The organism is Pseudomonas sp. GW821-FHT04D07, from assembly GCF_059420225.1.
Genome location: NZ_JBWKTH010000005.1, coordinates 115,344 through 173,014 on the forward strand (window position 1 = coordinate 115,344; position 57,671 = coordinate 173,014).

Below are 57,671 nucleotides of genomic sequence, written 5' to 3' on the forward strand. Positions count from 1 at the left end.
GGGCCCGCAGGGGTTTGAGTTCACCTTCAAGCCAGCTGCGGTCGGCTTCGGACACCGGGCGATAACGCTTGGCCGAGGCATCCCAACCGGCATGGATAGATTCGACGGCCACGGCCGAGGCGACGCCATCGAGTTCGCCCAGCACCTCGAAGCCGCGGTTGAAAAACAGCTTAAGGCTAGGCTGACGACGGTGCAGCTCGCGCAGGAACGACGCCAGCGCCTGGCGCTGCGGTTCGCGGTTGACTTCGGGCAGCAACTGAAAACTGTCGAGGGTATCGAGGAACAGACCGGCATACCCTTGTTCCTGCAACGCCTGGGCACGCTTGAACAGATGTTCCCGCCAGGCCGGCGTGGCAATGTCCATGACCTGGCTGTCCCAGGCTTTGTTACGGGTGGCGCTCGCGCCCTGTGTCAGCGCTTCCTTGTCCAGAGCGGCCCGGTCGCCGTCGAACTCGCCCACCGACAGGTAGGCAAATGGCTGGCTGCCAAGCTTGCGCAGGGTGGCGACATCGGCGCTGGACATATGGCCGGGTTCGACCACCGTCCATTCGAACTGCGCCAACTCCGCCAGCGGCGGCCGCTCTGCGTACCAGAAGCCGACACTGGCGGGAGCCGCCGGGGCGGCCTGTACCACTGAATTCGTTACACACAATGCCAACGCGGTAAACAGACGCCGCACCACTTTGCAGACGCGCGCTCGGGGAAACTCGATATCCATAACTCACTCTTTAGTAGATCAATCCGCGCAACATCAGACTACCGGCGCCGCGCAATCAGGCGCGTGCAAGACGATATAACTAAAGACTGCGATAGAGTCGTGCCAAACCTTCGGCCATGGTGGTCGGCGCCCCTAGCTCAAAGCGCTCGCACAAACGGCGGTTGTCCGCCTTGGAATGCCTGATGTCTCCAGCGCGGGCCGAGGCATGGCTCAGGTTCAGGGGCTTGCCGCTGATCTGTTCCAGGGCGGCAATCAGGTCATTAAGGGTGGTCACGCCGCCGAGCCCGACATTAGTGGCATCGGCCGTAGGTTGCACCCGTTCGAGAGCCTGGACAAGGATCTTCACCAGGTCTTCGACATAGACGAAATCACGGGTTTGTTCACCGTCACCGAACACCGTGATCGGCCGCGCGGTTTTCGCCCGCTCGCTGAAAATGCTGATCACCCCGGAGTACGGCGATGACGGGTCCTGACGAGGCCCGAAGATATTGAAGAAGCGCAGGATCACCGGTTCCAGTCCATGTTGGCGACCATAGAAATCCAGGTAGTACTCGCTGGCGAGTTTGTCCGCCGCATAGGGTGTCAGGGGGGATTTGGGCGTGTCTTCATCTATCGCGGTGCCCTCCCCGTTATTGCCATACACCGCCGCGCTGGAGGCGAACACCACACGCCGGATACCGGCGGCGATCATTGCTTCGCAAACCCGCAGGGTACCGATGAAATTGCTCTGGTGGGTGCGCACCGGGTCTTCGACCGAGGCCTGGACCGAGGCCACTGCGGCCAGGTGCACCACCGCACCGCAGCCCCGCATGGCTTCAGCCAGGGTGGCGGCATCGGCGACATCACCGATCACCAGCTTCAGGTCAGGATTGTTCATCGGCAAGTTGCTCACCTTGCCGCTGGAAAGATCGTCCAGGACCCGAACGGCATGGCCTTTGGCCAATAACGCATCCACAAGATGAGAGCCAATGAACCCAGCGCCCCCTGTTACCAGTATCCGTTCGGCAGACATAAATCATCCCAAAAGAAAAAAGCATAGCAATCTTCATCGCCTGAAGCTGGCACATGCGGTACCCGCGCTCTTTTTAAGGGCTGTGTCGCCTTTTTATGGAGAGCCTTCAGAACGCTGGCGTCAAAAAAACATGAGAAAAGTCAATCACTCAAGGTCGCCATAGTGGGATATCAACGCTAAACCGTCAACAATATGTCGTATTATTTATCCTCTCGGATACATCCAAAAAAATAGCCAATATTTTGGCTTTAGCCTTTCCAAGGTCCCCACGAGGAGCCAGTCTCCCCGCTTTCAAAGGTTATTTCCCTTTAATCGCCCAGGCTGCCGGCGCGGTCAGCCGGTAGCATGGGCATCACTTACTTTTCGCTACTCAAACCACTCCCGCCGCTCCCTGAACGTGCCCAGCACCAGATCGACGATCAACTGCACCTCTTCCCTGCCCTCGGCTTCACGGCGGGTCGCCAGCCAGGCGCGACGCTGCATGGGCTCGTCGAACAGCCCCGGCAGTGCCGCCACCCCCCTGTCAAAACGAGTGATATAACAAGGCAACAAGCCGATGCAGGCGCTGCAACGAATCATCTCCAACATCAGTTCATAGGCGTGCACCTGCACCACCCCCGCCAGGCGCTGCTCCACCAGGTGGTTCCACGGCTGGAAGTCGTCGATCTGCCGATCCTGCTGCCATTGCACCAGCATGTAGTCTTCAAGGTCGGCGATCACGTCCGGGCGCGCCGCTACTCGCGAATAGCGCTTGGCGATATGCGGCAGGTAATCCAGTCGCGCCAGAGGTCGCGGCGGGCTGATGGCGAAGCTCGGAGCCGTGATCGGTGTGTCCGGGCCGCATAGCCAGACCACCACGTCGGCACTCAGGGCCTGCAAGGACATCACACTGTCCACCGGGATGATTTCCAGGCGGATGCTGGCATTGCGGCGCAGCAACGCGATCAGGTCACGGCCGAGGATGTCGTGCAGGATCGACTCGGCAATCGCCAGGCGTACCAGCGGTTGCTCCATGATCGGCAGGCGCCGCTCATGGGCCAGGGCGATCAGTTGCGCCTGCAACTGCTGACCGTCGCGGCTGAGAATCAGTGCGCTGCCCTGGTACGCGAACAAGGGCCGATTGACACGCTCTTCAAGCAACGCCAACAGCTTGCGCAGTTGGGTTGCCTTGATATTCAGACTGCGCGCCGCCTGCATAAAGCAGCCGCAGCGGGCACTGGCGAGAAAAACCTGGGCCGTCTGCGGCTCGATCAGCCTGGCCAACGCCAGCCAGGCTTCGTTCGGCTCACTCGGACTGCGGTACTCCATGACGCCCGCACGCGGAGCGTGTTCATTCAACGACATAATACTGACTCCCTGTCGGTATCCGGGGACACCCAACCATCCAATGGCAATTTCTTGTTAGGGTTTTTCTTCCAGCACCTGGTTCAAGGCGGCACCGTCGATACTCAAGGTCGCGGTGTTGAGCATGCCCGCCAGGTAGGCCTTGGCAATCTGTTCCTGACGCTGGCTGCGCAAGGCCTCGCGCAGACGGTCACGTAGTTCGTCCAGGGTCGCGGTACGCGCCGGCTGCATTTCGTTGAGTTTGACGATATGAAAGCCCGCCGGACTCTGGACCGGGTCCGCCACCGCACCGGTCTTGAGCCGGGACACCGCGCCACGGACCTCCGGCAGCAGTTGCTGCAGCGGTTGCAGGCCGGCATCGCCACCGCGCTTGGCGCCGTCGCGATCCTGGGAATACTGCCCCGCCAGGGCAGCGAACTCGCCCGGTGCGGCCTGGGCCCGGCGACTCAGTTCCACCGCCTGTTTACGCACGCTTTCCAGCGACTGCTGATCCGGCACGGCAAGGAAAATCTGGCTGACCCGATACAAGGGCGGCGTCTGCCACGCGGACTTTCCGCTGTCATAGGCCTGTTGCAGCTCCTCGGTGCTGGGGTAGTCCGCCGGTACCTGACTGACCGACGCCAGGTAGCTGCGAAAGACAATCTGCTCGGCGGCGGCGCGGGTTTGCTGCTCGATATCCGGGCGCTGCGGCCAGCCCTGGGCATCGGCCTGTTCGATCAGTGCCTTTTCCGCCAGGCGAGTACGAATCCAGCTTTCCAGGGCGCCACGATTACCCCGCAGTTGCTCGCGGGAATCCGCCGGCAAGGCGGCAAACACAGCTTTCAGTTCCAGGGCGTCGATTTGCTGGTTGCCCAGGCGGGCCACCGCTGGTGCGTTCGACGTCGCTTGCAGCACGACCGGCGCCGGCTGCACGGCAGCCACCGGATCGTTACCCGGACGCATGACCAGGGTGACCGTCCCGGCCAGCAAGGCCAGCGCCCCGGCGCTGGCCAGAAAAGTGCTCTTTTTCACAGGGCCGCCTCCTCCGTGCTTGCAATGGCCGGGGTCGCCGTCGGGGACGCCGCGTTCAACTGCGCGGCCTGCTGGCTGTAATCACGCAGATAGACAATGAACTCCTGTAGCAGACGATCCCAGAGTTCCAGGTTGCCACGCAGGTAATTCGCGCTGACACCGGCGGCCACCACCACGTCCATTTCCATCACCAGGAACTCGCCCTGTATCGACAACCGGGCAAAACGTCGCGAGGCATTCCACAACTCGGCCAGGCCGGCCGGCAGTTCACCTTGCACGCGCAGGGCGCAGCTGTAGGTGAAGTCGACATAGCCGCCCGCGTCTGCCGCCGGATTGCCGAAACGCACGGCATAACCGATGCCCTGGCTGGCGCTGAGCAGTTGCACGATAGCGTTCTGCTCGGTGCGATTGACCCGGTAGCCGGCGCCTTGCAGCAGTTCAGTCAGGCTGTCCGGGGTCACGTGCTCGATCAGTTGTTCGCTCATGAGTTGTTCTTCCTTGTGGGTCATTGATTGAGGGTTGCGTGAGCCGCATCGAACTGGTTCTTGTAGAGGTTGTCGCCGAACACCTGGGCCATTTCCTCGAACTTGACCCGGGCACCGCCAGCAAACGGCTGGCGGATTTTCATCACCTCGGCCACATCGATTTTTTCGTAGGCGGCAAGGATCTCCTTGGCGACCGCGTACATCTGTTGATTCTTGACCGAACATTGCTGCACTTGTGTGTCACGCTCGGTCAATTGCACCTGTAAACGCGCGCGCTCGGTTTCCTTGGCCTTGGCCAGCACCAGCAGGTCGTCATAGGCTTTCTTGAACTTGCCCAACTGTTCGTTGCTGGCCGCGGCAAATGCCTGGGCCTGGCTTTGCAGGTTCTGTTGCTGGCCGGCCAACTGCTCGCTCAAGCCCTTGGCCTTGGCCAGTTCCGCTTCGAGTTGTTTGACCTGCGCCAGGGCCGCCTTGGCCTGGTTCTCGGCGGCGATCCGTGCCGCGCCGGCCTGGGCCTGTTCGCTCTGCAACGCTTGCAGTTGCTGGGTGGTGCTACGCAACTGGGTGCGCAGGCGCTCTTCCATACCCTCGGCGGACGCGCCATTGGCCAGCGCCACACCAACCAGCAGCAACAGCGTCGACCAACGCACCTGGGCTCGCATGTTCATGGGGTCTCCCTCGCGCTTAGAAGCGCGTGTTGATTTCAAGCTGCATGACATCGATATCGAACGGAGCGCCATACACCGCCTCCGAGTTGAGCCAGCGCGCGGTGGCGATCACGTTCTTGTCCAGGCCGTAGTTGGCGCCGAGGAAGTAGCCCTTGGCATTGGTCCCGCCAAGGTGGAAAGAAGAGTCGTTGAAACCGTCGGGCAAGGCATCCGGCTGGATGTACTTGTAGCCGCCGAACACGTTCCAGTCGCCCTGGCGCTTGAGCTCCAGGGCGTTGCCGAGGGTGAACTGGACCATCATGGCGTTGGCGCCGCTCTGGATATTGCCGTTGTTGTCCAGGTTGTTGACGATCTGGCCTTCGGCACGCCGGTTCATTTCAGCTTCGTTGTAGCCCAGGTTGTGGACGAAGTCGGCCTGGCTGCGCAGCTTGAAGTCTTCCGGCAGGTCGCTGTCGAGCACCAGGTTCAGGTCCAGCAGGTTGAACTGCGAGGCCAGGCCGACAAACTGTGGTTGTGGCGTGGTGGTCGGCGCCGCGGGGTTGGGGGCAATGTTACGCAGCAGGAACACCGTGTTGCCCTTCTGCATGAACGAGGCGCGGGTGCCGTCGGAGCTGCAACCCGGGTCCCCGGCCCAGGGCTGACAGACGTCGGAGCGCTGGCCTTCGATGCTGTCGAAACGATAATAGGCCAGTGCACCCTTGAGCTTGTTGTGTTGGCTGAGCTGCCAGGTCGCCCCGCCCTGCAGGCCATACAGCCATTTGTCGGCGCTTTTCTGCTTGTCGAAGCCATTGCTGCTGGCGGTGTCGGAACTGTACTCGATGGGGAAAGCACCGACGGTGCCGAACACGCCCCAGTCGGCGTTGAGTTTCTGGTTGAAGATCGCCGCCACGCCGTCGAAGTTCAGGTCGGGGGAATAGAGCATGTCGGTGGAGAAGAACGGGTTGGCGATACGCCCGCCAGTCAGGCTTAGGCGATCCGAGTATTTCCAGGTCAGGTAACCCTGGTCGAGCCAGAGATCCTTCTTGGCGAAACCACCGCCGAGGACCTGGGTCGTCGAGACCGGGTTGTTGTCGGTGCCGGTGCCGATGCGGATACCCGCCGTCCAGTCCGGGGCGATGACCGCCTTCATGCCCAGCCGGGCGCGAATGCGCAGGGAGTCCGCTCGGTCTTCACGGGTGTTGAGCAACGGCGGCAGGCTGGTGCTGCTTCTCGGGTTGACGTCGTAGGGACCGCTGGCATTGAGCTTGGCGAAGTCGACGATCTGGTTGCTGTTGCCGCTGGAGTAGTAGCGCGACTCGTCGCGCAGGCGCAGGTCACCGTCAAAACTGATGCGCGAGACCCAATCCGGGAAGGTATTGGGCTGGGCCCAGTTTTCCTGCTTGGCGGTGGCCATGACTTCGGCCTTGACCTGGTCGCGGATCTGCTCGCGGACAATGGCCGGGACGTACTGCACCCGCACCTCACCCGGCGTCGCGGGCGGCCCGCTGGCGGCAACCGCGCTGGCCTGGCGCGCCTGGAGCGCTTCTTTCTCGGCCTGGGCAATCAAGCCGTCGGCCTGCTCCTGCTTGAGCACACCCTGCTGCACCAGCAGGCGGATCAGGTTGATCGTGGCGTTTTCCGACGGTGCCGCGGGCGTCGCCGCTACCGCCTGGCCCACCAGGGTCGCGATGACCAGGCCGATCGCCAGGCTCAATCGATTCACATTGGAAATCATTTGCACACAACTCCTATGACAAGACTGCGAATGGGTTGAACTAGCCGGGACGCCGGCCTTGCAAGGCAATACGGACCGGCAGGGTGATCGACGCCGGCGGTCGTTCGCTCAAACGCGGCACGGCGCGCAGAGCGGCCAATACCTGGGCATCGAGCTTCGGATCACCGCTGGATTTGACCAACTCGACCCGAGTGATCTCTCCCGCCGCGCTCAGCCAGATATCGGTCTGCAGCGAAAAAGCCAGGTTGCGCAGCTGCGGGTCTTCCTTGAGCAAACGCTGGAAGGAATACGCCAGGAACTGGCTGTAGGTGCCGTTACCCAGGCGCCCTCCGCCGGCTCCGGCCATGCCGCCGCCCTTGCCCGCGCCGATGTTGAAGGCATCGCCGCCAGCCTGGGCGTCGCCGTCGATCTGCATCGGGTTTTCCAGGTCGTTGACCGGCGACGGCGGCGCTTCGTCCTGGGGCTTGACCTGTTCCGGCTCCGGGGTCGGTTCGGGGATCTTCGCTTCCACCGGGGTTTCCGGCTCCTTGGGTTTTTCCGGCTCGGGTGGCGGTGGTGGCGGCGGCAACGGAATCAGCATCGGCACCTTCGGCGCTTCCCGGCGCACGCCGCTCATGTCATGGGCCCATTGCCACAGAAACCAGGCCGCAACGGCCCCCAGCAGCAGCCCCGCGGCCCATTTCAACGGGCGCAACGACGACTTCTTCACGGGATCGGGGCTGATCGGTAATTTCGCGGTCATGGTCAGCCCTGGGTCGGTTTGCCGGTGACCAGCCCGACCTGGGACAACTCCAGGCGCCGCAGCAGGTCGAGCACTTCGATGACTTTCTGGTACTGCACCGTGGCGTCACCGCGCACGATGATCGGAAAGTCCGGACTCTGGGCCTTCTCGATGCGCAGGCGCTCTTCCAGCTCCGGCAGCGTCACCGGATAGGCGTCGAGAAACACTTGGCCGCCGTCGTTGACTGAAATGGCCTTGGTCTTGGCCTGGGACAACGACACCGAGGCGCTGGCCTTGGGCAGGTGAATCTGGATACCCGAAACCTGGGCGGTGGCGGTGAGGATGAACATCACCAGCACCACCATCAGCACGTCCACCAGGGGCGTGATGTTGATGCTGTCGACTGGGGCATCATCGTCATCGTCGTGGGAGGCATTTACGCTAGCCATGGCTGTTCCCCTCAGGCCGGAATCGACGTGGTGTGTGGATCGGCATGCTGGCCACGGCGCGGGGCGTTTTCGTGGGATTGGCTTTCACCGTGCATTTCGGCCAGGCGGGTGATGAACTCGTCGACGAACACCCGCATGTCGGCGCTGACTTCCTTGTTGCGGGTAATCAGGCGGTTGTAGCCGAACAGCGCCGGGATCGCGACGAACAGGCCCATGGCCGTGGCCAGCAAGGCCGCCGCCATACCGGGGGCAATGGCGTTGATATTGACGTCACCGGCCATGGCGGTGCCGAGGAACACCACCATGATCCCCAGCACGGTGCCGAGCAGGCCGATATACGGGCCGCCGGCGATGGCGTTGGACAGGGTCGAGAGCTTCGAACTCAGTTGCTGGTTTTCCCGGGTACGCACGCCGTCCATGGAGCAACGGATGGCTTCGATGGTCGCCGCCGAGACCGACGAGGTGTCGGCCCCCTGGGCACGCCGGGTGCGGATTTCCTTGACCGCCACCAGGTACAGGCGCCACAGCGAGGAATGCTCCAGGCGTCGGGCCAGGTCCTGGTCGTCGGCGAACATTTCCAGGCGCGTGCCGATTTGGGCGAACTGTTCGCGGAAGATTTCGTTGGCCCGGCTGACGCGGCCCAGGGCGCTGTTCTTGCGGATCATGATGAACCACGACTGGACCATCATCAGCACCAGGATGGCGATGATCACCCAGGCGTCCGCCGGCACCGCCTTGAGCAGGAAACCCAGGCTGCCGAAGCCGAAGCCGGACTGCTCTTCGTCGGCGCCGTAGACCACCAGCTTCGATTCGGCGCCCTGGGACATGGCATCGGCCAGCAGTGCGGCGGCGGGACGCACGACCTTGGACAGGCGCAGTTCGTCGATAGCGCCCTGGAACGGCTGGTAAAGCGCCACGGCCGGAGCCGCTGGCTCTGCGACCGCAACCGGCAGCTCGGCGCCCACGGCGATCGGCGAGTTGAACGCCGGGACTTCCTGGGCCAGGCTTGCGGTTTCGCGACCGTTGACGAACAGCGTCACCTTACTGCCCTGCACGGTCACGGCCAGGTGTTGCCATTGCCCCGGGTTCAGCGCCTGGGTCGAAACCCCGCGCTGACCATTGACCTCCACGAACGGCGTGCCCTGGCTGACGCCGAGTACAAAGGCATGGCCGCCTTCGCGTCGGGTCAGCAGCGACTGCTCGCCCGTGGCCTGGTCCAAGCGCACCCAGGCGCTCAGGGTCAGCGCGCCGCCGGCACTGTATTGCAGCGACGGGCTGGCCGGCAGCGATAAGGCCTGACCGCCCAACTGCAAGGCCGCGCCGACCACGCCGTCGATACGACTGCCGGTGGCATTCTGGGCATTGTTGGCAAAAGCCGTGGCGTCCTTGGGCGGCGTACCCGCTACGCCATCGAAGTGATAGACCGCGGTGTAGTTGGGGTCGAACGCCAGTTGGCCGTTGCTCACCGCCGGCGCCTTCGCATTGCCGTAGTACATCCACAGGTCCTGGCGCTGGGCACCTTCGACCTTGGGCACATCGACCCAGATCAGCGCCATGCCCATCAGCGGATCGAAGCTTTCGATCTGGTAGTTGAGCAGGGTCTTGTCGTCCGCCGCGACGAAGCGCAGGTCCGAGCCGTCCTCCCTGACCCCGTCGAAGCTGAAGTTGCCGGTGTGCAGCCGTACCAGCAGGCTGCTGCGACCGGGGGCGTCATTGATCGCCGCGCCTTGCGCGGTGGTGTCGACGGTAATCTGCTTGCGGTAGTGCCAGTCGTCCTGCCACCAGGCATTGGCGGTCGCCGGGAGCACGAGGCCCAGGCAGATCAACAGGGATATCATCAGGCGCTGCATGAAAATTGCTCCGTAATAAGGTTCAGAAAGTCGCTTGCAGGCTGAAGTGCAAGCGCGAGTCCTGTTTCTGCGTGTTCGGTCCATTGACCAGCGGATAGCCCCAGTCGAGGCTGCCGGACAGCCACTTGCTCAGGCTGGCCCGAGTGCCGAGACCGACACTGGCCAGGCTGTAGTCGGCCTTCTGTTCAGGCAGCGGCTCGCGCAGGTACAACTGGGCGCCCTCGGCGAAGGCATACAAACGCCACTCCTGGACATAGCTGCCCAGGTACTTGGCCAGGGACGGCGTGCGCAGCTCCTGGGAAAACAGCACACCCTGATCGCCGGTGCTTTCGGCGGCCAGGTAGCCGCGTACCGAGGTGGCGCCGCCAGCGGACATCTGCTCGTTGGAAATCAGTGGGCCGGAGGCCAGTTGGAACGAGGTCTTGGACGCGCTCTGCCACTCACCGAAAATGTCCTGGGTGTAACTCAGGTCACCCTTGAGCAGGGCAAAACTGGGGCTGGCGCGATAGCGCTTGCTGTCGAATTCCTGGTCGTTGCTGCCGTAGCCGAAAAACGCCCGGGTGCCAACCACCAGGCTCAGGCCCAGGCCCAGCTGGGATTTCTCGGTGTAGCGGTAGCCGTTGTAGCCGAAGGTCAGCGGCGCGTACTTGATCGGCACCGTGTCGCTGCTGCCGCCGAGCTTGAGCTGCTCTTCGAAGTCCTTGAAGTCCACTCCCAACGACAGCGAGTTGGACCAGATACCGCCCCCTGGTACGGTGTAGATGGCCGAGACGCCATAAGAGTGGCCCTTGCCCAGCACATTGCTGCCGCCGATGGTGGCGACGTTACTGTCGGACTGGTAACCGGAAAACTGCACGGCCCAGCGCTCGTTCAGCGGTGCGCTGTAGGAGCCGGACCAGACCTTGGCGTTGCTCTGGTCCTCGGGTGCGGTAAAATAGGTCAGGGAGATGCTGTGGCCCAACTGCCAGAGGTTGTCGTAGCCGATCGAGGTGACGGCACGCAGGTCCTTGGTGTCGGCGCTGTGGTCGTTGTTCAGGCCGACGCTACCGTGCCAGGGATTCTTGTCGTCGACTTGCAGGTCGACGTCCATGGTCCCCGGACGCTGGCCTTCACGGACCAGCGGCATGACCTGGCGGCCCGGGCTCTTGTTCAGTGCCGCCAGTTCACTCTGGACATGGGCGAAGTTCGGCACATCGCCTTCCTTCAGGGCCGGGACATCGTCACGGATCTGCACCGGCGAATAGTGCTGGGCACCGACCACACGGACCCGACCAACCTTGGTTTCGCTGACCTGCAGGTAAACGACGCCGGCCTCGACCTTCTGCTCCGGCAACTCGACGTAAACCGACTGGTAACCCTTGGCCTGGTAGCTTTTCTGCAAGGCCTCACGGGCACCCTCGATATCGCTCAGGGCCTTTTGCGGACCGAGGAACGGGTACACCGCTTCCTCGATATCCCGCGCCTGCAGCACGGTGTTGCCACGCACAACGTATTCGTTGACGTCGACCCACTTGGTCGGCGCGTCATCGGCCAGCAGCGGGCGCCCCAGCGCTGCCAGGACCAGCCCGCCGCATAGCGGCAGCCAGTGCCCGGCCAACCTCGGTCGCGCTCTTTTGAAGAACAAATGCTCCACACCGCCCCCTTGATTCAAAATGGCCTCGAACGCAGTCGAGGCCGCACAGGCCCGGGTCAGAACCCGGACGCTTTTAGTTGTTCACGGTCGAGATCGACGGGTGCCGGGCCAGCCAGGTATGCAACTGGGCGAAATTCAGGGAGAACTCCGGCATCTGTAGCAAGGCGCCGCAGAACACTTCACCGATGATTTTCTGGATCAGCAGTACTGCCTGCGGGTGGTCCAGCAGCGTGGCGATGTCCTTGCTCAGCACGCTGAAGCTCCAGACCTTCTGGTTCAGATCGAGGCCGACGAACCAGCGGAACAGCAGGTTGTAATTGAGCTGCTCGTAGAGTTGCTGCTCGCTAGGTACTGAATAGAGCAGTTGCAGCAAGAGGATATGCATGACGGTCTGGGGTGCGATCTGCATGCCGGAGTCGGTATTCAGCGAGCGCAGGAATTCGCGATCGTCGTCGAGCAGGTCATCGATCTGCGGACGCAGCAACACCAGCGAATGGCCGGGCGGGATGTAGCTGGAGACTTCCTTCAAAGCGCCCTGCCAATCGTCCTGGGACACAATCCAGACCCAGGGCGCGCCGTAGCGATAGACCGAGACGGGCTTCTTGCGGGCCGCCTCGACGATCTTCGACAAACGCTGATCCAGTTCCTGCATGCCCACTTTCGAGTAACGTTCCATAGTTCTCCTCGCCTCTCTCCCAGCCTTGCCATGGGCGTGGGGACATGTCCCCTTGCGTGCCCTTGACCGCTTCACATATCCATGACCGGGCTGGCCTTGTGCTACCGAACTTTTGTCATAAAAGCTTCATTCCGCGACGTGCGCTGTAGGAGCCAGCTTGCTGGCGATGGCGCCCGGATGAGCGCTGCAAGGCTCAATAGCCTCATCGCTGGCAAGCCAGCGCCTACAAGGGGCGTGACAACAGCGACAATGCGCGGTGAACCACCGACCTGTAGGAGCCAGCTTGCTGGCGATGGCGGCCGATCAGGCGATGCAAGGCTCGCTGGCCCCATCGCAGGCAGCCGCCCCCCACAAGGAAGGATTTCGCGGGTAAAAAAAAAGGCGGCCATTACGGCCGCCCCTGAGGAGAAACATCCGCTGATTACAAGGTCAGGTTGCCCCGCTCCTCCTCGGTCAGCCGAGCCCTGGCCTGCTCGCTCAACGGCCCAGCACCCAGCACTTGCACCGGGCTGTCGGGGTTGTAGTTCGGCGTGCCGCGGCTGGCGCCGTCACGCGAAGGCTCCAGACGTTCCTGGCCGAAGCTCAGGACCTGCACGCTGAACACCGACGGCTGGTTTTGTCGCGCGCTGGCCTGCTGCTGGCGTGAGACGTTGTCGGCGGCCTGGGCCGCTGACGTTGCCGCCGCGCTGGCCGAAGTGATCGCCCCGGTGTTGACCGATGCCACCACCGGCACGCCCGAAGACTTGCCCTGCACCTGGATATTCGCCGCGTTCACCACCTGCAAGGCGGCGATATTGACGTTACCCGAGACCCGGATGCCCGCCTCCCCCGCATCGATGGTGCCCAGCGGCGCGATCAGGTCGATATCCCCAGGCAGGACCTCCGGAATCGGGTTCAGCGTGGCAATACCGGCGCCGGTGCTTGGCACCGCCGGCGACAGGCTCACGTTGCCCCACGAGTCATAGACCCGCTTGGGCGGTGTGTAGACCACGGTGGTCTTGGAACCGCGACCGGCGTTGATATCGCCTTCGGCCGACCAGGCGGTGATCGAACCGCCGAAAGTAGTCATGACCCGGCTCTGGCCCAGCAGGATGCTGTCCTGGGCAAAGAGTTGGATATCGCCCTGGCCCTGGGTGATGATCCCCGCCGTGGACGGCGGTGCGGCGCCTTCGATACCGAATACCAGGCCACCACCGGGGGCAAGCATCTGGATATCACCGCCGAAGTTGGTGTGCACGCCGGACGGGCCGTAGAGAGTGATAGCCCCGGTGTACAGGATCGGATTACCGGCGACGTCTTTCTCCGGGAACAGCGCGGCAACCGCGTCGCGACCGCGCAGGTAGCTGCCCTGGCGGACACCGCCGACCAGGTTGTACTCGCGGCCGGCGGCCTTGAGTTCGGTGAAGTAGACGGTACGAGCAAAGATGTCCTGCTGCTGGGTCGGTAGCGCGGCGTAATAGGCCCGTGCCTCGTCGACGCTGCCGGTGAAGCCATAATGCTCGCCGAGCCAGGCCACCAGTTCAGTGTCGTAGGTCTTGGCCACCTTCCCCGGTTGGCTGACCAGCGGCGCTCCGGCCTGGGCCTGGTTCGACGGGTCCAGGTAGGGGGCGATAAAGGCCTGGTAGTCAGGGCCGTTGGGGCCGACGCCGGCCTGCATGACGATACTGGCGCCTGGGCGGGAATCGCCGGATACTACGGCGCCGAGGCTGGTGATACTGGTCTTGTCCGCCATCAAGATATTGCGACCCGCACTGACCACCAGGGTGCCGGGACCGGCGACATTGAAGTTGCTGTAGAGGATGTCGCGACCGGCTGAGACCAGGGAGATATCGGTGGGGTTGTTCTGGATGAAGAGGTTGCCTACAGTCAAGTAGTCACCATTGAAAGGTTGTTGTGCTTCCCCAGCAGGGGAACTGCCACTGCTGACAATATCTCGCCCCGCCTGCATCCAGACCGGCCCGCCCCCTTCATACCAGGTTTGACCGTTACGAGAGTCGACCTGATTGGTATAGGTAACGGTACGACCACTTCTTACCCCGATCAGATCTCCGGTCAGCGCATAGAAGCGTGCAGGCTCGGCATCTGTGTTCCACTGTCCGGAAGCGCTATCGGGGCCGAAAGCGAACAGAGGACCGACGCTGCCACTGATGAAGGGTCTGTTAGCGTCCGCCGATAGATTGCTACTGCCATTAATTTGAATACCGTTGGACATTGCCACGAATGCAGGCCGCTCAGGCGTGGCCAACGCCTCAGGGTTGGCGCTGGATTGGCTGATGGTCAGATTACCACCGTAGATTGAATTGGCGGCCAGGAGCTGCAATTGCCCTTTGGCCGAGGGCGCCAGGGTCAGCGCGGCGGCAACGGCAGCAGCAGAGTTGCTGTTGGCCGCGTCACCGTAATAAAGACTGCCGTTTGCGGCAATGGCATTCAGGATAGAAGGATAGATCAAAGCATTGTCGGACAACGCTCCCTGGAACAGTGGCGTCAGATTGCCGCCTGCTGAAAACAGGTTGATGGCCGTGTGGTCGGTCCACAGCGAGAACCAGCTCAGGCCATTGCCATGGCTGCCATCGCTGGCCAGGTAAGACGACGCATTCAGCGCAGCGACGCGCCCTGGGTCGCTGACCGTTTGTACGACCAGATCGCCCAACGTCGACAGGTCAAAGGTCGCGTCTCCCGGTACCAGCGTCAGGCCCCCGCCCGCAAGGCTTCGCGTTGAAGTGAAGGCGGTGTAGCCACGGGCTTCTCCCGGCGCTTGCTGTCTGTCGTTACCGCCATACAAGAGTGTCAACGCGCCAACGGTGGTGCTACCCAATACGGCGTGACCGCGCAAATTGGTGACTACCCCGTTCTGATCATCGGCGGCCTGATTGTCGACGGCGACAGTCACTGCTGGGTTCAGATCCCCGCCCACCCGCAAGGTCAGGTTGCCGCCCCCGGTCACCTGCACACTGCCGTCGGCGGCGACTCGTCCCGTGCTACCCACGGCCAATACCAGCCCCTGGGTGCGCGGGTTGACACTGTCGGCGCCGATGGCATGACCGGACAAGCTTTCCAATACCCCCGCACTGCCGGTGACCTGCACGTTCAGGTTGCCGCCGCCGAGGGTACCGAACCCGGTGAAACCGAGCATCTGATCGGCACCGGGAGGAGCGCTCAGCGATGCGGCGTAGGTACCGAAATTTATCCACCATGCAGTCGGCTGTGGTGAGCCTCCTGTATTGACATTGCCGCTGCCCTGGCGCCAGAGCCAGTTGGAGGTATTCGCCGAATCATGGTCGGTATCACCATTGGGCTTGGTTATCCCATTAATGGTGGGCAAGACAATATTTCCGCTCAAATCACCGCCGACCTTAAGCGTCAGGTTACCGCCGCCCTCGGGATACCAAGCGCGATACACACTATCGCTGCCACCGTTTACCAGGTTGTCGACGCCATTACTGAGTACGGTCCCATCAGGACCCGGAGCCCTAGGCTGGTTATAAGGGTCATTGACCGAAGTCACGCTGGAGGACGTGCCCGCTGTGTAGACACCAAACAACGAATCCATGCTCAGATTGCCGCCGGACACCAGTTCAAGATCGGCGGCCCCCGTGCGGATGACACTGAAGCGCGAGCTACCCGCCTTGACTGTGTAAGGTCCATTTGGATCTATTCCGCAATCCCCGGGAATATCAGTGCAGAACGTTGGCCAGTTTATGGCAACGAAATCAACAGGTTGGCCAACCATGCTGAGGTCACCCCAAGCATCAAGAGATCCTTGTGCGGTGTAGACCGGAGCCCCAACGCGATACATCCCATAATGGCTGTCGGCTAGGTGCATATCGCCATGGACAGGACTGACTTGCACAACACGATTGTCCGCCGCAGTGGTGTCCGCGCCTGCCACCAAGCGCAATGACCATGACTGGGAACCCTCGGCGAGCATTGGCGCGATGCCCCAAAGCTCGCCCTGGCGCCCACTTACTTCAGGGCGCAGTTGCACCGAGTCCACCCCGCCCGGCAGCAGCACATTGGTCCCCGACGGGATCAACGCGCCACGGGCCAGGGCCAGATCACCATTGAGTGCGAGTACATTGGTTGACAGCTGGGAGCTACCGGCGATGCTTGGCAGCGCCACGCCCTTGGGCCAACTGAATGCGCGTAGCGCCGTATCGGTGCTCAACAGCGTGCCAGCATCCAGCTGCGTGCCGGCAGACAGGCTTTGGGCCTGGGTCAACAGCGTACCGGCGGCGAACAGCAGGTTGCCGTTGCTGTCGTGCACGGCGGCGGCCAGCACGGTGCCGGCAGGTAGTAACAGTGGCTGGTCCAACGTAGCGCTGACAGGCAGACGTGTGCCCGATACCAGGGTCACGGCCCTAAGTGGCACATCGTAGTTCAGGGTCGAGCCGGCCGGGAAACGAGTGCCATCGGCCAGGGTCACACCCGCTCCGGGCACCACGATATTGCCACCCGAGAAGTCGATCCCGGACAACAACAGCCAGCCTGTGTCGTCATCGGTCTTCGGTGGCGGCGCAAAGCCGTCGGTGATACTGCCGTAGACATTCAGGTCACCGCCAGCACGCAAGGCCAGCTTGCCCACTTCACCAGAGCCGTACACCCCTGTTTTCTGGGTGAAAGGGTTGAGGCTGGCGTAGCGATAACCGGACAGGTCGACATCGCCCTGAACCACCAGGTCGCCATTTGGCGTGGCACTGACGATCTCCACCCCAGGACGCAGGTGCAGGACATCGCCATAGGTGGCGTTATACAAACCCGCGAGTTTGTTCTGCAGCAGGTTGCCGTTAAGCAGCGCCGCATCGACGAACGCGCCGCTTTGCAGGTTGATCGCATCCAGGTAAGCCTGGGTAATCACCTGGTAAGGCCGGCCACTGGCCGCAGGATCGGTGCCCAACGGCGCATCGCTGTACTGCCAAGTGCCATTGACCGCGATGGAGCGAGCCCCGCGAATCGCCAGGTTGCCGCTGGCATCGATGGCGATATCGCCGGCCGAGACCCCGCCCAGACGAGGCGCATCGAGCTCCAGGGTGCCGCGCGCTCGGCCATCGTTCTGGCCCGGCCCGCTACCCAACGCTACGCCAGTGCCGGCCCGTAGATCGATGGTGGCGCCACTGGCCAAGGTCAACAGGCCCTGACCGGAGTTCAGCTCGACCATCGCGCGGTTTGGCGAGTCGATGATCTTGCCTTGGCTGTCGACTTGCAGACCGCTGCCGTGGGCATCCAGCATCGCACCACCGGCCAGGGTCAGGCCCTGGCTGGCCGACAGGTTGATACTGCCCACCTGTACGCCGCTGGCATCGACCTTGCCGTTGACCAGCAGGCTGCCGTTATCCAGTGAAACCACAAGGGTGTTGGCCTTGAGGTCGTTGCCGATGGTCAGGTTGCCCTGTTTGATCTGGAAGGTACGGGCGCCATAGACCTGCCCTGCGTTCAGGCGTTGGTTGAGGGCGGCGAATGAGGCGTCTTCGGCACCGCTGGCCCCCAGACGCTGAGCCTGGATATTGGCAAAACCGCCCAGGTAAGGCAGGTAAGTGCCGCCGGCATCGTAGGAGCCACTGCTGCTACCCAGGATGCTGCCCTGCAGGTCCACCAGCCCTTCGGTCGGGTCCACGGCCTGGGCGGTGAATTGACCGGCCCGGTTGTTCAGCGCCGACAGATCGATACGTGACCCCACAGCTTGGTAAATATTACCCGTGGTACTTTTCAGGGTGACGTCACCACCCCAGCTGTATTGCGTCACATCGTTGAATTTGATCGCACGGCCGGCCATATTGATCTGCGCGCCATCGCCCAGTGTCAGGTCTTGCGTGGCACTCAGGTTCAATTGACCACTGGACAACACCACGGCGGTGTCCAGGGCCAAACTGTTGGCGTTCAACGAAAGTTTTGCGCCTTGGCCTCCGGTGCGGGTCTGGGTGCCGGACAGTGCCGTGACATTGAGCGCGCCACCGACGGTGATGGTGTTCACCGAGCCGGCTTCGCCCGTCAGCAAGGGGGTGGAGACATTCAGATTGCCACCACTGTAGGCAAAGCCCGAGCCCGCCTGATAAGCGCCCTGGCTCTGGTACACCGACAGACTGCCCTTGTGGTTGGCGGTCACCCGTTGGCTGGCGCTGATATCGACCTGTGAAAAGCCAAGGAGCAGTCGGTCCAGGCTGGCGATCGAATTGGGCTGGGCGTACGGGCCGTAGCCGAACTCCAGGGTTTCGGTCTGCAGTTTAAGCCGTCCGCTACCAGTGCCGGCACCTCCAGCGACCACATTGCCGGCCGGGTTGGCCGCGCCGTTCCAGATCAGGTCGGCGGTGTGGATGGTCGCCACATCAGCGGCACCGCCGGCGCCGTAGATGGCCGGGGTACTGAGGATCAGATGGCTCAGCAGCGATTTGCCAGTCAACAGGTCATAGGTATCGAGAGTCGTGCTGCCATACACATTCACGCTGTCGTGAGCAGCCAGTTCAAGGGTTTCCAGGGCCGGAGCACCGTATTGGGTATCGCCCTTGAGCAAGCGCGTCAGCACGCTCTGGTTCAAGCTCAGGCCAGCCGGTAACAAGTTATGGCTGGCGGCATCGGCCAGGGCCTGGTCGCTACCGAGGTTGATCGCACTCAGGGCCAGGGTCAGGTGGCTGGTGCCATAACGAACGTTATCAGCTAGCACGAAGTCATTGCCCGTACCCACGACGATAGAGCCCGAGGAATACAGCTCGGTCTGGCCCGTACAAGGTGCCGAGTTGCAGACTCCGACATGGATGCCCGCGTCACCTGGCAACGAAGGTGCCAGAACCTGGAGCAAGCCATTGGAAATCCCGAGGAAATTGTAACGGGTGGGGCTGGGGGGGCTGGCCGGGGTCGTCAGGTTGTAGATATAACCCTGGCTGGCATCATAGGCCGTAGGCCCCATACCGAGAGTGTTGATCGAGGCGCCCTGCTCGACCGTGATTGCTCCGCCGCTGGACACCAACAGCACCTCTGGAGCCGCCAGTTTCGCGCCGCTACGCAACACCACGCTGCTGCTGAGGTTGGAGCCCAAACCGATGTAATTTCCTCCCTGTCCATAGGCAATGGTCGGCATGCCGCCAATCATCAGGCTCGCGGCGCCCAGGGCATTCAGGCTGCGATCATCTACCGTGACACCGACAAAGGCTGCCGAAGCCGGCGCTCCTGCGGATACCACCTCGATCGCGCCATTACTGATCACGCCGACCGTCCCTGCATGACCGCCTTGCGCGGCCCCGAAGCGACCGATGCCGTCGAACGAAAAGGCGCTGCCGGTTGCGCCTGGCACCAGGTTCAGTTGCAGGCTTTTCGCATCGGCTTCGATCATCGGGCGCGGTACGCCCAATCTGGCGGCATCGGCGATAGCAAACTGGTCATAGCTGGTTTCGTTGTATTGCGAATAGGTGCGCAATACGTTGGCCGATGTCAGGATAACCTGGCTGGCAACGCTGTTACGTATACCGGTATTGGCGATCGACAGTTGCCCGGCGGTGCTCCAGGAACCGTTGCGCATGGCCAGAGCGCCGCCGCCCATACCGACACCCGCCAGACCGTTCAATTCGACCCGGAAAGCGCCGGGCAGCAGTGCATAGGTGGAAGGCAACAGCGTATAGGTACCCGGCGCCAACCCCGGTACCCCGGCGCCAATGGTGATTTGCTGGCCGAGTACCGGGTCTTGGGCGCCAGATTTGCCTGCCGATGGCGCATAGACCTGCTGCACGCCTGGCACAATGGCATACACCGGGTTGGTCGCCAGGCCCGGCAAGGTGAAGGTACCGGTGGGATTGACTTGCACTAGCGGGTTGTAGCGCGCGTCGGTGGAGCCACCACGGCCGGAAACGAATCCGGCGCCAAGCAGGTCGCCGCCACCGGAGAGGTCCAAGGTGGCGCCGGCCGATACCACGATAGACTGACCGCCCATGATCACGCCGATCCCACGACCGTTATTCAAGCCGGTCTGACCGTATAAAGTGACTTTCTGGCCGTTGTACAGATAAGTCTGGCCGTCCGAGGTGCCGCCGTAAGGCATGATCAGGCCGTTACCGCTGACGGAAGTCAGACTGTCGGGCAGCAACCCCACGAGCTTGGTACTGCCATTGCCAAGCTGAATCAGCCCCAACGGCGCGCGCACCACGCCGCCCTGCTCGATAGTCGGTGCGAGCAGGGTCAGGCTGCCAAACGCCGAATACGGCAGTTGGGGAATGGCCTGGGTGGTGCGACCGATGGTCAGGAGGCGCCTGCCCAGCGTATCCCCTACCCCCGCGGTCACCGCCGCGACACTGCCCGTTTCCGGATACAACTGCGCGGCGTTCAAATGCAAATCGCCAGCCGTAATCAGTTGCGTCGTTGGATTGCTGGAGCCAATGCCGTTTGGTACGCCCGCCAGAAAGCGCAAGTCACCCTGGCTGGTCAGATTCACCTGGTCGAAACCGCGTCGCTCGACCGAGGTCTGGCTGCCATTTACATTGGTAAAGGCGCCCTTGGATCCGAACACCACATTGTTGCGCACATCGATCACTGCCCCCCCGGCAGAAAACTCGGCCTGACTAGGCAACAACGAACTGAAAGGAGACGCAGTCGATATGGGGGAAACATAGGTCGTGCTGAGAAGCGGAGGGCTGGCACCAGCCAGCAGCAAGGAAGGTGCGCAGACATTGATATGGATGGTGTCCGGCACATTTTGCGACACACCGAAGGCGCCCGCATAGAGCTGCAAGCTTTGGCTTAGACTGAGGTTCAAGTTGCCATTGAAAGACAGCAAACCGTTACTGTAGACCGCCAGATTGCCAAACCCACCGGCCTGGACCTGATCGGCGGCCAATTGCCCATGACCGTAGGTCAGGGCATTGAGGTCCAGTGCCGGAGCGGTGTCAGCGGTTTGTTGCAACACCATCTCTCGAACTTGCATCACCCGGTCAGTCGCCGGCGAGTCGCCTTGGGTCGAGTACAGCGGCGTCTGCAACGCCACCGACAAACTGCCACCTGCCGCGCCCTCACCACCGGCGCGGGCGGCGAAGCTACCCATTAGATAGAGGCCATTGTTGGACCCCATGGAAATGCTACCGCCATTGCTGGTCACCAGCGTGCGGCCCTGACCGGCGATATCCAGGCTGGCCTGGGTCCCCGAGGCATCCAGGTGTGCCCCTTTGCTCACCACGATAAAAAGATCGGCGGCCGAGGCCGTACCAGCTACCGAATCGATTGCGCCACCGCCAATGACAATGGAGCCACCGCCGGCGACCTGGCCGTAAAGCTGGCCGCGCATGTCCACTGCGGTCACAGCCCTTGCCGCGACATCGATCACCGCCTTATCGCCGAGCAAGATGGAGCGGCTGTTACCCGTGCCGTTCACGGGCATCTTGGGATCCACGGCGCCGATGTTGTTGAGGCTGACTGTCCCGCCCCAGGCATTCAGCGTGCCGTTCACGGTCAATTGGCCGATGCTGCCCAAACTGATGGCCTGACCCGGATCGACACTGATCACCGCGCCACTGTCCACGGTCAGTACCGTGGTCGCCCGCTGTGCATCCGTGGGATTAAGCGATCCGGCCTTCAGACTCAAGCTGGCGCCGCGCCGTTGAGTCAGCACGCCCCTGAGCGGATCCTGCTGATAGAGGCCAGGTGTCCAGACTTGCAGCGCCTGCACCGGGTCGCTGCCAGAAGCCACGGTGGTGGCATTGTCGCCCAGGCGATAGACCGGCTGGGTCACGTCCACCTGGGTACCGTCGGCGACGGTCAGCCCCTCGTTGCCCGTGATGTCGTAAGCAGAGAAACCTTGCTTGAAGAAGCCGGCGTCCAGTTCGAGGGCGCCACTTACCGGTGTTGTCGGCGTACCGATCAGCACTTGGCTGCTTTGCAGGGTCAAGGTGCCACCGCCGTTGACGCCCACGGCACGAATATCGCCGCCCAGGTTCAACTGCCCGCCCACACCGATACCGCCGGCATTGGCGGCCAGGGTCAGGCTGCCGCCCCTGCCGCCTAGGGTCTTGCCATTGGCCAACAACGCCGCGCCAGACGACACATCGATCAGGCTTCCCAGCTGCAAGATCACATCACCGCTACTGCGCAGGGACACCTGACCCGCGTTGACATAGGGCAGGTTCTGATTATCAGACGGTGCCAACAATTGATTGGTCCACAGACCCGCTGTACTGAGTGTCACACCCCCGGCCACGTTGATGCCGGGCTGTGAACCGCTGGGCGGCGTAATCACCGTATCCTGCAGTTTGAATGACTGGTTGGGGTCGATCTGATTCAATACGTTGCCCAGTTGCAGCGTACCGCCACGGGCCGTCAGGTCGGCATTCACCGTGACCTGCGGGCCATAAAGGGTGATGGTGCCGCCATTGGCAACGCTCAGGTTGCTATCCACCTCGATCTGTTGTTTGGCGGCGACCTTGATTGCGCCCAGTTGAAAACCGTTGAGCAGGTTGGTGTCCAGCACCAGCGTGCCCTGTCGGCTTGCCGGGACCACTGAGCCAAGGTCCACGCCCACGGCGACGGCGCTCGGGCTGGCCGCGAAGTTGACCTGATTCAGGCTGGCGCCGAGGTTGTAATTGACCACGCCCGCTATCGGGTCGTAGATCGGTGTGTAGGTGCCGGCGATCAATTGCGCGCGACGAGCCACTGCCGCCTGCGATTGCTGATAACCGTCGAGGGTCGGGCTCGCGGCCTGGTTCTGTTGCGGCCCGCGATACACGTCGCCGATCACCTGGCCTTCAAGTACCGCGCTGCTAGTCGAGATCACCAGGTTGCCGGCGTCGCGGCCCACGGTGTAACCCAGCTCGTAACGCTGGCGTGGGGCGATCAACGGATTGTAGTAATAGTCGGTCTGGCCCCAGCGCACGCTTGTGTCGGCATAACCCTTGTAAATCCCAGTGTAAAGCAGGTCGCCTGGCGCACTGGAGAGTTCATACAGACGCCCGTCGCTCCCCATCAGCCAGGTCTGTTTGATATAGCCGCTCTGCACATCCAGGGTGCCGCCGGACAGATTGATCTGGGCGCCCTGCTGGGTGACCACGTCCTTGCCGGTAAATGTCAGGGTGCCGCCCTGGGCCATCCACTCACCGACGCCATGCCCCTGCGTGCCCAGGTAACCGCTGACTTCCAACAAGCCGCCGGCGGTGTACCAGCGTGCCGTGGGGTAACCGTTGGTGCCGGCCGGTACGTAGACCAGATCACGCACATCGACCCAGACATCGCTGCTGCTCAGTTTGCCCGCATCACGGTTGCCCGATGCGTCACGTAGCTCGTTGCCCTGCACGTTGACCTTGATCGAGTTGGCCTCCATCGCCACCTTGACCCCGACCGCACCGGACACATCGATGATCGAACCATCGCGTACCAGGCTGCGTTGTCCGGCGCTGACCGCGACCTGGCCACCGCTGGCGAGGGTCAGCGAACCGCTCTGGAAGTCCACGGTACCGCCGCTGACGATCTCGATCCGCGACTGCTCGATACGGTCGACCACACGACTCAGGTTATCGAATTTTCCAGCGATCAGATTGCCTGGAGTGCCGTTGAGAGCGGCCAGTGCGGCGGCGCGCTGACTGTCCAGCCCGGTTGTGCTGGCATCGAGCAGGATCGTGGTGGTGCTGCCCGCCCCCAGGGTGATACTGCCGGTATTGTCGCCCGCCGAGTTGAGCAAATGCACCGTGCCCCGGGTGTTGGTCGAGGTGCTGCTGGCGATGACACCGTTTTGCAGTATCTGGTGGCCGGTCAGGGTGATGTCGCCGGTGGATGCGGTGATCAAGCCGCTGTTGATCACGGTGCCGGCGCCGCTGCCGCTGTTCAGGGTGCTGACCACTTCGTTGCCTCGGGTGGTCGAACGTGGGTTGCCGGTGGTGGACTGCCCCTGTCGGATATAGAAGTTGTCGCCCGCCGCCAGGGTGACCTGGCCGTTGGCGGTACTCAGACGACCATCGTTGATCACTTCGCTGCCCAGCAACAAGGCATAACCGCCCGAGTCGGTGGATGTGGCGGGATTCAAGGTCTGGATCAGCGCCCCACGCTCGACTTGGATCTGCCCTACGGCATCGGTAAAGGTCGGTTGTGTGCCGGTGCTGTCGACATACAGCCCCTTGTTGAACTGGGCGTCGCTGATGTTTGCGGCGGCGGCCACCAGGTTACGCACGTTGACCTGACTGGTGCCGCTGAAGATCACCCCGTTGCGGTTGACCAGCATAACCGTGCCATTGCCCTGTATCTGGCCCTGTATCTGGCTCGGTCGGGCCTGGGGATCGTTGATGCGGTTGAGCACGGCCCAGTTCGATTGCTGGGCGAAATCGACAGTGGTATTGCGCCCGACGTTGAAGGTTTCCCAATTGAGAATGGCCTTGTCGGCGGTCTGGGTGATGGTAACGGTGGTCTTGCCATCGGCCTGGGTTTGCACCGGCGCCTTGGCATTGAGCCAGCCCTGGGTCAAGCCGGTGTCGACCTTCAGGCCGCCCTCGCCCAAGCCGTCCGGCACCGTTGGTAACCGAGCCAGCGCGACTTGACGCCCGGCTGCTTGTGCCGCCTGCTGTGCAGCAATGGCGGCGACACTATTATTGAAGTTCGCCAATGACCGCTGCAACTGCTGATTGGCCTGCTGCTGTTGCGCCAACGGCGGTGGCATGCCCGGTAACTGCACACCCGGCTGACCGGCACTCGCGGCCTGGGCGGCGCCCTTATCGGCAAACCAGCCGGAACTGAATGCAGTCTGCGCCTGGGCGCTGCCGGCCACCAGCAACAGGGCAATCGCCTGGGCCACAGGCTTGAGCACCCATATCGATAAATCGCCATGACGCGCTTGAGCATTGAGTCTTGCCGGAGGTTTGCAGCGGAGCATCACTACCCTTCCTTGTCTGTTGCACAGTGGGCTGCCACGCCAGCCTGTCGCAGGCTGGTGTCGCTTATATGACTAAGGCAGGTACCGAAGGTCGGGACCGAACCTTTGTCATCGAATATTCATCTGGGCGATATCGAGTTGTAGGCATACGCAAAAATCAGCAACGGCTTACGCCGTTGCTGATCGGATCTTGCGTTACGTTGAAGCGAGGGTTACAGCGGACGACCGATGGCGTTGCAAACGCTGGTGTTACCGACGTACTGAGCGCTGGTGGCGGTCAGGAAGCTGCTACGCACAGCAGCCTTGAAGGTAGCTGAGAGCGGGACAAAACGGTTGGCTGTCACTGCCGCGTCGTTCGGGCTAGTGGTGCCAGCGCCATATTGCTGGGTCAGGAACGAGCGCACCAAGCCCGTCTGGGTTGCATCGGCGTAGCATTGGCTGAAGATCATGTTAGTGAAGCCAATGATTGGGTAGCCGGTCGAAGGGAAAGGGAAAACGCTTGGGTCAGTAGGGCTGGTCGATGCAGCGAAGACCGGTACCCACAGGTTTGGATTGGAACGGTTGCCAGTAGCAGGCGGGGTAACGCCGGAGACGGCGGTGCCGACGTTGGCAAGGTTAGGTGCGGAACTGTTGACAGTAGCCACTTTGGTGGCGTCATCCAGACCGGCCGTGGTGGTCACAGCCCAGTCCGGGCTCATGTAGGTGATACGACCATCAGCGGCGTTCAGCGCGGTCATGACTGCCGAGCTACCAATAGCACTTACCGCACCGGTAGGAACGCCACCCGAGTAGCTGGAACCGAAGCTGGTGGTCACAGCGAAGGTGCCGGTTTCACCGGTGCACTTGGCGCTCAGGAAGCGGGTGAAGAGTTCGGTGGTACCGCTGCTGTCACTGCGATAGGTCACGGTGATAGGACCTGTGCGGCCAGAACCGGTGATGGCGTCCCAAGTCGCATAACGACCAGAGAAAATACCGCAGACCTGATCAGTAGTCAGGTTCAAGTTACCACCGGCTTTGTTGAACGGCAGAGCCACTGCAGTCGCCATCGCAGGCAACTGAATCAGTGGGCCCCAAGCGGCGCCATGATTGGTGTTGTAAGTGGAGATATCGGTAGTCGCGAGTTTCGAGTCGCTACCGGCCCAATGCACGTTGGTGGTGGCTGGCAGTTTGAACTGGGTTGCATCGTTGTTCAGAAACGCGAGTTTACCCGCGCCGCTGCCAACGCCGATGTAAGCAGCAAAACCGGAAGGCAGAACGCCAGAAGTGTTATAGAACGGAGCCGCGAGGGTACCGCCACCGCCGTTGACAGCGGCCATGGCCGCTTGTGCGGAGCACAGGGCAGCGAGGGTCAGGGATACCGCGAGAACGTTGCGCTTAAACATGAAGAATCTCCTTTCGTCGTGTTCGTACGTTGAGTGACTTGCTCGTTCATGACGCCATGGCGCTCGATGCGTCGCCTTGGTTCCAGACGACTTGTGGGGTGAGGCCATGCATGAGAACTTCTCAAGTTCCGGTGACAGATAAAGGAAAAAACCTCGGGTGAATCTTATTGATTTTTAAATAAATTCTCGGGTGTTCGTGGCACTTTCGCCGCGTAATGACAGCGCTTTTACGGGAGTGGCAAAGAGCCTTGCGCTGCAGGCGGCGAGACATGCGACGGGGTCGTCGGGATATGACAGAACGAGGAACCCGAGTTCTTCGAACTCACCCTGCGGGGGCGCGGCGATTCTGCAAGACGAGGTCCATGTTAAGGTGCACGGATACTTGAAAATAGAGAGCACCAATGCCCCATCTCGCCCGAACCCATCCACGCCTGACCATCGCCGCCCTCCTCGGCCTGGCCGTCGGAGCGCTGGCTCCGGTCAGTCCGGCACTGACCAAGATCCTCGTCGGCTGGAATATCGGTGTCTGGTCCTACCTGGCCATGATGCTCTGGCTGACCATGCGCTCGCGCCCCGAAGACGTGCAACGCTTCGTCGAGCGCGAAGACGAAAATGCCGGAACGGTACTGCTGATGGTGTCGATCGCCGCGATTGCCAGCCTCGCCGCGATCACCGTCGAACTGGCGGGCAGCAAGGACCTGGACATGCACACGCGCCTGCTGCATTACGGTTTTACCGGGCTGACGGTGATGGGCTCATGGCTGCTGATCGGGGTGATTTTCAGCGTGCACTATGCGCGGCAGTTTTATCTGGGCGAACCTGAAGAGTCGCCCCTGCGCTTTGCCGATGGCGAGAAACATCCGGACTATTGGGACTTCCTGTACTTCTCTTTCACCATCAGCGTGGCGGTACAGACTTCGGACGTGGGCGTAGCCACCAAGGCATTGCGCAAGGTGGTGCTGGCGCAATCGTTGATCGGTTTTGTGTTCAATACGGCGATTCTGGGGTTTTCGATCAATATTGCGGCGGGGTTGTTTGGCTGAGGGGGGTCGACGATATCTTTGTGGGGGAACACCGAACTCTAGGAGCTGGCTTGCCGGCGATGACAGCCGTACAGTCGATGCAAGACTGACGGGCCTCATCGCTGGCAAGCCAGCGCCTACAGGGGTTGCGTAGCCCTGTGGGAGACGGCCTTGTGGTTACTCGGTCGCGAGCACGCCACGACGAACCTGGTCACGCTCGATCGACTCGAACAGCGCCTTGAAGTTGCCCTCGCCGAAACCATCGTCGCCCTTGCGCTGGATGAATTCGAAGAACACCGGCCCCATCAGGGTTTCCGAGAAGATCTGCAGCAGCAGGCGTTTGTCGCCGTCCTGCGAAGAACCATCCAGCAGGATCCCGCGCGATTGCAGTTCGTTGACCGGCTCGCCATGGTTCGGCAGACGACCTTCGAGCATCTCGTAGTAAGTCTCCGGCGGCGCCGTCATGAAACGCATGCCGATCTTCTTCAACTGGTCCCAGGTCTTGACCAGATCGTCGGTGAGGAAGGCCACGTGCTGGATGCCCTCGCCGTTGAACTGCATCAGGAACTCTTCGATCTGTCCCGCGCCCTTGGACGACTCTTCGTTCAACGGGATGCGAATCATGCCGTCCGGCGCGGTCATGGCCTTGGAGGTCAGGCCGGTGTATTCGCCCTTGATATCGAAGTAACGGATCTCGCGGAAGTTGAACAGCTTCTCGTAGAAATTCGCCCAGTAGGCCATGCGCCCGCGATACACGTTGTGGGTCAGGTGATCGATGATCTTCAAGCCCGCGCCCGGCGGATTGCGGTCAACGCCGTCGAGGAAGACGAAGTCGATGTCATAGATCGAGCTGCCTTCGCCGTAACGGTCGATCAGGTACAGCGGCGCACCGCCGATGCCCTTGATCGCCGGCAGGTTCAGTTCCATCGGGCCGGTGGCGATATGGATCGGCTGGGCACCCAGTTCCAGGGCACGGGCATAGGCTTGCTGGGCGTTTTTCACGCGGAAGGCCATGCCACACACCGACGGACCGTGCTCGGCGGCAAAGTACGACGCCACGCTGTGGGGTTCGTTGTTGAGGATCAGGTTGATCGCGCCCTGGCGATACAGGTGCACGTTCTTGGAACGGTGGGTCGCAACCTTGCTGAAGCCCATGATCTCGAAGATCGGCTCCAGGGTGTTCGGGGTCGGCGATGCGAATTCAATGAACTCGAAGCCCATCAGGCCCATCGGGTTTTCGAAGATATCGGTCATGGTGACGCCTCATCATTTTTATCAAGTAACGGTCAGTTAGTTGCTATCAATGCGGACGTTGGCGGGTGGCGCGCAGGAGATGCCCCGCACGCTGCGGGCAAGGAAATCGCCGTAGATCAGTTGGAACCCAAGTATCTTCATGTCGACCCAGTCTCTCAGGGCGAGGCTTCTGCTGCCAGAAGACGTTATTCTTATATGCGTAACCAGATTCTACATGGCGTAACCCGTTTTGTCCGTATCCCTTTTCATTTCCTCCCGGGCAACTGAAAGGCCGGCCGGTTACACAGGTAGATCCCCGCCAGGATCAGCCCGCCGCCCAGGCACATGATCAGTGTCAACTGCTCGCCCAGCAATAGCGCGCCGAGGATCACCGCGGTCAGCGGGTTGAGGCCGATAAACACCCCCGCCCGCGTCGCGCCAATACGCTGGATACCATCGTAATACCAGATATAGGCCAGCGCCGAGCCCAGCCCGCCGAGGTAGACCAGGCTCAATAACTGCGGCGGACTCAAGGCGTCGATCACCGCGAGGCTCACCTCCCCGCGCAGCCAGGTCGCCAGCCAGAGCATGGCCGTACCGAGCCAAATGGAATAGGTCACGGTGGTCAGCGGGCCCAGCGCTCGCGTCAGGTTGCGGGAAAACAGCGAGTAGACCGCCCAGGACAGTACGCAGCCAAAAATCAACAGGTCGCCGACCCAGGTCTGGGCGCTGCCTTCGAACAAGCTCCGGTTGCCGCTGATGATCACCAGCCCGGCACCGCCCATACAGACCAGGATACCGAGGACTTTCGCGGTGCTCAGACGTTCCTTGAAGAACAGCCACGATGCCAGCCCGAACACCGCCGGGTTCAGCACGACGATCAACGAAGCCCGCGAGGCATTGATGTAGTGCAGGCCGTAAAAGAAGCAGAGGTTATAGAAAAAGATGCCGAAAAAGCCCAACAGCAGCAATTGCACGAATTGCTTCTTGTCCGGCAGTACCAGCGGCACGCGCATCATCCCGATAAACACCAGCAGGATTACGCTGGCCAGCAGGAAACGCAGGCTGGCCAACAGCAATGGCGCGATATCGCTGGACAGAAAGCGCCCGGCGACAAAGGTCCCGCCCCAGATCATCGAGACCCCGGCGAGTTTGAAGTAGACCCGCAGGTCGCTGCCGGCGGTGAAGGTGGATACCTGTGTGTGCATGTTTTTTCCTGCGGATCGAAACGGACGGTTGTCAAACTGTCCGCATTATTTTATTTATGTCGACTCATCGTAAAATGAGTAAAAGCTCATGACCCTGACTCAACTGGAAGTATTTTCCCAGGTCGCCGAACTGCGCGGCTTTACCAGTGCGGCCCTGCGCCTGGGGATCAGCCAGTCGGCGGTTTCCCATGCCCTCAAGGGGCTGGAGCAGGAATTGGGTGTCGAGTTGCTGCGCCGGCACCAGGGCCAGGTGGAGCTGACGGATATCGGCGCGCAATTGCTGCAACGGGCGCGGGCCATGCTCGGCCTGGCGGACACCTTGCGCCAGGAAGCCGCCGATGCCCGAGGCATGAAACGCGGGACTCTGCGCATCGGCTCCTTTGGCCCCACCTCCTCGACCAAACTGTTGCCGGCGCTCCTGGCCCGTTACCGGCTGGCACACCCGGGTATCCAGGTGCAAGTCGACGAAGGCCCTGATCGCCAGGTGCTGCAATGGCTGGAGGAGCGGCGGATCGACGTGGGTTTCGTGGTGCTGCCGCAGGAGCGCCTCGACACCTTTGCCCTGGTGGAAGACCAGATGGTCGCCCTGCTCCCTGTCGGCCACCCGTTGTGCGAGCAGTCGGCGATTGAACTCAAGGCGTTGTGCCAAGACCCGTTCATCCTCACCGGCGCCGGTTCCGGGGAGTTGGTCGCCCAACTGTTCGCCGCCCAGCGACTGGTCCCGGACATCCGCTACCGCACCGCGCAACTGCTCAGCACCCTGGCCACCGTGGCCCGTGGCGAAGGCGTCACGATAGTGGCCGAGCAATCCCTGCCGGACCACCCGGCCCCGGGTTATGTCAGTCGACCGTTGTCGCCACGGGTCAAGCGCCAGATCGCTCTCGCCGTGCTCGACCGGCGCCAGGTCTCCCCGGCGACCCAGGCCTTTATCGACTTGGCCTGTTCGCCCAGTTGTGCGACATGGGTGTGATGATTGCCATTGACGACTTCGGCACCGGGCATTCAAGGCTCGGCTTTTTACGCCAGTTCAATGTCGATTACCTGAAAATCGGCCAGAGTTTCTTCGCCATGATCGGCGCCGACGCCTTGTCCGGGCATATTCTGGACAGCGTTATCGAACTGAGCAGCAAGCTGGAACTGGGCATCGTCGCCGAGGGTGTCTAAACGCCAGTACCGCGCGACTAGCTGGCATCCCGGGGTGTGGGCTTTCTCCAGGGCTACTTGTTTGGCAAACCACTGCTGGCGGAGAATTTTCTTAACAATTTCAAACGGCAGCTCAGCGTGCAAGAAGATAAAGTCGCGCTGTCAGAATAAGTCAGCGACACTTGCCTATCGGTATTGCTTCAACGTCTAACGCGCGTTATTTACTCTTGGCCTGATAACTACTACACTTTTTCTTGCCAGCAGTAAATTGATAGGACGCCCTCAGGCTTATTAAGTAACTTTCCGCACTGCCACACCCAGGTGCACACGCGTAACGAAAGCCGTTGCAAGCATTGGCTTGTCGTTTTGTTTTAGGTAGATGGCAGCCGAATACAACTCGTGGAGATAAATACCTTGTCAAAACTCGCCCAATTTCGTGCCGCAGAAATAGCCCTTAAAGAGCAACTCGCCCAGCTGGAAGCCTTGAAGAACGACGCTGGACTCAAAAAGGAGATCGAGTTTGAAGAAAAACTCAAGAGCCTGATGCGGGCCTACGACAAGAGCCTGCGCGACATCATCGCGATCCTCGATCCAAACCCGAGCCGACTCGGCACCGCCGCGCCCAAGCAGCGACGTGCCCGCGTGGTCAAGGTTTACCAGAACCCTCACACCGGTGAGCTGATCGAGACCAAGGGCGGCAATCACCGCGGCCTGAAAGCCTGGAAAGAACAATACGGTGCCGCGACCGTCGACTCCTGGTTGCGCGGCTGACTTTAACGCCTGAACGCAAAAGCCCTGCCCAAGCAGGGCTTTTTTTGTCGCCCAGGATCATACTGACCGGCGTCTCGACGGTGATAATAACGCGCATATCGACGACAAGTTTTTCAGACAAGAGTTCCCGCCCGGCGACGAGCGTCGGGAATATAGAACTCAAAAACGACACAGTACCCGTTACTAACCGTAACCCGGGCGTCTCGACGGCTTTTGTTGCATGTAAAAAATTTCTCACAGCCGCCCGAGAGAATGCGTCATGTCTATTACGTCTGTCGGATGAAAAACAACCTGCTCACGCGCTTCACACATTTTTCACATGCATTCTTACAGGATGAAGGCTGCTAAAGGATTAGCGCCCCAATGCCCGCTTCGGCGGGCTTCTTTATGCCTCTTCGGCAAGTTTTATACACTTCGCTATAACTTCCTGACAAAACCGATATAGCCCGCTATTACCCGGCGCAGCTGTGCTCGGGGCTAAAATCCATCCGTCCGAATTTGGCGCCTGCGCCCCGCTTCAGTATGATCCAGCCCCACAGGATCGGAACCGGCGAGTCAGCCTGCCGCGTCCATGATTGCCCGCTTTTTTTATCTGCCGTGCGGAGAGCCCATGAGCCTGCAAGACCTGAACACCTTCCCCGGCGTTACCGCCCAACCCGACACCGCCACCCAGGGCTTCGTGTTCAACCACACTATGCTGCGGGTCAAGGATGCCACTCGGTCCCTGGACTTCTACACCCGCGTACTGGGTTTCTCCCTGGTGGAGAAGCGTGATTTCCCGGAAGCCGAATTCAGTCTGTATTTCCTTGCCCTGGTGGACAAGGCGCAGATCCCGGCTGACGCCGCCGAGCGGACCCAGTGGATGAAGTCGATTCCCGGCATCCTGGAACTGACCCACAACCACGGTACTGAAAACGACCCGGATTTTGCCTACCACAACGGCAACACCGACCCACGGGGCTTCGGCCACATCTGCATCTCGGTGCCGGATATTCGTGCGGCCAGCGCGCGTTTCGAAGCCCTGGGCGTCGAATTTCAGAAACGTCTGAGCGACGGTCGCATGAAAAGCCTGGCCTTCGTCAAGGATCCAGACGCCTACTGGGTTGAAATCATCCAGCCAACGCCGCTGCAAGATGCCTGATAACGCCGGGTAAAGAAAAAGCCCCATGAATCCTCGATTCATGGGGCTTTTTTCCATACAAACTTCAGGCACTACCGAACCTGTGGGAGCGGAGCTTGCCCGCGAAGAGGCCCTTGAGGCCGCTAAAAGCTTCGCGGGCAAGCACCGCTCCCACATTTCAGGCCGGTGCAGAAGTGCGGATCAGATGGTCAAAGGCACTCAGAGAAGCCTTGGCGCCCTCGCCCACCGCGATCACGATCTGCTTGTACGGTACCGTAGTGACGTCACCGGCGGCGAAAATGCCGGGCAACGAGGTCTCGCCACGGGCATCGACGATGATCTCGCCGCGCGGCGACAGTTCGACGCTGCCCTTGAGCCAGTCGGTGTTGGGCAACAAACCGATCTGCACAAAGATGCCCTCCAGGTCGACGGTATGGAATTCACCCGAATCGCGGTCCTTGTAGACCAGGCCGGTGACCTTCTGCCCGTCACCCTTGACCTCGCTGGTCAGCGCGCTGGTCACGACCTTGACGTTCGGTAGGCTGTACAGCTTGCGTTGCAGCACGGCATCGGCGCGCAGCTTGCTGTCGAACTCCAGCAGTGTCACGTGGCTGACGATACCGGCCAGGTCGATGGCCGCCTCGACACCGGAGTTACCACCACCGATCACCGCGACACGCTTGCCCTTGAACAGTGGGCCGTCACAGTGCGGGCAGAAGCACACACCCTTGGCCTTGTATTCCTGCTCGCCCGGCACACCCATTTCACGCCAGCGCGCGCCAGTGGCGAGGATCACGGTCTTGGCCTTGAGGCTGGCACCGCTTTCAAAACGCACTTCGTGCAGCCCGCCGACAGTCTTGGCCGGCACCAGGGCGCTGGCGCGCTGCAGGTTCATGATATCGACGTCGTACTGGCGAACATGCTCTTCCAGGGCGCTGGCCAGTTTCGGCCCTTCGGTTTCCTGGACCGAGATAAAATTCTCGATCGCCATGGTGTCCAGCACCTGGCCACCAAAACGCTCCGCCGCAACACCGGTACGAATGCCTTTGCGTGCCGCATAGATCGCCGCCGCCGCACCGGCGGGGCCGCCGCCGACCACCAGGACATCGAAGGCGTCCTTGGCGCTGATTTTTTCCGCTTGTTTCTCGATGGCGCCGGTATCGAGCTTGCCGAGGATTTCCTCGAGGCCCATGCGGCCCTGGCCGAAGTTCACGCCATTGAGATAGACGCTCGGTACGGCCATGATCTTGCGATCGTTGACTTCGTCCTGGAACAGCGCGCCGTCGATGGCGACGTGGCGGATGTTCGGATTCAGTACCGCCATCAGGTTCAGTGCCTGGACCACGTCCGGGCAGTTCTGGCAAGACAGCGAGAAATAAGTCTCGAAGTTGAACTCACCCTTGAGCGAGCGGATCTGTTCGATAACTTCGACACTGGCTTTCGAAGGGTGGCCGCCGACTTGCAGCAGGGCCAGCACCAACGAAGTGAATTCGTGGCCCATGGGGATACCGGCGAAGCGCAGGCTGATATCGGCTCCCGGGCGATTCAACGAGAACGATGGCTTGCGCGCATCGCTACCATTGTCCAACAAGGTGATCTGGGTAGAAAGACTGGCGACTTCTTTGAGCAGTGCGAGCATTTCCTGAGATTTCGCGCCGTCATCAAGGGAGGCGACGATCTCGATCGGTTGTGTAACCCGTTCCAGGTACGACTTCAACTGGGCTTTAAGATTGGCGTCCAACATGCGGGCGATTTCCCTTTTTCAGTACTGTAGAAATAACAACGCCCAGGTGATTACCACCCGGGCGTTATGGGGCGGTGCGGCTGACTTATGAAGTGCGGATGACCGCCCTTGAATCACTCACGGACTTAGATCTTGCCGACCAGGTCCAGGGACGGAGCCAGAGTAGCCTCGCCTTCTTTCCACTTGGCTGGGCAAACTTCGCCTGGGTGGGAAGCAACGTACTGAGCGGCCTTGATCTTGCGCAGCAGCTCGGAAGCGTCACGGCCTACACCGCCATCGTTGAGTTCAACGATCTTGATCTGGCCTTGCGGGTTGATCACGAAAGTACCGCGGTCGGCCAAGCCAGCTTCTTCGATCAGGACGTCGAAGTTGCGGGAGATGGTCAGGGTCGGGTCGCCGATCATGGTGTACTGGATTTTGCCGATGGCTGGCGAAGTGTTGTGCCAGGCCGCGTGGGCAAAGTGGGTGTCAGTCGACACGCTGTAGATTTCCACGCCTAGTTTCTGGAACTCAGCGTAGTTGTCGGCCAGGTCTTCCAGTTCGGTTGGGCAAACGAAGGTGAAGTCAGCTGGGTAGAAGAACACCACCGACCATTTGCCTTTCAGGTCAGCGTCCGAGACTTCGACGAATGCGCCGTTTTTGAAAGCGGTTGCTTTGAACGGTTTAACTTGGCTGTTGATGATAGGCATCGTTGACTCTCCGTCAGGGGTTAAGAAGTTGATGGGGAGAATCCTAGCCATTCTTTTGCGTTCTGGCTCATTGGCAAAGCTGATGCTCGCGATTGGTTTTCGCTATGAGCAGACACTATTAATAGAAGAAATCTTATGCTCCCTGACCCACTGGCTTTTCGACGATCAGTCCCATGCCTGGAAACGGGCTGGCTTCTATATAGCGCATGGCCGACTTCATGTCCTTCCAGCCGACATAACTCATCAGCGACTTCAGATCCCAACCACTGCGATGAGCCCAGGTGGCGAAGCCGCGGCGCAAGGAATGGCTGGTGTAGTGCTCGGCGGCAATCCCGGCGCGCTCCAGGGCCTGGCGCAGCAAGGGGATGATGCTGCTAGCGTGCAAGCCCTCCTCCCGCAGATGCCCCCAGCGATCAATGGCGCGAAATACCGGGCCACGTGCCAGTGCGGCGCTGTTGATCCAGTCGATATAGGCTTGCACCGGACACAGGCGCTGCAAGGCCGGAGCCTGGTAGGTCTGACCGAGGTTGTCGCGGTCACTTTTGCTGCGCGGTAAATACAGTGTCATGCCGGAGCCTGCGACGGCACGGACATGCTTGATCTCCAGGCGACAGAGCTCGTCACTGCGAAAGCCTCGCCAGAAGCCCAGCAGGATCAGCGCCTTGTCACGCCGGGCACGTAGCAGCGTCGGCCGATCATCGGCGGCCAAGGCCAGGGTCGCCTGCGCATCAAGACTGACGACAACCTGCTCAAGGTGCTGCAACTGCAGCGGCTCGGCCTGCTTCTCCCGCGCCGGGTGCAAGGCTCGAATGCCCTTGAACACCTTGCGTACCAGTGGTGCCTTGGTCGGATCGGCAAAACCCTGGCTGTTATGCCATTGCGCCAGGGCCGATAGCCGCAGCTTCAGCGTATTGATCGACAACACGCCGGCATGGGCCATCAGGTAGCGCACCACGCTATCGCTGGTGGCCGGCAGGAAACCGCCCCAACTCACTTCGAAATGTTCTATGGCGGCCTGATAGCTGCGACGGGTGTTCTCCCGCGTCGCCGCTTGCAGGTAGCGGTCCAGCTCGTTCATGGCCTCGATTCCCGGCATCCGTACTGACTCCCCCGGGGCAAAACGCCAAAACGACTCATCACACGGGGTAATACCAGTATATCCCGTGTTAAAAATTTCAAATATCAGCTTCTTTATTTTATCTATATGCTATGTAAATACATGGTACGTACCACGGTACGAAATCGTAGGAGAGAACATGGCTCGCGGCGGCGTAAACAAGGCGGTAGTACAAACGGCACGCTTGGCGATCCTCGCCCGCGGCGAGCACCCAAGCATCGATGCGGTACGTATCGAAATGGGCAATACCGGCTCCAAGACCACCATCCACCGCTATCTCAAGGAACTGGATGACGGTGATCTACGCCGTATGGCGCCCGTGGAGTCACTCGACGAAGAGCTGGGCGAACTGGTTTCGCGGCTGGCGCAACGTCTCCAGGAACAGGCTCGGGAACCTGTCGAGCAGGCGCGGGCACAACTGGTGACGGAAAAAGCCGAATGGCAGGCGCAATTGACCGAGATAGTCCAGCAGTTGGAACAACAGCAGCGGCAGTTCGAGATCCAGGCCGTGGCCCTGGCCGATGAATCGCGCAACCTGCAAACCACCCGCTCGATGCTGCAAACCGAACAGACCCGCAACGCCGGGCTGAGCCAGGCCTGCAGCGACTACGAATTGCGCCTCAAGGACAAGGATCAGCAGATTAGTTCGCTGGAGGACAAGCATCAGCACGCCCGTGAAGCACTGGAGCACTTCCGCAGTGCCGCCCGCGACCAGCGCGACCAGGAACAGCGTCGACATGAGACGCAGATCCAGCAAGTGCAGATGGAGTTACGCCAGGCCCAGCAGAGTGCGCTGGTACGCCAGGACGAAATCACCCAGTTGCACCGTGATAATGAACGGCTGTTGGCGGAAAGCCGGGGAAGCGCGAAGGCGCTCAAACTGGCGCAGGAGCAGTTGGATAAAGAGCAGCAGCGCATGGAGCAGCAGCTCCAACAGGCACGAGCACTGGAGAATGCCGGCACCCTGCTTCAGGAGCGCCTGCGGGTGGCGCAGGAGGATGCCGAGGCGCTCAGGCTTGCGGCGGCTGATCGGCAGGGGTTGGTTCAAGCGCTTGAGCTTAAACTGGCTGAAACCGAAGCGGCGATGAAAGAGCTAGGCTCCCCCCAATAGCCCTGCCAGCAATGAGTTCAGTAAGTCTTGTATTGATCTTGCCGACGTCATCGCCGGCAAGCCGACTCCCACAGAAGACCGGCTCGGCGATATTTTTGTGTTGGAACACCGACCTGTGAGCTGGCTTGCCAGCGATGGCGGCCTAACGTGCACCACCATCACCACGCCCCGCAGCAAGACCGTGGCGCGCCAAATCTGTACGGATTCACCCCCTCATCGCCCTGCCAATCCACCCCTCCCTATCTCGATCAGCCATTTCGCCGACCTGCGACATTCTGCCTCAGTGCAAAAAAGTACCGAACAAAGTGTCGTCAAGGATTTGTCAGGACGGCGTTTGAAGGCTGTAATCAATGCCAGATTCTTCCAGGGCACCGGAAGACACAACAACAATAAACTGACCTTCAGCGCCTCAGTGCGTAATGAAGAGGAGTGTTCGATGAAAGCCATTGCCAGCGCACTGCTTGTCACCACCGGCCTCACCCTCAGCGGCGTCAGCCTTGCCGCCCAGACCCTGACCATCGCCACCGTCAACAACAGCGACATGATCCGCATGCAGAAGCTGTCGAAAACCTTCGAAGCCGAGCACCCGGACATCAAACTGAACTGGGTGGTACTGGAAGAAAACGTCCTGCGCCAACGCCTGACCACTGACATTGCCACCCAGGGCGGCCAGTTCGACGTGCTGACCATCGGCATGTACGAAGCTGCACTGTGGGGCGCCAAAGGCTGGCTGGAACCGATGAACAACCTGCCCGCCGCCTACGATATCGACGATGTATTCCCGTCGGTGCGCGACGGCCTTTCCGTCAAGGGCACCCTGTTCGCCCTGCCGTTCTACGCCGAAAGCTCCATGACCTACTACCGCACCGACCTGTTCAAGGACGCCGGTCTGAGCATGCCCGAGCGCCCGACCTGGGAGCAGATCGGCGAATTCGCCAGCAAACTCAACCATCCCGACAAGGAGCAATACGGTATCTGCCTGCGGGGCAAGGCCGGTTGGGGCGAGAACATGGCCCTGATCACCACCGTGGCCAATGCCTACGGCGCGCGCTGGTTCGATGAAAAGTGGCAGCCGGAATTCACCGGCCCCGAGTGGAAGAACGCCCTGAACTTCTACGTCGAGACCATGAAGAAGGCTGGCCCGCCGGGCGCCTCGAGTAACGGCTTCAACGAAAACCTGGCGCTGTTCAACAGCGGCAAGTGTGCCATGTGGGTCGATGCCAGCGTGGCCGGCTCCTTTGTCACCGACAAGACCCAGAGCAAGGTCAGCGACCACGTCGGCTTTACCTACGCACCGCACCAGGTCACCGAGAAAGGCTCGGCGTGGCTCTACTCCTGGGCGCTGGCGATCCCGACCAGTTCCAAGGCCAAGGACGCGGCGAAAGTCTTCAGCAGCTGGGCCACCTCCAAGGAGTATGGAGCCCTGGTCGCCAAGGAAGACGGCATTGCCAATGTACCGCCAGGCACTCGCGCCTCGACCTATAGCGACGCCTACATGAAGGCCGCGCCGTTCGCCAAGATCACCCTGGAATCGCTCAAGGCCGCCAACCCGAAAGACCCGAGCGCCAAGCCCGTGCCTTATGTCGGGATCCAGTTGGTGACCATTCCTGAGTTCCAGGCGGTCGGCACCCAGGTCGGTAAGCAGTTCTCCGCCGCGCTGACTGGCCAGACCACGGTCGACAAGGCCCTGGCCGATGCGCAGACCTTCACCGAACGGGAAATGAAACGCGCGGGTTACCCCAAGTAACCTCGAATCCCTGTAGGAGCCGGCTTGCCGGCGATGGACTCAAGAGCGCCGTGTTTACCTGCTGAACACCCGTCATCGTTAACGACCATCGCGAGCAAGCTCGCTCCTACAGAGGCCAAGTCGTGTCTGCTCCTGTTCCCAATTGGTTCCGATCACCATGAATACCTCCACTGCCAAAGCCCATATGGATATACCCCAGCCGTTGCGCAAAAGCCGTCTGCGCAACCCCGGCTGGTTTCTGGTCTCACCATCGGTCGGCCTGCTACTGCTGTGGATGATCGTGCCCCTGGGCATGACCGTCTACTTTTCGCTGATCCGCTACAACCTGCTCTACCCGGGCGAAAACCAGTTCGTCGGCCTGGAAAACTTCACCTACTTCCTGACCGATTCGGGCTTTCTCCCCGGCGCCACCAACACCCTGTTGCTGGTCGGCAGCGTGTTGCTGATCAGCGTGGTGTTCGGCGTGCTGATCTCGGCGCTGCTGGAAGCCAGTGAGTTCTTCGGTCGTGGCATCGTCCGGGTCCTGTTGATCTCGCCCTTCTTCATCATGCCCACCGTCGGTGCGCTGATCTGGAAAAACCTGATTTTCCACCCGGTCTCGGGGATTCTCGCCGCACTATGGCGAGTGTTCGGAGCACAGCCGGTGGACTGGCTGGCCCACTACCCACTGCTGTCGATCATCATCATTGTCTCCTGGCAGTGGCTGCCCTTCGCCATCCTGATCCTGATGACCGCCATGCAGTCCCTCGACCAGGAACAGAAGGAAGCCGCGCGCCTGGACGGTGCCGGTCCGGTGGCGATCTTCTGGCACCTGACCCTGCCGCACCTGGCCCGGCCGATTGCCGTGGTGGTAATGATCGAGACCATCTTCCTGCTTTCGGTGTTCGCGGAAATCTTCACCACCACCAACGGTGGTCCGGGCTACGCCTCGACCAACCTGGCCTACCTGATCTACAACCAGGCCCTGGTGCAGTTCGATGTCGGCATGGCGTCGGCCGGCGGCTTGATCGCCGTGGTCATCGCCAATATCGCCGCGATCATCCTGGTGCGGATGATCGGCAAAAACCTGACAGACAAGCCTTGAGGCCCGCGCCATGACCCTCACACTCAAACAATCCCGACGCCTGCAAAGCGTCCTGCTCGGCATCCTGGCCTGGGCCATTGCGATCCTGATCTTCTTCCCGATCTTCTGGATGGTGCTGACCAGCTTCAAGACCGAGATCGACGCGTTCGCCACGCCGCCGCAGTTCTTCTTCACCCCGACGCTGGAGAACTACCTGCATATCCAGGAGCGCAGCGATTACTTCCACTTCGCCTGGAACTCAGTGGTGATCTCCTTCAGCGCCACCTTGCTGTGCATGCTGATCGCGGTGCCGGCGGCCTACTCCATGGCGTTCTATGAAACCCAACGGACCAAGCGCACCCTGCTGTGGATGCTCTCCACCAAGATGCTGCCGCCGGTGGGCGTGCTGATGCCGATCTACCTGCTGGCCAAGTCCTTCGGACTGCTCGATACACGCCTGGCGCTGATCGTGATCTACACCCTGATCAACCTGCCGATCGTGGTCTGGATGATTTACACCTACTTCAAGGACATCCCCAAGGACATCCTCGAAGCGGCCCGCCTCGACGGCGCGACCCTGTGGCAGGAAATGGTCCGGGTGCTGCTGCCGATCAGCAAGGGCGGGCTGGCTTCGACTCTGCTGCTGTCACTGATCCTGTGCTGGAACGAGGCTTTCTGGTCGTTGAACCTGACCTCCTCGCATGCCGCGCCGCTGACCGCGCTGATCGCTTCCTACTCCAGCCCCGAGGGTCTGTTCTGGGCCAAGTTGTCGGCCGTCTCGACCCTGGCCTGTGCACCGATCCTGATCTTCGGCTGGATCAGCCAGAAGCAGTTGGTACGCGGCCTGTCCTTCGGCGCCGTGAAATAGATCAGCGATTTTTTGAACACAACAGAACCTGTAGGAGCCGGCTTGCCGGCGATGAGGCCCTCGAGCCTTGCGGCGCCCATCCGGACGCCATCGCCGGCAAGCCGGCTCCCACAGGGTTCTCAGCGAACTTCAAAAGGAGCCTCACCATGGCCAACCTGAAAATCAAGAATCTGCAAAAAGGTTTCGAAGGCCTGTCCATCATCAAGGGCATCGACCTGCAAGTGAACGACCGCGAGTTCGTGGTCTTCGTCGGTCCGTCCGGCTGCGGTAAATCGACCCTGCTGCGACTGATCGCGGGCCTCGAGGAGGTCAGCTCCGGCACCATCGAGCTGGATGGTCGCGATATCACCGAAGTCAGCCCGGCCAAGCGCGACCTGGCCATGGTCTTCCAGACCTACGCCCTGTACCCGCACATGAGCGTACGCAAGAACATGTCCTTTGCCCTCGACCTGGCCGGCGAGGCCAAGACCGAGGTGGAGCGCAAGGTCAATGAAGCCGCGCGGATCCTCGAACTCGGCCCGCTGCTGGAGCGCAAGCCCAAGCAGCTGTCCGGTGGTCAGCGCCAGCGGGTCGCCATCGGCCGCGCCATTGTGCGCAATCCGAAGATCTTCCTGTTCGACGAACCGCTGTCCAACCTCGACGCCGCCCTGCGGGTACAGATGCGCCTGGAACTGGCGCGCCTGCACAAAGAATTGCAGGCCACCATGATCTACGTGACCCACGACCAGGTCGAAGCCATGACCCTGGCCGACAAGGTGGTGGTACTCAACGGCGGGCGCGTCGAGCAGGTGGGCTCGCCTCTGGAGCTCTATCATGCGCCGGCCAACCTGTTCGTTGCCGGCTTTCTCGGCACGCCGAAAATGGGCTTTCTCAAGGGCAAGGTCAGCCGTCTGGACGGCCAGGGCTGTGAAGTTGAACTGGATGCCGGCACCCGTGTCAGCCTGCCGCTGAGCGATGCCGGCCTCCGGGTCGGCAGTCCGGTGACCCTGGGCATTCGCCCGGAACACCTGGAGCTCGCCAAACCCGGCGACTGCACCTTGAAAGTCACCGCTGACGTCGGTGAGCGCCTGGGCAGCGATACCTTCTGCCACGTGCGCACCGCCTCCGGTGAAGCCTTGACCATGCGCATCCGCGGCGATATGGCCAGCCAGTACGGTGAAACCCTCAATCTGCACCTGGATAGCAGCCACTGCCATTTGTTCGATGCCAACGGTCTGGCCGTCGCCCGTCCGCTGCGCGCTGCCGCCTGATTGTCGAGAGCCCTAGCCATGAACCTGAACAAACAGAATCTGCACCGGCTGGCGCCGGAAGTCCGCCTGCCCCTCTACAGCCTGGCCGATATCCGCCAGGGCATCGCCCATATCGGCGTCGGCGGCTTCCACCGCGCCCACCAGGCTTATTACACCGACGCCCTGATGAACACCGGCGAGGGCCTGGACTGGGCCATTTGCGGGGTCGGTCTGCGTAACGAAGACCGTCGCGCCCGGGATGACCTGGCCGGCCAGGACTACCTCTTCACCTTGTTTGAGCTGGGCGACGGCGACGACACTGAGGTCCGGGTGATCGGCGCCATCAGCGATATGCTGCTGGCCGAGGACAACCGCCAGGCGCTGATCGACAAACTCGCCTCGGCAGAGATCCGTATCGTCTCGCTGACCATCACCGAAGGTGGCTATTGCATCGACGACAGCAACGGCGAGTTCATGACGCACCTGCCGCAGATCCAGCACGACCTCAGCCACCCCGAGGCACCGCAAACCGTCTTCGGCTTTCTTTGCGCGGCCCTGGCCAAGCGCCGGGCCGCCGGTATCCCGGCCTTCACCCTGATGTCCTGCGACAACCTGCCCCACAACGGCGCGGTAGCCCGCAAGGCGCTGCTGGCCTTCGCCGCCTTGCGCGACGCCGACCTGCATGACTGGATCGCCGCCCATGTGAGCTTTCCCAATGCCATGGTCGACCGCATCACGCCGATGACCAGCACCGCCCACCGCCTGCAACTGCATGACGAGCACGGCGTCGACGATGCCTGGCCGGTGGTCTGCGAACCCTTTGTGCAATGGGTGCTGGAAGACAAGTTCGTCAACGGTCGCCCGGCCTGGGAAAAGGTCGGTGTGCAGTTCACCGATGACGTCACACCCTATGAGGAGATGAAGATCAAGCTGCTTAACGGCAGCCACCTGGCCCTGACCTACCTGGGGTTCCTCAAGGGTTATCGATTTGTCCACGAGACCATGAACGACCCGTTGTTCGTGAAGTACATGCGTGCCTATATGGATCTGGATGTCACCCCGCAACTGGCGCCGGTGCCGGGGATCGACCTGACCGAGTACAAGAACACTCTGGTACAGCGCTTCTCCAACCAGGCGATTGCCGACCAGTTGGAGCGAGTCTGCTCCGATGGCTCGTCGAAATTTCCCAAGTTCACTATCCCGACCCTCAACCGGCTGATCGCTGATGGTCGCGAGACCGAACGCGCGGCGCTGGTGGTGGCGGCCTGGGCCCTGTACCTCAAGGGCGTCGATGAAAACGGCACGACCTACAGCATTCCGGACCCACGGGCCGAGTTCTGCCAGGCGCTGGTGGCGGATGACACCTTGATCGTGCAACGTCTGTTCGCCGTGGAAGAGATTTTCGGCACTGCGATTCCCCGGTCCGCCGAGTTTATCGCCGCTTTCGAACGCTGCTTCAACAGCTTGCGCGAAGTGGGCGTGAGCAAGACGCTGGAGCGTTTGTTGGCTACAGTTCCGGCCACACACTGATATAACGGTCGATACTTGAATTTGTGGGATATGAACCTGTGGGAGCGGAGCTTGCCCGCGAAGGCGGCCTCAAGGTCGCCAAAAGCTTCGCGGGCAAGCTCCGCTCCCACAATAATGATGTAGTGATCCTGTTCTAACTGCCAGGCACCGCCATGAATCAAAAACTCTATCTGGGCATCGACTGCGGCACCCAAGGCACCAAGGCCATCGTCCTCGACAGCGTCAGCGGTCAAGTGCTGGGCCAGGGCGCGGCGCCGCATACGATGATCAGCGGCGCCAACGGCCGCCGCGAGCAGGACACCGGGCAATGGCTGGAGGCTTTTGTCCAAGCCACCCAGCAAGCACTGGCGGTGGCCGCCGTCGACGGCCAGGCGATCCTTGCTATCGGCGTTTCCGGCCAGCAGCACGGTCTGGTCCTGCTCGATGAGCAGGGCCAGGTTCTGCGCCCGGCCAAGCTCTGGTGCGACACCGAAACCACCCCGCAAAACCAGCGCCTGCTGGAACAGCTGGGCGGCGAACAGGGCTCGCTCGAACGCCTCGGCCTGGTAATCGCTCCCGGCTATACCGTGTCCAAGCTGCTCTGGACCCGGGAACAGCATCCCGAACTGTTCGCCCGGATCGCGCATATCCTGCTGCCTCACGATTACCTCAACTACTGGCTCACCGGCCGTAGTTGCGCGGAATATGGCGATGCCTCGGGCAGCGGCTATTTCGATGTGCGCAAACGCCGCTGGGACCTGTCCCTGCTGCACGAGATCGACCCCAGCGGGCGCCTGCAAGCGGCCTTGCCGGAGCTGATCGAAGCCCACCAGCCGGTGGGCCGGATACTTCCCGAAATCGCCGGACGGCTGGGCATCAACCCGAACGCAATGGTTGCCAGTGGCGGTGGCGACAACATGATGGGTGCCATCGGCACCGGCAATATCCAGGCCGGGGTCATCACCATGAGCCTGGGCTCGTCCGGTACGGTCTATGCCTATGCCGACCAGCCGCTGGTCAGCCCGCATGCCTCGGTCGCGGCCTTCTGCTCTTCCAGCGGTGGCTGGCTGCCGCTGATCTGCACCATGAACCTGACCAACGCCACCGGCGCCGTGCGCGAGTTGTTCAATCTCGGGCTCGACGAGTTCAATACCCGGGTCGAGCAAGCCCCGATCGGCGCCGACGGGGTCAGCATGCTGCCGTTTCTCAACGGTGAACGGGTGCCTGCCCTGCCCCAGGCCAATGGCAGCCTGTCAGGCCTGACCCTGACCAACCTGACCCAGGCCAATCTGTGCCGGGCCGTGGTCGAGGGCACCACCTTCGGTTTGCGTTATGGCCTGGACCTGCTGCGCGAAGCCGGCCTGCGCAGCCACGGCATCCGCTTGACCGGCGGCGGCTCGAAAAGCCCGGTGTGGCGGCAGATGGTCGCCGATATCATGGACACCCCGGTGGTCTGCACCCGCCAGAGCGAAGCCGCGGCCCTCGGTGCGGCGATCCAGGCGGCCTGGTGCGAGTCCGCCGGCGTGCAAGATCTGGCCGGACTGTGCGAACGTTGCGTCAGCCTCGATCTGGCGAGCGAAACCCGGCCGATTGCAGCCAATGTCGCTGCCTACCAACCCATTTACCAACGCTACCGCCAACAGGTAGCGGCCCTTCAAGAGTGAGTTCCCATGTATCTGGTCTGTGGTGAAGCGCTGTTCGATTTTTTCAGTGATGATACGAGCGGGCAAACCGCGAAAGTGAATTTCAAGGCGATTGCCGGTGGTTCGCCGTTCAACGTCGCGGTCGGTCTGCGCCGCCTGGGGGTCGATGCGGCGTTGTTTGCCGGCTTGTCCACCGACTACCTCGGACGCCGCTTGCAACAGGTCCTGCAGGAAGAAGGCGTACGCGCCGATTACCTGCTGGACTTCGACGCGCCCACCACCCTGGCGATGGTCGCCGTGGGCGCCGACGGCTCGCCGCATTACAGTTTCCGGGGCGAAGGCTGTGCCGACCGCCAGTTGCTGCCGGGGCACCTGCCGAAACTCGGCGACGAGGTGCGCGGCCTGCATATCGGCTCATTCTCGTTGGTGGTGCAACCGATTGCCGACACCCTGCTGAACCTGGTGCGACGGGAAAGCGGTCGGCGGCTGATCACCCTCGACCCCAACGTCAGACTCAACCCGGAGCCGAACATCGAGCTCTGGCGCCAGCGGATCGCGGCCCTGGCCGAACATGCCGATATGATCAAGGTCAGCGACGAGGACCTGGGCCTGCTCTACCCGGATCGCGACCCGCAGGACATCGCCCAGGAATGGCTGGCCAAGCGCTGCCAGCTGGTGTTCCTGACCCGTGGCACCCAGGGCGCCAGTGTCTACAGTCGCCGGCATGGCCACTGGTCGGTGCCGGCCCGCGAAGTCGTTACCGCCGATACCGTCGGTGCCGGCGATACCTTCCAGGCCGCCCTGATCGCCTGGTTGACCGAACAGCAACTGGACTCGGTGCAGGGCTTGGAACACCTGGACAAGCCCCAGATCGACGCGATGCTGACCTTCGCCGTCAGTGCCGCGGCGATTACCTGTAGCCGTAACGGCCCGGACTTGCCGTATCGACATCAGCTGGACTGAGCAGCGCGTTTATCCCTATCAACTGCGGGGCAAGCCACCATCCTCCACCAGGCCCCAATCCTTGGCATCCAACTCCTTCGCCGCGATCGGCGGCGCGGGAGCGGTCTTCTGCACGGTCAGGGCCGCGGTATCCTGGTGCAGCTTCAGGCGCAGGCGCAGGTTGTTCACCGAGTCGGCATTCTTCAGTGCCTCCTCCTCGTCAATCGCCCCCTCCACCACCAGTTCGAACAAGGCCGTATCGAAGGTGCGCATGCCGATGAGCTCGGACTTCTCCATGATGCCCTTGAGCTCGGAGAACTCGTTGCGCTTGATAAAGTCACGCACCGTCGGCGTGCCCAGCATCACTTCTACCGCCGCCCGGCGCTTGCCGTCCAGGGTGGCGACCAGGCGTTGTGAAACGAACGCCTTGAGGTTGTTGCCCAGGTCATTGAGCAATTGCGGCCGGCGATCTTCCGGAAAGAAGTTGATGATGCGGTCCAGCGCCTGGTTGGCGTTGTTGGCGTGCAGGGTGGAGATTGCCAGGTGCCCGGTATCGGCGAACGCCAGGGCATGCTCCATGGTTTCACGGTCGCGGATCTCGCCGATCAGGATCACGTCCGGCGCCTGACGCAGGGTGTTTTTCAGCGCTGCGTGGAAGCTGCGGGTGTCGACCCCGACCTCGCGCTGGTTGATGATCGACTTCTTGTGGCGATGGATATACTCCACCGGATCTTCGATGGTGATGATGTGGCCGCTGCTGTGGCGGTTGCGGTAGTCGATCAAGGCCGCCAGGGAAGTCGACTTGCCCGAACCGGTGGCGCCGACGAACAGCACCAGTCCACGTTTTTCCATGATGGTCTCGAGCAGGATCGGCGGCAGCTTGAGGTCTTCGAAACGAGGAATTTCCAGCTTGATATTGCGCGCCACGATGGACACTTCGTTACGCTGCTTGAAGATATTGATCCGGAACCGACCGACACCCGGCAGGGACAAGGCCAGATTCATTTCCAGTTCCCGTTCGAACTGCAGGCGTTGTTCGGCGTCCATGATACCGTCGGCAATGGCCGCCACTTCGCCGAGCTTCAGCGATTCGCCGCCCAACGGCTTGAGCACGCCATTGAATTTGGCGCAGGGCGGCGCCCCGGTGGACAGATACAGGTCCGAACCGTCCTGGGCGGCCAGGGTTTTCAGCAACGCGTGGATATCCATGGCAAAAGTGTCCGCAATACAGTCAAAAAGAGGTTTAGCGATTAAGCTTGTGTCATTTCAATGTGACGAATGTCTACAGCTTGGCGGGATAATAAGCCGCGGCGCAACCCAAAGCTTCATCTTCAAGGCAGGTTTATGAATGGATCTCCAGGCGATACCGCCACCCGACTCGGGACCTGGGACTGGGATATCGACCAGGACCTTTTTCTCGCCGATGCCCACTTCGCCCAATTGCACGGTGTCGACCCGGCGCGGGCCAGCCAGACGCCCATCAGCGTCTACCTGGACAGTGTGCACCCCGAGGACCGCGCCCTGGTGGCCCACGGTATCAAACAATGCCTGGAGCAACACACCGAGCACGCTGAAGAATACCGGGTAGTGCAAGCCGACGGCCAGGTGCGCTGGGTCTTCGCCCGTGGGCGCTGCCACCTCGGGCCCCATGGCCGGGCCCAGCGCTTTGTCGGCGCGGCACTGGATATCACCGAGCACAAGCGCACCGAAGAAGCCCTGCGCAACCTCAACGAGACCCTGGAGGAGCGCGTCGCCCAGCGCACCCGGGCGCTGGCCGAGTCCAACCAGCGCTTGCAGAACGAGATGGTCGAGCGCGAACGCGCCGAAGAGGCGCTGCGCCATGCGCAGAAAATGGAAGCGGTGGGCCAACTCACCGGCGGCATTGCCCATGATTTCAACAATATGCTCACCGGCATTATCGGCAGCCTGGACCTGATGCAACGCTATATCGCCGCCGGTCGTAGCGACGAGATCGGCCGTTTTGCCGACGCCGCGGTGAGCTCGGCGCAACGGGCCGCTGCCCTCACCCACCGGCTGCTGGCGTTTTCCCGCCGGCAATCGCTGGACCGCAAGCGCATCGATCCCAACCAGTTGGTGCAATCGCTGGAAGAATTGTTCAGCCGCACCAAGGGCGCCCATATCAGCCTGAAAGTCGAACTGGGCCAGGATGTCTGGCCGGTCAACACCGACACCGGGCAACTGGAAAGCGCCCTGCTCAATCTGGTGATCAACGCCCGCGACGCCATGCCCGATGGCGGCGAACTACGGATCGAGACCGCCAACAGCTACCTCGACGGCGGCGATATCAGCACCCTGGAGCCGGTCAAGGCCGGCGACTACGTGATGATCGGCGTCAGCGACAATGGGACCGGCATGAGCCCGCTGATCCTGGCCAAGGCCTTCGACCCGTTCTTCACCACCAAGCCCATCGGCCAGGGCACCGGCCTGGGGCTGTCGATGATCTATGGCTTTGCCCAGCAGTCCGGTGGTCACGTCACCCTGGAAAGCGAACCGGGCAAAGGCACCTGCGTCCGCTTGTACCTGCCGCGCTATCACGCGGCGCAAGCCGAGACGCCGCGACCGCCACGGCACCCCGCGGAGTCACCGCTGGCCGAGATCGACGAATCGGTGATGGTGGTGGAGGATGATCCGGCGGTGCGCATGCTGGTGCTCAATGTCCTCGACGAGTTGGGTTATACCGTGCACCCGGCGGCGGATGCGCGGACCGCCTTGCCGCTGCTGGAATCGAGCCTGCGGATCGACCTGCTGGTGACCGATGTCGGCCTGCCGGGGATGAATGGGCGACAATTGGCCGAAGTCGCCCGCCAGCACCGCCCGGGGCTCAAGGTGCTGTTCATGACCGGTTACGCCGAGAAAGCCGCCGAGCGCCAGGGTTTCCTGGAGCCCGGCATGGACCTGATCGCCAAGCCCTTCACCCTCGATGCATTAGCGAACCGGGTGCGCGACATGATCGGGCAAACGTCCTGATCTTCGGGCATAATCCCGCGCCCGCCACATGCCCCAACGCTTCAAGGTAACGAATCGATGAAAGCCCAAGCCCGCCATATCCTGGTCAAGACCGCCGAGGAAGCCGAACAACTCAGGCTACGTATCGTCAAAGGCGAAGCCTTCGATGTGCTGGCCAAAAAGTACTCCACTTGCCCGTCCGGCAAGCGTGGCGGCGACCTGGGGGAAGTCCGGCCCGGGCAGATGGTCGGCGCCATCGACCAGGTGATCTTCAAGAAGCCGCTGCGCACCGTGCACGGGCCGATCAAGAGCAAGTTCGGTTATCACCTGGTGCAGGTTTTCTATCGCGATTGAACCGGAAAACCGCGTCATCGTTCTTCGCGGCGGTGCGGCGTCCCGACAAGCTCCGCTCCCACAATGCCTGCGTTGTCCACCCTATTTGCGGTCAACACAGGTATTGTAGGAGTGGAGCTTGCCCGCGAAGAGGCCCTCAGGGGCACTGTATTTTCCAGATCAATCTCGCGGGATCAGCGCCCCACGCACCTGAATCACCCGACTTGCCAGCGCATGCCCCGCCAACGCCGCCTGTCGTGGATCGCCGCCTGTCAGGCGACTGGCCAGGTACGCGGCACTGAACGAATCCCCCGCCGCTGTGGTGTCCAGCACCATCTCGACCTTCTGCGCCGGAACCTCGAAGGCCTCGCCCGCGCAGCGAATCAGGCAACTCTCGGCGCCGCGCTTGATCACTACTTCCGGCGTGCCGAAGTTCTGGTAGGCGCTGAACACCGCCTCGCTATCGGCATAATCAAACAGCGCCTGCTCGTCTTCCAGAGTCAGCAGCGCCAGGTCGACATAGGGCAATACCGACCGATACGCCTCACGCGCCTGCTCGACATCCGCCCAGAGTCGCGCTCGGTAGTTGTTGTCGAAGACCACCCGGGTATCACCCCGACGGGCCTCTTGCAGCACGGCAATCAGCTTTTCCCGCCCAAGCTCACCGAGCACCGCCAGGGTGATGCCGCTGAAATACAGCACGTCGTATTCCGGTAAAGCCGCCAGCACCGGGGTGGCGGTCGGCGCGGTAAAGCAGTCGCGCACGGCCGCTTCGTTGCGCCAGTAGAGAAAACGCCGCTCACCCTTGGCGTCGGTCTGGATGCAGTACAAACCGGGCAAGCGCCCCGGCAGACGCTGCACCAGGTCCAGGCCGATGCCTTCCGCGCGCCAGATGCGGCACATGCTGTCGCTGAAGCTGTCGTCGCCGAGAGCCGTGACATAGTCCACCGAGGCCCGCCCGCCGAGCTCGCGGGACAGATAGACGGCGGTGTTCAGGGTGTCGCCGCCGAAGCTCTGGTGCAGGCTGCCGTCGGTATGTTGTTGCAGTTCGATCATGCATTCGCCGATCAAGGCGATGCGTGGTGGGGGCAGGTTCAGGGTGGTCATTCGGAAAGTCTCGTGGTGTCTGTCAGGACGCTATCGCGAGCAAGCTTGCTCCTACAGGTTCAGGTCGTACACAAGAGTCAGGCACGACCCGGACACTGTAGGAGCAAGCTTGCTCGCGATAGCGGTATCCGATTAGAAACAGGTCTCGAACACTTCGATAACCATCATCTGCTCATCGACAATGCAACCAACCCGCCACTTGTCGAAGGTCAGGCACGGATGCGAAGTGCCAAACGAGACGATATCCCCGACCTTCAGCTCACAGCCCGGCGCCACGGTCATGAACGCATGCTGGTCCATCACCGCTGTCACCTTGCAAGCGCTGACATCCTCGCCCAGCGCCGGCAATACTCCCGGCTGATAACGCAACAACGGCACCGGCAACCCGGCATCGAAGGCCACATCGCGCTTGCCCAGGGCGATCACCGCGAAGCCCGGTTCCGGCATCGATTGCACATGGGCCCAGACTTCCAGCGCCGGGCGCAAACCTTCACTCAGATCACCCCGACGATGCAGCACGCAGCACTGCGCGTCCTTGTAGATGCCATGGTCATGGGCGACATAACTGCCCGGACGCAACACACTGAGAAAACGCCCATCGGCGTCCTGGGCTTCGAACTCCTCGGCAATCAGGTCGTACCAGGCCGACCCCGAGGCGGTGATGATCGGTTTGCCGATATCAAATGCACCATTGTTTTGCAGCTCCACCGCCAGTCGCACCAGGGAGCCGGCAAAGGCACGGATGCCACTCTCGGCCTGATCGCCGTGAATCACCCCTTCATAGCCTTCGATACCGGTCAGGGCCAGCGCCGGCTGGGCCTTGATGGCCCGGGCCAGGTCCAGCACCTCCTGCTCGCTGCGGCAACCGCAACGACCACCGACCACGCCGTACTCGATCATCACATTCAAGCGCAGGCCGCGTTCGGCGAAGAAAGCCCCCAGGGCGGCGACGTTGTCCGGGTGATCGACCATGCAGTGAAACTCGAACTGCGCATCGGCCAGCAAGCCGGCGATCAGCGCCATGTTCGGCGCGCCCACCAGTTGGTTGGCCATCAGCACCCGCCGCACACCGGCCGCGTAGGCGGCACGGGTCTGCACGGCGCTCGCCAGGGTAATGCCCCAGGCTCCGGCGGCCAGTTGCCGAGCGAACAGCGCCGGCACCATGCTGGTCTTGCCATGGGGCGCCAGCTCGGCGCCGCTACGACTGACGAATTCCTGCATCCAGCGAATATTGTGCTCCAGCGCATCGCGGTGGAGCACCAGGGCCGGCAAGCTGACATCGTTCACCAGTTGCGCGCCGACGCTGGTGGCGCCTTTTTCCACGGCGGCGAAGTTCACGGCAGTAGGCATTTCAAACTCCTTATCAGCGGCGCCCCAGGCGGCCGCGCTAGTCGTTGATGCGACGGGCCAGGTTGTTCGCGCTCTCGATCAGCACCCGGCGATAGTCGTTGTAGTGAGTCTTGGCATCCGCCCGCGGGGCGACGATGCACAGGGTCGCGATGCAAATGCCCCGCTCGTCCTTGACGGGCGCGGCGAAACAATGGGTAAAGGTGTCGGCGACGCTATCGAAGGAAAAGAACCCATCGATCCCGGCCTGGCGAATTTCCTTGAGAAAGACTTCCAACGGCAGGCGCTGGCCGTCCGGCAGGATAAAGTCGTCATGGTCGATCAGGTCGATGATTTGCTGGTCGCTCAGGTGCGCCAGCAGCAGGCGCCCGGAGGCGGTCCAGGGAATCGGCGCGTTTTCACCGATGTCCGAGGAAATCCGGAAATGCCGCTCACCTTCCTTCATCAACGCCACGGTGTATTTGCGCCCGTTGAGCAGGCACATCTGCGCGGTTTCCCGGGTTTGGCTGACAATTTCCTGCAAGGCGTGGTCGGCCTCGCGACTCAGGTCGAAATGCCGCAGGTGCGCCTGGCCGAGAAAATACAGCTGACGGCCCAGATAGACATGACCTTCCTTGCCGACCAACTCGAGGATGCGCCGTTCCAGCAAGGATGCCACCAGCTCGTAGACCGTGGATTTCGGGCTGCCGATGCCGCTGGCGATGTCGTTGGGACGCAGCGGCTGGCCGACTTCCTTGAGGTAATCGAGGATATCGAACGCCCGGTCCAGCCCTTTTGCCCGACGCTTGATGGTGTCTTCGCTCATGTCAGTGCCATCTCATTGGAAAAATTGCCGGGGAGTTTACCCAGATTGATGTTCGCGGGGCTGCCCCTATGTTGTAGGAGCGAGCTTGCTCGCGATGGTCGTCAACGATGACACCGGGCAGCTGATACCCCACGGTGCCTGGGCTACCATCACGAGCAAGCTCGCTCCTACAGCGGCGCAGGGGCAAGCCCGCTCGCCACAGGTCTTCCGATCACCACACAAACGCCGACCGTCAGGCCTTTTTCTTGTAGGCGATGCAATCGATCTCGACCTTGCAGTCGACCATCATATTCGCCTGGACACAGGCCCGCGCCGGAGCGTGTTCGGCCGTGAAGTACTCGGAAAACACCTTGTTGAAGCTCCAGAAATCTCGTGGGTCCTCCAGCCAGACACCGGCGCGCACTACATCTTCCAGGCCATAACCGGCTTCTTCGAGAATCGCCATCAGGTTCTTCATGGTCTGGTGCGTCTGCTCGACGATGCCGCCGACAATGATTTCGCCATTCAGCGCCGGTACCTGGCCGGACACGTGCAACCAGCCATCGGCTTCGACGGCACGGGCGAAAGGACGCGGCTGACCGCCACCCGCGGTGCTGCCGGTGCCATAACGAGTAATGCTCATACTGTTCTCCTTGGATAACACATTAAAAACGGGTGTTTTTCAGAAATTCCGCGAGGCGCGGCGACTGCGGACGCTCGAACAGTTCTTTGGGTGGCCCCTGTTCTTCAATACGCCCCTGGTTCATGAAAACGATCTTGTCCGAGACCTCGAAGGCAAAACGCATCTCGTGGGTGACCAGCAACATGGTCATTCCCTCTTCCGCCAGGCCCTTGATTACCGCCAGCACTTCCCCGACCAGTTCCGGGTCGAGGGCCGAGGTGACTTCGTCGAACAGCATCAGGCTCGGGTTCATCGCAATGGCCCGGGCAATCGCGACCCGTTGCTGCTGGCCGCCGGACAACTGCCCGGGAAAGTGATTGCGCCGCTCCAGCAGGCCGACCCGTTCCAGCCATTTCTCCGCCAGCGCCACGGCCTGGTCCTTGGGCAGCTTCTTGACCTTGAGCAGGCCCAGGGTCACGTTCTGCAAGGCCGTGAGGTGTGGAAACAGGTTGAACTGCTGGAACGCCATGCCGGTCATGGCCCGATGCTGGGCGATGACTTTTTCCGGATGGCGGACGCGCTTGCCGTTGACTTCGCTGTAGCCGATGGATTCGCCGTCCAGGGTGATCTGGCCGCCCTGGAACTCTTCCAGCAGGTTCACGCAGCGCAGCAGCGTGGTCTTGCCCGAGCCGCTGGAGCCGATCAGCGTGACCACGTTGCCGCGCTGCATGTCCAGGTCGACGCCCTTGAGCACTTCGAGCTTGCCGTATTGTTTGTGCAGCCCGCGAATGCTGAGCAGTGCTTGGGAATCAGTCGTCATGGCAAGGCCACCCGCTTTTCAATATGTCGACCGAGCAACTCGATCGAGTAGTTGATGATGAAGAACAAGAAACCGGCGAACAGGTAGAACTCCAGGGTCATGAAGGTCCGGGCAATCACCTGCTGGGTGCTGAGCAGCAGTTCGGCGACACCGATTACCGAGAGCAGGGTCGAGGCCTTGACGATCTCGGTGGACGAATTGACCCAGGTCGGCAGGATCTGCCGCAGCGCCTGGGGCAGCAGCACATAACCGAGGGCCTGGTGGAAGGTCAGGCCGATGGCCTTGCTCGCCTCCATCTGGCCACGGGGGATGGCCTGCATCGCGCCGCGCACGATCTCCGCCACGTGGGAGCCACAGAACAGCGTCAGCCCCAGCGCGCCGGCCTGGAAGGCGCTGATCTGCCAACCCAAGGCCGGGGCCATGTAAAAGCAGGCCAGGACCAGCACGAATACCGGGGTGCCGCGGATCAGGTCGACATACAGGCGAAACGGCACGCGCATCCAGAACTTGCCGTAGGTCAGCACCAGGCCGGCGACAATGCCGATCAAGGTGCCACAGACAATCGCCAGGAGCGAAACCGCGACACTGGTCTGGAATCCCTCCCAGAGGGTTTCCCGGGCGATCCACAACTCATGCCACCAACTTTGCGCTTCGTACATGAGTGCCTCCTATCGGCGGATCGCCAGACGCTGCTCGAGGTGACGCAGCATCAGGGCAATGAGGTAACAGGCGACCACATAGAGTGCCGTGGTGACCATCCAGGTTTCGATCACCCGGTAGCTTTCCACGTTGATCTTGCGGGCGTGATAGGTCAGCTCCGGCACGGCGATGGCCGCCGCCAGGGAGGTGTCCTTGAACAGCGAAATGAAGTTGTTGGACAGCGCCGGTAGCACGTTGCGCAACATCACCGGCACGGTGACATAGGCCCGAACCTGCCATTCGCCGAGGCCGATGGCCAGCCCGGCTTCACGCTGGCCCTTGGGAATACTCAGCAGGCCGGCGCGGAATACCTCGGTCAGGTAAGCCCCGGCATACAGCGACAGCGTGACGATAAACGAGGGGATCTTGTCCAGCCGGATGCCCAGGCTCGGCATGGCGAAATAGATCAACAGGATCAACACCAGGATCGGCGTATTACGGATCACCGTCACATACACCGACGCCAGCGCCCGCAATGGGCGATGCTTGCTGAGCAAGGCAAACGCCATCATCAGGCCGATCACACAACCGATGGCGATGGACACCAGGGCCAGTTCCAGGCCCAGGCCCAGTCCCGCCAGCAAGGTGTCGAAATCGCGCCAGACGGCGGCAAAGTTCAACTCATAGTTCATGGTTCGCAGTACCTTCGACGGGGCGCCGAGCGCGGCGCCCTGCCCTTAACGGATCACTTGAATTCGACTGGGAAACCGATTTCCGGGGAAGGAAGGTCTACGCCGAACCATTTCTTGAAGGAGGCTGCGTAGGTGGGGAACTCGACGCCGGTCATGGACTCATGCAAGGCGGTGTTGACGAAGTTCAGCCAGTCCTGGTCGCCGCGCTTGACCGCGCAGGCATAGGTCTGTGGGCTCCAGGCAAAGGCCGGGCTGCGATACATGCCAGGTTTCTGCACCATCAGGTACTTGACCGAAGACTGATCGGTGGCGGCGGCATCGGCGCGGCCGGTGCTCATGGCCTGGTACATCAGGTCAACGCTGTCGTACTGGTCGACCTTGGCCTTGGGCAGTGCCTGGTGCACCAGCTCCTCGGCATAAACATTCTGCAGCACGGCCACGGTAACGCCATCGCCGGCGGCGCGCAGGCTGTCGATTTCCTTGTATTTGCTATTGGCCGGCAACAGCAGTGCGACCCCCTCGCGGTAGTACGGCAGGGTGAAGGCAACCTGCTGGGCACGGCTGGCGGTGACGGTGATGAACTGGCAGCTGATATCGACCTTGTCGGTCAGCAGGTTGGGAATCCGCGCATCGGAAGACTGCACCACGTACTCGACCTTGCTCGGGTCATTGAACAGGCCCTTGGCGATCATCCCGCCGATATCGATATCGAACCCCTGCAACTTGCCGTCCGCGCCCTGGAAGTGCCACGGCGCGTTGGTGCTGCCAGTGCCTACAATCAGGTGACCGCGTTTGAGCACGCTATCGAGCTTGCTGTCGGCGGCTTGCGCAGCGACTGCCGCCGAAGCCGCCAGAAGAAAAACACAGGCTTTAAACAAGGAAAGTCCACGCTGCATGACGTTGCACTCCGATGATGTGTATTCCGCTATAACGGAACTTAGTATGTAACAACGGAATAGACAGCAGAAAGTGTGCCACAGGGTTCAGCGCGCCAGCATCAGGGTTTAAAATTTAATAAAAATCAATTAGATAGATTTTTATGGGCCTCGATGTCACGGGCGGTAGCACAGCCGCCGTGCTACGGAAGGCTACGCAGGAGTGGGTGTGAAGGCCCCAAGGCAGTGCGGGGTTGGGTGATTTGGGGGCAGGCTTCGCTGACTCCGTTAGCAAACTAATAAAAGTCCTACACTTAACTCAGGATTAATCCTGCACACGGAAAGTGAAATCGACCGCGCTCGCGCAGATTTCCCCTGACGCCCTCCGCGGCATGTCCAGCGCCATTGCGGTGCCGGATGAAACCTCAAGCCTGCTTCGGAGAAACACCATGAACCTACGTACCTTGCTGGTGACCGGCGCCCTGGCCGTCTCGGCCTTTGCCGGCATAGCCCAGGCCGACAACACCAGCACCTCCCAACCCGTGCCCTATCATTACGGCATGCCCTTGCACATCGCCAAAGTCGTGTCGATGACCGAACAACCGAGCCAGACCTGCAAGGTGGTCACGGCCGATATGAAGTTTATCGATACCGCCGGCAAGCCCGAGGACATCAGCTACCTCAAGCTGTCGGACGCTTGTAACTTCAATAACTGATGCCTATCGGGACGGTATCCTGAAAACACCGCAAAACCTGTAGGAGCCAGCTTGCTGGCGATGACGTCCGGACAGACACCGCAAGGCTCAAGGGTCCCATCGCTGGCAAGCCAGTTCTGGCCGA

42 protein-coding genes and 2 pseudogenes (1 of these 44 only partly in view) are annotated in these 57,671 nt (G+C 61.5%); 16 read left to right on the forward strand and 28 right to left on the reverse strand.

Features of this window, described 5'->3' with window-relative positions; all coding sequences use genetic code 11:
• The 14 genes from AC07T0_RS09270 to AC07T0_RS09335 form a co-directional block, all read right to left on the reverse strand.
• Window positions 1-718 carry the 5' portion of a bifunctional glycoside hydrolase/polysaccharide deacetylase family protein gene (locus AC07T0_RS09270; RefSeq protein ID WP_495000879.1) on the reverse strand. Its footprint begins 2,093 nt before the window's first position, so 718 of the gene's 2,811 nt are visible here — the first part of the coding sequence; it begins with the start codon at window positions 716-718; the stop codon falls past the left edge of the window.
• Window positions 719-797: 79 nt separating this feature from the next.
• Window positions 798-1,730 carry an NAD-dependent epimerase/dehydratase family protein gene (locus AC07T0_RS09275; protein WP_495000880.1) on the reverse strand — a complete coding sequence of 311 codons (933 nt, stop codon included), beginning with the start codon at window positions 1,728-1,730 and terminating at the stop codon, window positions 798-800.
• A gap of 366 nt (window positions 1,731-2,096) precedes the next feature.
• A complete protein-coding gene (locus AC07T0_RS09280; protein WP_495000881.1) occupies window positions 2,097-3,074 on the reverse strand; it encodes a LysR family transcriptional regulator in 978 nt (325 codons plus the stop codon).
• Window positions 3,075-3,131: 57 nt separating this feature from the next.
• A complete protein-coding gene (locus tag AC07T0_RS09285) occupies window positions 3,132-4,016 on the reverse strand; it encodes a peptidylprolyl isomerase (protein ID WP_495001025.1) in 885 nt (294 codons plus the stop codon).
• A gap of 65 nt (window positions 4,017-4,081) precedes the next feature.
• A complete protein-coding gene (locus AC07T0_RS09290; protein WP_495000882.1) occupies window positions 4,082-4,570 on the reverse strand; it encodes a YbjN domain-containing protein in 489 nt (162 codons plus the stop codon).
• A gap of 20 nt (window positions 4,571-4,590) precedes the next feature.
• A complete protein-coding gene (locus AC07T0_RS09295) occupies window positions 4,591-5,238 on the reverse strand; it encodes a DNA repair protein (protein WP_495000883.1) in 648 nt (215 codons plus the stop codon).
• A gap of 16 nt (window positions 5,239-5,254) precedes the next feature.
• Window positions 5,255-6,952 carry a putative porin gene (locus AC07T0_RS09300; RefSeq protein ID WP_495000884.1) on the reverse strand — a complete coding sequence of 566 codons (1,698 nt, stop codon included), beginning with the start codon at window positions 6,950-6,952 and terminating at the stop codon, window positions 5,255-5,257.
• Between the two features lie 40 nt (window positions 6,953-6,992).
• Window positions 6,993-7,694: an energy transducer TonB family protein gene (locus AC07T0_RS09305; protein WP_495000885.1), complete on the reverse strand. Its 702-nt coding sequence runs from the start codon at window positions 7,692-7,694 to the stop codon at window positions 6,993-6,995.
• Between the two features lie 2 nt (window positions 7,695-7,696).
• The gene (locus AC07T0_RS09310) at window positions 7,697-8,122 is read right to left on the reverse strand and encodes an ExbD/TolR family protein (protein WP_103495630.1); all 426 of its coding nucleotides are present in this window, start codon (window positions 8,120-8,122) and stop codon (window positions 7,697-7,699) included.
• Window positions 8,123-8,133: 11 nt separating this feature from the next.
• Entirely contained in the window at window positions 8,134-9,972 is a 1,839-nt protein-coding gene (locus AC07T0_RS09315) for a DUF2341 domain-containing protein (protein WP_495000886.1), read from the reverse strand.
• A 22-nt stretch (window positions 9,973-9,994) separates the two neighbouring features.
• Window positions 9,995-11,605, reverse strand: a complete 1,611-nt coding sequence (locus AC07T0_RS09320; protein WP_495000887.1) for a ShlB/FhaC/HecB family hemolysin secretion/activation protein — start codon at window positions 11,603-11,605, stop codon at window positions 9,995-9,997.
• Between the two features lie 73 nt (window positions 11,606-11,678).
• Complete coding sequence (locus tag AC07T0_RS09325) at window positions 11,679-12,281, reverse strand: transposase (protein WP_495000888.1); 603 nt, start codon at window positions 12,279-12,281, stop codon at window positions 11,679-11,681.
• A 421-nt stretch (window positions 12,282-12,702) separates the two neighbouring features.
• Window positions 12,703-25,104 (reverse strand): filamentous hemagglutinin family protein, encoded by a 12,402-nt coding sequence (locus AC07T0_RS09330; protein WP_495000889.1) that lies wholly within the window; start codon window positions 25,102-25,104, stop codon window positions 12,703-12,705.
• Window positions 25,105-25,316: 212 nt separating this feature from the next.
• On the reverse strand, window positions 25,317-26,486 hold the full coding sequence (locus tag AC07T0_RS09335) for a substrate-binding domain-containing protein (protein WP_495000890.1): 1,170 nt from the start codon (window positions 26,484-26,486) through the stop codon (window positions 25,317-25,319).
• 401 nt (window positions 26,487-26,887) lie between these two features.
• On the opposite strand from AC07T0_RS09335, the gene AC07T0_RS09340 reads away from it, so the two are divergent.
• Window positions 26,888-27,529 carry a DUF1345 domain-containing protein gene (locus tag AC07T0_RS09340; RefSeq protein WP_495000891.1) on the forward strand — a complete coding sequence of 214 codons (642 nt, stop codon included), beginning with the start codon at window positions 26,888-26,890 and terminating at the stop codon, window positions 27,527-27,529.
• A gap of 156 nt (window positions 27,530-27,685) precedes the next feature.
• Here AC07T0_RS09340 and hppD read toward each other — a convergent pair whose 3' ends face one another.
• On the reverse strand, window positions 27,686-28,762 hold the full coding sequence (hppD, locus tag AC07T0_RS09345) for a 4-hydroxyphenylpyruvate dioxygenase (RefSeq protein ID WP_495000892.1): 1,077 nt from the start codon (window positions 28,760-28,762) through the stop codon (window positions 27,686-27,688).
• Window positions 28,763-29,007: 245 nt separating this feature from the next.
• Entirely contained in the window at window positions 29,008-29,949 is a 942-nt protein-coding gene (locus AC07T0_RS09350) for a DMT family transporter (RefSeq protein WP_495000893.1), read from the reverse strand.
• An 88-nt stretch (window positions 29,950-30,037) separates the two neighbouring features.
• Between AC07T0_RS09350 and AC07T0_RS09355 the strand changes: the two genes are divergently transcribed.
• From AC07T0_RS09355 to gloA, 4 genes and pseudogenes are all read left to right on the forward strand, one after another.
• Window positions 30,038-30,919: a LysR family transcriptional regulator gene (locus tag AC07T0_RS09355; protein ID WP_495000894.1), complete on the forward strand. Its 882-nt coding sequence runs from the start codon at window positions 30,038-30,040 to the stop codon at window positions 30,917-30,919.
• Window positions 30,883-31,263: pseudogene (locus tag AC07T0_RS09360) on the forward strand (EAL domain-containing protein); the annotation flags it as partial. The gene AC07T0_RS09355 and the pseudogene AC07T0_RS09360, both read left to right, overlap by 37 nt.
• A gap of 243 nt (window positions 31,264-31,506) precedes the next feature.
• On the forward strand, window positions 31,507-31,863 hold the full coding sequence (locus AC07T0_RS09365) for a histone-like nucleoid-structuring protein, MvaT/MvaU family (RefSeq protein WP_495000895.1): 357 nt from the start codon (window positions 31,507-31,509) through the stop codon (window positions 31,861-31,863).
• A gap of 610 nt (window positions 31,864-32,473) precedes the next feature.
• A complete protein-coding gene (gloA, locus tag AC07T0_RS09370; RefSeq protein WP_495000896.1) occupies window positions 32,474-33,004 on the forward strand; it encodes a lactoylglutathione lyase in 531 nt (176 codons plus the stop codon).
• Between the two features lie 157 nt (window positions 33,005-33,161).
• Here the strand turns inward: gloA and ahpF are convergent, their stop codons facing one another.
• The 3 genes from ahpF to AC07T0_RS09385 all read right to left on the reverse strand — a co-directional run bounded on the left by ahpF (window position 33,162) and on the right by AC07T0_RS09385 (window position 36,494).
• Entirely contained in the window at window positions 33,162-34,727 is a 1,566-nt protein-coding gene (gene ahpF, locus AC07T0_RS09375; protein WP_495000897.1) for an alkyl hydroperoxide reductase subunit F, read from the reverse strand.
• 125 nt (window positions 34,728-34,852) lie between these two features.
• Window positions 34,853-35,416: an alkyl hydroperoxide reductase subunit C gene (ahpC, locus tag AC07T0_RS09380; protein WP_495000898.1), complete on the reverse strand. Its 564-nt coding sequence runs from the start codon at window positions 35,414-35,416 to the stop codon at window positions 34,853-34,855.
• Between the two features lie 133 nt (window positions 35,417-35,549).
• Window positions 35,550-36,494, reverse strand: coding sequence for a site-specific integrase (locus tag AC07T0_RS09385; RefSeq protein ID WP_495000899.1), 945 nt, complete (start codon window positions 36,492-36,494; stop codon window positions 35,550-35,552).
• Window positions 36,495-36,672: 178 nt separating this feature from the next.
• Between AC07T0_RS09385 and AC07T0_RS09390 the strand changes: the two genes are divergently transcribed.
• From AC07T0_RS09390 to AC07T0_RS09425, 8 genes are all read left to right on the forward strand, one after another.
• On the forward strand, window positions 36,673-37,644 hold the full coding sequence (locus AC07T0_RS09390; protein ID WP_495000900.1) for a DNA-binding protein: 972 nt from the start codon (window positions 36,673-36,675) through the stop codon (window positions 37,642-37,644).
• Window positions 37,645-38,080: 436 nt separating this feature from the next.
• On the forward strand, window positions 38,081-39,391 hold the full coding sequence (locus AC07T0_RS09395; protein WP_495000901.1) for an ABC transporter substrate-binding protein: 1,311 nt from the start codon (window positions 38,081-38,083) through the stop codon (window positions 39,389-39,391).
• A gap of 157 nt (window positions 39,392-39,548) precedes the next feature.
• Entirely contained in the window at window positions 39,549-40,475 is a 927-nt protein-coding gene (locus AC07T0_RS09400; protein ID WP_495000902.1) for a carbohydrate ABC transporter permease, read from the forward strand.
• A 10-nt stretch (window positions 40,476-40,485) separates the two neighbouring features.
• On the forward strand, window positions 40,486-41,322 hold the full coding sequence (locus AC07T0_RS09405) for a carbohydrate ABC transporter permease (RefSeq protein ID WP_495000903.1): 837 nt from the start codon (window positions 40,486-40,488) through the stop codon (window positions 41,320-41,322).
• Window positions 41,323-41,468: 146 nt separating this feature from the next.
• On the forward strand, window positions 41,469-42,572 hold the full coding sequence (locus tag AC07T0_RS09410; RefSeq protein ID WP_495000904.1) for an ABC transporter ATP-binding protein: 1,104 nt from the start codon (window positions 41,469-41,471) through the stop codon (window positions 42,570-42,572).
• An 18-nt stretch (window positions 42,573-42,590) separates the two neighbouring features.
• The gene (locus AC07T0_RS09415) at window positions 42,591-44,081 is read left to right on the forward strand and encodes a mannitol dehydrogenase family protein (protein ID WP_495000905.1); all 1,491 of its coding nucleotides are present in this window, start codon (window positions 42,591-42,593) and stop codon (window positions 44,079-44,081) included.
• Between the two features lie 152 nt (window positions 44,082-44,233).
• Entirely contained in the window at window positions 44,234-45,724 is a 1,491-nt protein-coding gene (gene xylB, locus AC07T0_RS09420) for a xylulokinase (protein WP_495000906.1), read from the forward strand.
• A gap of 6 nt (window positions 45,725-45,730) precedes the next feature.
• Complete coding sequence (locus AC07T0_RS09425; RefSeq protein WP_495000907.1) at window positions 45,731-46,666, forward strand: carbohydrate kinase family protein; 936 nt, start codon at window positions 45,731-45,733, stop codon at window positions 46,664-46,666.
• Window positions 46,667-46,684: 18 nt separating this feature from the next.
• On the opposite strand, the gene AC07T0_RS09430 is transcribed toward AC07T0_RS09425, so the two are convergent.
• Window positions 46,685-47,854: a PilT/PilU family type 4a pilus ATPase gene (locus tag AC07T0_RS09430; protein ID WP_495000908.1), complete on the reverse strand. Its 1,170-nt coding sequence runs from the start codon at window positions 47,852-47,854 to the stop codon at window positions 46,685-46,687.
• A gap of 168 nt (window positions 47,855-48,022) precedes the next feature.
• Here AC07T0_RS09430 and AC07T0_RS09435 point away from each other — a divergent pair.
• Both AC07T0_RS09435 and AC07T0_RS09440 read left to right on the forward strand, forming a co-directional pair.
• Window positions 48,023-49,633: pseudogene (locus AC07T0_RS09435) on the forward strand (ATP-binding protein); the annotation flags it as partial.
• Between the two features lie 57 nt (window positions 49,634-49,690).
• Entirely contained in the window at window positions 49,691-49,966 is a 276-nt protein-coding gene (locus AC07T0_RS09440; protein WP_103499111.1) for a peptidylprolyl isomerase, read from the forward strand.
• A 159-nt stretch (window positions 49,967-50,125) separates the two neighbouring features.
• On the opposite strand, the gene AC07T0_RS09445 is transcribed toward AC07T0_RS09440, so the two are convergent.
• The 8 genes from AC07T0_RS09445 to AC07T0_RS09480 all read right to left on the reverse strand — a co-directional run bounded on the left by AC07T0_RS09445 (window position 50,126) and on the right by AC07T0_RS09480 (window position 56,852).
• Window positions 50,126-51,052, reverse strand: a complete 927-nt coding sequence (locus tag AC07T0_RS09445) for a sugar kinase (RefSeq protein WP_495000909.1) — start codon at window positions 51,050-51,052, stop codon at window positions 50,126-50,128.
• Window positions 51,053-51,184: 132 nt separating this feature from the next.
• Window positions 51,185-52,402 (reverse strand): amino acid deaminase, encoded by a 1,218-nt coding sequence (locus tag AC07T0_RS09450; protein WP_495000910.1) that lies wholly within the window; start codon window positions 52,400-52,402, stop codon window positions 51,185-51,187.
• 37 nt (window positions 52,403-52,439) lie between these two features.
• On the reverse strand, window positions 52,440-53,204 hold the full coding sequence (locus AC07T0_RS09455) for an IclR family transcriptional regulator (RefSeq protein WP_495000911.1): 765 nt from the start codon (window positions 53,202-53,204) through the stop codon (window positions 52,440-52,442).
• 232 nt (window positions 53,205-53,436) lie between these two features.
• A complete protein-coding gene (locus AC07T0_RS09460) occupies window positions 53,437-53,826 on the reverse strand; it encodes a RidA family protein (protein WP_495000912.1) in 390 nt (129 codons plus the stop codon).
• A gap of 22 nt (window positions 53,827-53,848) precedes the next feature.
• Window positions 53,849-54,625 (reverse strand): amino acid ABC transporter ATP-binding protein, encoded by a 777-nt coding sequence (locus AC07T0_RS09465; protein ID WP_100941152.1) that lies wholly within the window; start codon window positions 54,623-54,625, stop codon window positions 53,849-53,851.
• Window positions 54,622-55,284: an amino acid ABC transporter permease gene (locus tag AC07T0_RS09470; RefSeq protein WP_495000913.1), complete on the reverse strand. Its 663-nt coding sequence runs from the start codon at window positions 55,282-55,284 to the stop codon at window positions 54,622-54,624. The genes AC07T0_RS09465 and AC07T0_RS09470 overlap by 4 nt, the downstream gene beginning before the upstream one ends.
• Window positions 55,285-55,293: 9 nt before the next feature.
• The gene (locus AC07T0_RS09475; protein WP_495000914.1) at window positions 55,294-55,956 is read right to left on the reverse strand and encodes an amino acid ABC transporter permease; all 663 of its coding nucleotides are present in this window, start codon (window positions 55,954-55,956) and stop codon (window positions 55,294-55,296) included.
• Window positions 55,957-56,009: 53 nt separating this feature from the next.
• Entirely contained in the window at window positions 56,010-56,852 is an 843-nt protein-coding gene (locus AC07T0_RS09480) for a transporter substrate-binding protein (protein ID WP_495000915.1), read from the reverse strand.
• A 428-nt stretch (window positions 56,853-57,280) separates the two neighbouring features.
• On the opposite strand from AC07T0_RS09480, the gene AC07T0_RS09485 reads away from it, so the two are divergent.
• The gene (locus AC07T0_RS09485; protein WP_495000916.1) at window positions 57,281-57,547 is read left to right on the forward strand and encodes a DUF2790 domain-containing protein; all 267 of its coding nucleotides are present in this window, start codon (window positions 57,281-57,283) and stop codon (window positions 57,545-57,547) included.
• Window positions 57,548-57,671: the final 124 nt, after the last annotated feature.

Excerpts from the sequence above, each read along its gene's own strand:
- AC07T0_RS09275 (WP_495000880.1), bottom strand. The coding sequence starts at position 1,730 with ATGTCTGCCGAACGGATACTGGTAACAGGGGGCGCTGGGTTCATTGGC.
- AC07T0_RS09280 (WP_495000881.1), bottom strand. The coding sequence starts at position 3,074 with ATGTCGTTGAATGAACACGCTCCGCGTGCGGGCGTCATGGAGTACCGC.
- AC07T0_RS09285 (WP_495001025.1), bottom strand. The coding sequence starts at position 4,016 with ATGCGTCCGGGTAACGATCCGGTGGCTGCCGTGCAGCCGGCGCCGGTC.
- AC07T0_RS09290 (WP_495000882.1), bottom strand. The coding sequence starts at position 4,570 with ATGAGCGAACAACTGATCGAGCACGTGACCCCGGACAGCCTGACTGAA.
- AC07T0_RS09295 (WP_495000883.1), bottom strand. The coding sequence starts at position 5,238 with ATGAACATGCGAGCCCAGGTGCGTTGGTCGACGCTGTTGCTGCTGGTT.
- AC07T0_RS09300 (WP_495000884.1), bottom strand. The coding sequence starts at position 6,952 with ATGATTTCCAATGTGAATCGATTGAGCCTGGCGATCGGCCTGGTCATC.
- AC07T0_RS09305 (WP_495000885.1), bottom strand. The coding sequence starts at position 7,694 with ATGACCGCGAAATTACCGATCAGCCCCGATCCCGTGAAGAAGTCGTCG.
- AC07T0_RS09310 (WP_103495630.1), bottom strand. The coding sequence starts at position 8,122 with ATGGCTAGCGTAAATGCCTCCCACGACGATGACGATGATGCCCCAGTC.
- AC07T0_RS09315 (WP_495000886.1), bottom strand. The coding sequence starts at position 9,972 with ATGCAGCGCCTGATGATATCCCTGTTGATCTGCCTGGGCCTCGTGCTC.
- AC07T0_RS09325 (WP_495000888.1), bottom strand. The coding sequence starts at position 12,281 with ATGGAACGTTACTCGAAAGTGGGCATGCAGGAACTGGATCAGCGTTTG.
- AC07T0_RS09330 (WP_495000889.1), bottom strand. The coding sequence starts at position 25,104 with ATGCTCCGCTGCAAACCTCCGGCAAGACTCAATGCTCAAGCGCGTCAT.
- AC07T0_RS09335 (WP_495000890.1), bottom strand. The coding sequence starts at position 26,486 with ATGTTTAAGCGCAACGTTCTCGCGGTATCCCTGACCCTCGCTGCCCTG.
- AC07T0_RS09340 (WP_495000891.1), top strand. The coding sequence starts at position 26,888 with ATGCCCCATCTCGCCCGAACCCATCCACGCCTGACCATCGCCGCCCTC.
- hppD (WP_495000892.1), bottom strand. The coding sequence starts at position 28,762 with ATGACCGATATCTTCGAAAACCCGATGGGCCTGATGGGCTTCGAGTTC.
- AC07T0_RS09350 (WP_495000893.1), bottom strand. The coding sequence starts at position 29,949 with ATGCACACACAGGTATCCACCTTCACCGCCGGCAGCGACCTGCGGGTC.
- AC07T0_RS09355 (WP_495000894.1), top strand. The coding sequence starts at position 30,038 with ATGACCCTGACTCAACTGGAAGTATTTTCCCAGGTCGCCGAACTGCGC.
- gloA (WP_495000896.1), top strand. The coding sequence starts at position 32,474 with ATGAGCCTGCAAGACCTGAACACCTTCCCCGGCGTTACCGCCCAACCC.
- ahpF (WP_495000897.1), bottom strand. The coding sequence starts at position 34,727 with ATGTTGGACGCCAATCTTAAAGCCCAGTTGAAGTCGTACCTGGAACGG.
- ahpC (WP_495000898.1), bottom strand. The coding sequence starts at position 35,416 with ATGCCTATCATCAACAGCCAAGTTAAACCGTTCAAAGCAACCGCTTTC.
- AC07T0_RS09385 (WP_495000899.1), bottom strand. The coding sequence starts at position 36,494 with ATGAACGAGCTGGACCGCTACCTGCAAGCGGCGACGCGGGAGAACACC.
- AC07T0_RS09390 (WP_495000900.1), top strand. The coding sequence starts at position 36,673 with ATGGCTCGCGGCGGCGTAAACAAGGCGGTAGTACAAACGGCACGCTTG.
- AC07T0_RS09395 (WP_495000901.1), top strand. The coding sequence starts at position 38,081 with ATGAAAGCCATTGCCAGCGCACTGCTTGTCACCACCGGCCTCACCCTC.
- AC07T0_RS09400 (WP_495000902.1), top strand. The coding sequence starts at position 39,549 with ATGAATACCTCCACTGCCAAAGCCCATATGGATATACCCCAGCCGTTG.
- AC07T0_RS09405 (WP_495000903.1), top strand. The coding sequence starts at position 40,486 with ATGACCCTCACACTCAAACAATCCCGACGCCTGCAAAGCGTCCTGCTC.
- AC07T0_RS09410 (WP_495000904.1), top strand. The coding sequence starts at position 41,469 with ATGGCCAACCTGAAAATCAAGAATCTGCAAAAAGGTTTCGAAGGCCTG.
- AC07T0_RS09415 (WP_495000905.1), top strand. The coding sequence starts at position 42,591 with ATGAACCTGAACAAACAGAATCTGCACCGGCTGGCGCCGGAAGTCCGC.
- xylB (WP_495000906.1), top strand. The coding sequence starts at position 44,234 with ATGAATCAAAAACTCTATCTGGGCATCGACTGCGGCACCCAAGGCACC.
- AC07T0_RS09425 (WP_495000907.1), top strand. The coding sequence starts at position 45,731 with ATGTATCTGGTCTGTGGTGAAGCGCTGTTCGATTTTTTCAGTGATGAT.
- AC07T0_RS09430 (WP_495000908.1), bottom strand. The coding sequence starts at position 47,854 with ATGGATATCCACGCGTTGCTGAAAACCCTGGCCGCCCAGGACGGTTCG.
- AC07T0_RS09440 (WP_103499111.1), top strand. The coding sequence starts at position 49,691 with ATGAAAGCCCAAGCCCGCCATATCCTGGTCAAGACCGCCGAGGAAGCC.
- AC07T0_RS09445 (WP_495000909.1), bottom strand. The coding sequence starts at position 51,052 with ATGACCACCCTGAACCTGCCCCCACCACGCATCGCCTTGATCGGCGAA.
- AC07T0_RS09450 (WP_495000910.1), bottom strand. The coding sequence starts at position 52,402 with ATGCCTACTGCCGTGAACTTCGCCGCCGTGGAAAAAGGCGCCACCAGC.
- AC07T0_RS09455 (WP_495000911.1), bottom strand. The coding sequence starts at position 53,204 with ATGAGCGAAGACACCATCAAGCGTCGGGCAAAAGGGCTGGACCGGGCG.
- AC07T0_RS09460 (WP_495000912.1), bottom strand. The coding sequence starts at position 53,826 with ATGAGCATTACTCGTTATGGCACCGGCAGCACCGCGGGTGGCGGTCAG.
- AC07T0_RS09465 (WP_100941152.1), bottom strand. The coding sequence starts at position 54,625 with ATGACGACTGATTCCCAAGCACTGCTCAGCATTCGCGGGCTGCACAAA.
- AC07T0_RS09470 (WP_495000913.1), bottom strand. The coding sequence starts at position 55,284 with ATGTACGAAGCGCAAAGTTGGTGGCATGAGTTGTGGATCGCCCGGGAA.
- AC07T0_RS09475 (WP_495000914.1), bottom strand. The coding sequence starts at position 55,956 with ATGAACTATGAGTTGAACTTTGCCGCCGTCTGGCGCGATTTCGACACC.
- AC07T0_RS09480 (WP_495000915.1), bottom strand. The coding sequence starts at position 56,852 with ATGCAGCGTGGACTTTCCTTGTTTAAAGCCTGTGTTTTTCTTCTGGCG.
- AC07T0_RS09485 (WP_495000916.1), top strand. The coding sequence starts at position 57,281 with ATGAACCTACGTACCTTGCTGGTGACCGGCGCCCTGGCCGTCTCGGCC.